Below are 43,271 nucleotides of genomic sequence, written 5' to 3'. Positions count from 1 at the left end.
GTGGCGCGCTGCCTGCCCTCGATAGAAATGCTGCGCCTGGTGTCGAGCGGCACCGAGGCCACCATGACCGCCCTGCGCCTGGCGCGCGCGTTCACCGGCCGCAGCCTGATAGTCAAATGCGAGGGCTGCTACCACGGCCATTCTGACAGTTTCCTGGTCAAAGCCGGCTCGGGGGGGGCCACTTTCGGAGTGCCGGACAGCGCCGGTGTGCCCAGGGAGCTTTCCGCTCTCACCGTGAATGTCCCCTATAATGACCCCGCGGCCCTGGAGCGCGTGCTGGCCGAGTGCGGCGGCAACGTGGCCGCGATGATCGTGGAGCCGGTGGCGGGCAACATGGGCGTGGTGCCGCCCGCGCCGGGCTATCTGGAGCGCTTGCGCGAGCTGACCCGCAGGCACGGGGCGCTGCTCATTTTCGATGAGGTCATCACCGGGTTCCGCCTGGGGCGTGGCGGGGCGCAGGAGCGCTACGGGATCACGCCGGACCTGACCTGCCTGGGCAAGATCATCGGCGGGGGGCTGCCGGTGGGCGCGGTGGGCGGACGGCGTGAGATCATGGAGATGCTTTCGCCCCTGGGGCCGGTCTACCAGGCCGGGACGCTTTCGGGCAACCCGCTGGCCGTGGCCGCGGGCCTCTACATGCTCGACAGGCTGGACAAGCAGCCGCCCTATGACTACCTTGAGTCCCTGGCCGCCCGTCTGGAGGCCGGCCTGCGCTCCAGCCTGAAAGATGCGGGCGTGGAGGGTTGCGTCAACCGCGTGGGCAGCCTGATGACCCTCTTTTTCACCGCCGGCCCGGTGACCGATTTCAGCTCGGCCCAGCGCGCCGACCGCGGGCTGTTCGGACGGTTCTTCCAGGCCATGCTGGAGCGCGGGGTGTTCCTCGCCCCCAGCCAGTTCGAGGCCGCCTTTGTTAGCGCCGCCATGAGCGAGGCCGATATCGACCTGGCGCTCGAGGCCGGACAAGGGGCCTTGAAAGAAGCGGCAGGTTTGTGATATAATCTCTCTTCCGCCGGATGGAGCTGCCACCCGACCGGCGTACTGGCGTTTGCCTTCCGGCAGGCGCGCAACCGTAAGCCTCAAAGAACAGACCCAGCATGGGCCATACCCCCCGAGCGCTTCACCCGATACTCCGCCCGGCCGCAGTCTGCCTGGCGCTGGCCGCGCTGTGCCAGACGGTTTCCTGCCACCGGGCCCGTGTTGTGCCCGAGCGCCCGGCCAAGCCCACCGTTCCGGCGGCCAAGCCGGCGCCGGTCACTCCCGCGCCCCGGGCCGAGAGCGGCGAGCCCTCCGTGCGTGTGCTGCTCATGGAGGATGTGCCGGTGGTGCGCCTGGGCGGCGCGGACAAGGGTGTGGTGTTCCGGGACGCCTCCTCCAGCGCGGATATCGCCATGCTTTCAGCAGATGAGGCCTGGGACGCCGTGCGGTTCAGCGAGAAAGCCCAGCTCAGGGTGGCCATGCCGGATGGCCGGGTCAGCCGCGACCATCCCTCCGGAGTCTACGCCGAGGCCCCCGGCGGCGGACCGGTCACAGTGAACGGCAAGGCCTACCGCGGCCGGATCTATATCTACACCATGAGCAACGGCAACCTTCGCGCGATCAACGTGTTGCCCCTGGAGCAGTACCTGCGCTCGGTGGTGCCGGTGGAGATCGGCACCCTGGACGAGAATTACATGGAGGCGCTCAAGGCCCAGGCCGTGGTGGCGCGCAGTTTCGCCCTGGCCAAGATGCAGCAGCGCCGCGGCTCGCCGTTCGACATGAGCGCCGACACGGGCGACCAGGTCTACCTGGGCGTGTCGCGCGAGGCCCGCGCCACCGACCGCGCAGTCGAGGCCACCCGCGGCGAGGTGATAACCTACAAAGGGCAGGTGATCACCGCCTACTACCACAGCACCTGCGGCGGCCGCACCGCCGACCCGGCCGAGGTCTGGGGCGAGGATTTCGCCCGCACGGCCGGGTTCCTGGGCTCGGTGGAGGATGACGGTTTCGACAAGGGCTCGCGCTGGGAGACCTGGCGGGTCAAATGGACCCGCAAGCAGCTGTTGGACCAGGTCCGCAAGTACCTGCCCGGCACGCTGGGGATGAGTGCGGCCCAGGTGGGCGAGCCCAAGGACATCGAGGTCGCCGAGCACGGGCTGTCGGGGCGGAACGCGCGGCTGAAGATCACCACGGACAAGAGCAGCTTCGAGGTGCGCGGCGACCAGATACGCCGCGTGCTGCGCCAGCCGGACGGCGCGATGCTGCCCAGCACGCTGTTCTCCCTCTCGGCGGCCAAGGAGAAGGGGGAAACGGTGGTGGTGGCCGAGGGCCGCGGGTTTGGCCACGGGCTGGGCATGTGCCAGTGGGGCGCGCGCATGCGCGCCGAGCAGGGCCAGAACTACAGGAATATCCTGGAGCACTACTACCGGGACATCAAGCTGGAAAAGAAATACTGAGGAAAGCGGTTGGAAGGAAAATTATAAAGAAAAAATCAAGGGGCGCGGTAATATCCGTGCCCCTTGTTGTTATACACCGGAATCACGGATGCCGTGGGATTGTCGTAGGGGCGAACCTTGTGTTCGCCCGTTGTACTTTAGTTTGCGCCTTTGCCGTTACACACCCCGCCCGCTGGCGCGGGCACCCCTTTCAAGAGGGGAGAGGCCTGCCACGGCCACTGCCTCATACGATATACGTAGGGGCGGGTTTCAAACCCGCCCCTGTATTGTGATACGTTGTGATTTTGCCCTTGGATAATCCCACTCACGGCATCTTTATCGAGCGGCTGAATGTGGCCGTGTTGTGGAACTCGTCCAGAATCTGCACAGCCACCGTGTGCTCGCCCGGGGCCAGATTGCCAAACTCCTCCCGGTAGCTCTCCCTCGGTGTGTCGGCGATCCCATCCTGCGGGAACACCGCGCGCCAGCGCTCCCCATCCAGCGAGACCTGCGCCTCGCCGATCCTTCCCACCGCATCCGCCGCCTCGAATGTCAGCACGACCGCTTTGCCCTGGCTGCGGCTGAGCGAGATTTTCTCGGCCACGGGCGGAGTGTTGTCCACCAGGAACCGCTCGCTGACACGCTCGGTCAGACAGGCGCGCGCTCCCGGGTTGTCGGTCGAGTCCATGGCCGTGACTTTCAGCACGTACCAGCCGTCCGACATGCTCTCGGTGCTCCAGGTGAGCGCGTTGTCGCTCAGGCCCAGGGCCAGGGGCCGCCAGGCGCTTTCATCCACACCGCGGAAATACACGCTGTAGCGCAGCTCGTCCCCGTTGGCGTCGCTGGCGTTCCAGCCGGCCATGCGCATGCCGCGGGCGTACTCTTTCTTGCCGGAGAACGGGTTGGAGGTGGAGCCGGAGTTTTTCTTGGGGTTGACCAGTTGCTCGGCCTCATCCGGCATGTCCACGATCAGAATCTCGGAGCCGGAGGAGGAGCCGGAGCCGCCCTTGCGGATGAACACCCCCTGGGGCATGAACTTGATCCGGCTGAGAAGAGGGGGCCGGTTGCGGCGCAGGTACGAGACGTTCACCTCCTCGACCGAGGGGCTCGCCCCGGCGCTGCGGCTTGAAAGGATGGCCTCCCACTGGAAATACATCCGCGCCGGCGACTGGATCTGCGCGCCCATGCCCGGGCTGAAAGGCGCGGACCAGGCGCTCCAGGTGGTGTCGGGCCGGGAGGTGTTGCCGCTGCGGGTGCGGAACCGGACCTGGGCGCCCTCGGGTGAGTCGCCTTTCCAGGTGATAGCGCCCCACTCGGCCGGAAGGCCCGCGTTGTATACCTGGCTCTGGAACGAGCCCTCGCTGCGGCAGCCTCCTGAAAGCTCCAGTATCTTGCCCATGTTGCTGGTGGCGATAAGGGTCCGCCCGCCGGACGGATCGCAAAGGAACGCGGTGGCCTGGTCATCCGGGAACGGGCAGAGCAGGGCCTGGTCGCCCAGGCGGTCCACGCTGCAGAGGTTCGACTTGTCCTTGGTCGAGACGAACAGCACCCGTCCGCGGCTGTCGAGTCCGGCGGCCAGAAGGGTCTCGCCGCTGCCCTGCCAGATACGGGTGGGGAAACGGTCGGTGTCGAAGAAATAGATTTCGCTGGAGGCCGATTCGCCCAGTTGCATGGCCGGCATCTGGATCACGAACTGTCCGGCCTGCTTGTCCTGGTCCTGGCCGGAGTCGCCCTCTTTCTGTTCCACGGCCGAGGCGCTCTGGCCGCTGCGGGCGGCCTGGGGCGGCAGCAGCGGGCTGGGCTGCTCGCCGGGCGACTGCATGGTGAACGCGGTGACGAACAGGCCGTTGTCCTTGTCCACCAGGATCGAGCGGATGTCTTTCATCTGGCTGTCGTAGAGGATCGAGACCGCGCCGGCTGGGCTGACCTGGTAAAGAAGGCCCTTGCCGCTGCTGCCGGCCAGGAGATTTCCGCTACGGTCCAGGGCCAGGGCGATTATATGCTGGTCATCCGAGCGCAGGACAGCCTGGCCCTTGCCGCTGCCGACTATCCGGTAGACCGTCGCCGAGGGGCCGGCTGCGGCGTAGAGCACACCATCCGGAGCGACAAGCAGGGCCCAGATGTACTTTTCCGGCGGGTCGAACCACACCTCCGCCGTGGCGCCGTCCGCGCTCACCCGGTAAACGCGTCCCTCCGGCGAGGTGGCGGCGTAAATCGCCCCTGAGTGCGTATCCAGGGCCAGGGCCGAGACCTCCGGCTCCTCGAAGTGTCGCACCAGGATCGTGTCGCCATTCGCCTCCAGGCGCAGCAGCTTACCGTCATGGCCCGTGCCGGCCCAGACCCGCCCCTTGCCGTCCAGGACCAGGCTCCAGACCACCGGCTCGCCCAGGGCGGCCCGGGTGCGCAGCTCGGGGGCCAGGGCCAGGGTCTCGTTCTCCAGGATCGAGACCCCCTCGGGCTTGCCTTTCATGAAATCGGCGCGCGAGTTGTCGGTCCAGAACGAGGGGCCATCCGCCCGCGCGGAGGCGGCAGTCAGGAGCAGGAGAAAGGTCAGCGCATTTTTACTCAGCTTTGCGGACAAGGGGCCTCCCGAGTCACGATTGTAGCGCGCAGAGAGTCGCCGGGACACACTCACCGGTTCTGTTTATAGTCCAGCTGGAGAAGGCGGAACCCGCTGATCACGCAGTCGGCGGCCCGCTCGGTCTCGATCACCGAGACATCGGCCAGCGGGGTGATCGCGCCGCTGGTGTTGCCGGAGCGCAGCAGGCTCCAGACCGAAAGCGGCAGGTTGTCCAGCTCCCGGTTTTCCACCAGCAGACCGCGGTCCTGGCGGAAGATTTTCACGTATACACGGTCCTCGCGCCGGGAGGCGTTGATCAGCCGCACCAGGTGGGCCAGGCTGGTGTAGCGGAAACGGCTGGGGGAGAGCTGGAACTCGGTGCGCGTGAGCATATCCCCCGAGCCGACCAGCACGAACAGACGGGCATCCTCGCCCAGGTCGGGCAGCGGCAGGCGGAAACTCTCGCGCCGCTTGGGAGCGTCCAGCGGCTTGAGCAGCACGTCCAGCCCCAGCGTGTCGCCGGGATAGACCGTGGTCCGGTCGAGGTAGACCTCGCTGACCAGCGCCCGCGGGTTGCCGTCGCGGATGTTCAGGTCCAGCTCCACCTTCCTCACATCCGCCGGGCCGAACTGGTTGGCGTAGAGGTACTGGAGCGCCATCTGCACCGACTGGATCGCCTCCACCGGGGCGTTCGGGCCGGCCAGCAGGTCGTTTATCTCCACTGGCGGAAGGCCGCCGCCCAGCTCGATCCGGGCCTGAACACGGTAGGTGCGCTCGGTCACGATGTCCCCGCGCGAGGTGAGCGAGTTGAGCAGCACCAGCGAGGACAGGGTGGGAGTGAGCCGCTTGTGGCGGACCAGCTCGAAGTAGTATTCCTCGTGCCCGCGCTCGCTGTCGTCCAGCTTCAGGCGGAACGGCAGCAAGTCGGGCGTGCCGCCCAGCAGCCCCAGCACGCCGTTGGCGTGGTCGGTGCGGATCGTGCCCAGGCAGCGGGTGGCGTTGGAAAGCTTGAACGAGCTGGACAGGTTGGGCAGCACAGTGACAATGTCCGCGGCGGTCATCGGGAAATTGACCGGCCCGAACTGCAGGAACGGGTGGCCGAAAGCCAGGATTTTGTTGCCATCCCGCCAGGTCAGGGTGCCGGTGGCGGCCAGGGAGAGGTCGCCGCGCACGAGCTGGGCCGCCACTGGGGCCCCGGCCTCGAAAGGCCCGGTCTGGATCGTTGTGTCGGCCCCACCGGCCGAGCCGCCCAGCACCGGGACCAGCCCCAGGCGGCGGAACGCGGGGCCGAAACGCTCGATCACCTCGGGGCGGCAGCCGGAGAAAACCAGCGGCACAGCCAGGCGCTCCAGGTGCGCGGCCGTTGACCCGGCGTCAGAACCCACGCTTACCGGCTGATCCTGGGCCAGAAGCGGGTCGGCCGGGGCCTGGAACGGGTTGTAGATTTCCCCGGTGGAGCCGGGGTTCAGTATCTGACCCTCCGGGGTCTGCTCGGCCGGGGCCGAGCCGGTGGTGTCGACCGGGATGTCCAGCATCTGCTGGATGGGGGTGATACCTGCAATCGGGTCCTTGGAAAAGCTCCAGCCGTAGGCCACCGCGCCGATCAGCTTCCCGTCGATGTACACCGGGCTGCCACTCATGCCGGCCACCACGCCGGTGTGCTGGAGGCGCTCGCCCAGCAGCTCGACCAGGATCACATCCTTGCGGGGCATGAAATTGTTCAGCGTGCCCAGGATACGCACCTGGAATTCCTCGATGCTGTCGCCGTGGAACACGGTCCGTCCGTAGCCGGTCATGCCGGGACGGACCTGCTCGATCGGCAGGATCGGGATGGGCGAGGCCACGCAGGGCCGGCAGCAGAAAAGCGCGGCGGCAAGTGATAGATGGCGGAGCTGCAATGTCATACCGCATCCCGGTGGAGCTGACTGATAGAGTCGGGAAAAGAATGCTTAAATTACGGTAATTTAAGGATTACGAGCCGGTTTGTCAATCCGGAACGCTGTCCTGGACCGGGCGGCCCACATAGCGCAACAGCGCCCAGAGGACAGCCACGCTCAGGAGGATGGACACGAACGGGTGGATAAACCCCATCGCGGCGGGAAGATAGCCTATGACAGTGGTTACTCCGCCCACCACCAGGGCGTAGGGAAGCTGGGTGCGCACATGGTCCACGTGGTCGGCGCCGCTGGCCATCGAACTCATGATCGTGGTGTCGCTGATAGGGCTGCAGTGGTCGCCGAACACCGCTCCCGACAGCACCGCCCCGACTGTGGCCACCATGGTCAGGTCCACGACCTCGGGCGACAGACCGGCATCCAGTGGAAGGTAATGCGCCAGGGGGACCACCAGCGGCATCAGTATCGCCATCGTGCCCCAGGAGGTCCCGGTGGAGAAACTGATCGCCGCGCCGAGGACGAAAGTGAGCGCAGGCAGGAACCCGGGCTTGAGGAAGCCGCGGGAGATGTTCAGCAGGTAGTTGGCCGTGTTCAGGTCGGTGCAGATGATCTGGATCACCCGGGCCAGGGTGAGGATTATCATGGCGATGGTCAGGGACTTGAAACCGATGATGAACGAGTCCACGCACTCGCGCAGGTTCATGATCCGCTGCGCCATCGACATGGCCATGGCGGTGAACGTGCCGGCGAAAGCCGCCCAGAGCAGCACCTGGAACGGGTCGGCCGCGCCGATGACGTTGTAGAGGGTCGGCGCCTTGCCCCCCGCCGCGGCGTTGTGCAGTCCGCTGGCGTAGAGTCCGGCCAGCAGCACCGCGCTCATCACTCCGATCGGCACGATGGCGTTGTACCAGCGCGGCGGGGCGTCCGAGGAGTCCTGCAAGCGGGTCATCTCGTCATCCACCAGCGGCTGGGCGCGTGGGCCCAGCACCTCACCGGTGCTGAACGCACGGCTCTCGGCCTGGCGCATCGGCCCGAAATCCCTGCCGGTCAGGGCCACCAGCAGGACAAAGATGATGGTCACTATCGAGTAGAAATTGAACGGCACCGCGCGCAGGAACAGCCAGTAGGCGTTGATATCCAGGCCCAGCTCGGAGATGGATGTGCCCAGCAGCCCCAGCTCGAACCCGATCCAGGTGGAGATCAGCGCCACGCAGGCCACCGGGGCCGAGGTGCTGTCCACGATGTAGGAAAGCTTTTCGCGCGAGATGCGCAGCTTGTCCGTGAACGGCCGCATCGTGTTGCCGACCATCAGGGTGTTGGAATAGTCGTCAAAGAAAATCAGCAGCCCCAGCAGCCAGGTGCTCACCTGGCCCATGCGGCGGCTGACCGCCAGACGGGAGAAACGCTCGACCAGGCCGGTGGCCCCGCCCGAGCGGGCGATCAGGCCCACCATGCCGCCCAGGGTCATGCTGAAAACGATTATCCGCACATGGTCCCGGTCGGTCATGGCCTGGACGAAATAGGTGTCGATCAGGCGGACCAGGCCGGTCCAGGGGTTGATCCCGGCCAGCAGGCTCGTTCCGACCCAGATGCCCAGGAAAAGGGCGGGCAGCACCTGGCGGAACATCAGAGCGAAAATGATAGCAACCAGGGGGGGCAGCAGGGTCAGGAAACCGGGAAGCACACGCAGGCCGCTCTCCAGGTGCACCCCGGCGCGCGAGGCGCTCACGGTGAACCGTCCGCTGCCTGGCGCGGTTAGCGTGGCCTTGCCGCTGGAATCGGTCACGGCGCTGGCCAGCACCGACTGCCCGTCTTTCAGCTCGACGGTCCAGCCAGCCGCGCCGGCGCTGTCCCCGGCTGAGCCGTCCAGCGAGAACGCAATCGGAGTGTCGGCGAACGAGACCACCGGCAGCTCGAGCCGCTGCGCAGACCCCTCGGGTGAACCGGCCCGGGCCGGCGCCGCCCAGGCGAGAAAGGCCGCGGCAAGCAGGGCGGAAAGTCGCAGGAGTGGGCGAAATCGCACAAACTGGTGCATGCCGGTTTCCGATATGCAGTGGGAACTCTTTGCCGGTCTCTGAGAGACTGCCGGGTAAAAGAAGAGTAGAACATAGTCCATCTCGACTCCGTAGTCAATAATAAGGGAAAATCCGTGCGGGGTATGTTTTTTGCTAATTTGGAAACTTTTGGAAATATGTGGAGTTTTATGCATAATTTGTATGGAGGGTTAATGAACAGGCCTGTGACTCTATCGATAACGGTCCTGTGCTGGATTGTTCTCGGGTTGTCCGGCTGTGAGCAGCGCGGGGCCTCGCCCTTTTTCCTGGGAGGCAGCCAGGAAGACAACCCCGAGCGCCCCGTGGCGCCGCTGTCGATCCTGGCCGGAGGCGAAAAGAGCGAGGCGGACAGTTGCCGGATCGAGACCAGCCGCAAGGACAGCCTCATTTTCCTGGAGGCAGTGGTCAGTCCGCTCATCCCGGATAGGATCGGCGACCGCTATGTGAAGATCACGCTGGATGTCTCGGTGGGACTGCACACCAGCGGAGCGATCATCTCCGACACTCTGGCGGTCGAGCTGGACGGGCCGGGCAGCTACCCGCTCATGCTGAAAGTGGAGAACGCATCCCTGCTGGCCGTGGGGGGCAACGACGTGGCCGTGACCGCCCTGACCCGTTACCTGGACGGCACGGGCGGGCTGGTCGCCCCGCTGGGCCGGGAACTCAGATACTGTAACCTTGTCTGGTGACAAATGGCATTCGACGCTGAAAAAGCGGACAATGACGGCGGCCGTATCCCCGATCCGCCCTCTCCGCCCTCGGATGACTCGCTGGGGCGGAGTGAGCCTGTACGTCAGGGCCGTGAACAGGATATGCAGCCCAGCAGCTCGGGGGACCTGAAAGAGGAAAAGGTGCGAGCGGAGGCCCAGTTCATCGATTTCGATGTCTGGGTCGGCACGCTGGAGGCCAATTTCGGCCTGGATTTCGAGAAGGTGCTCACCCGCGCCTTCGGACCCGACTGGCTGAATATGATCAATGCGCGCATCGCCGCGGGCGAGGATTTCTCCGCTGTGGTCCAGGAACTCAGGTATAAGCTGGGCGGGCCCTCGAAGATCGAGCGGGATGACAGCGACCTCGATTCCGGGGGGATCACGTTCGAGGCCCTCGGCCGGGCCGAGGTCATCGGCGAGCCGGGTCACGGGAGCCTGGACGAGGAACAGGACGAGGATAATTCCCTCCTTCTGCGCGCCCGCCGCAAGGAAATGCTGGGCGAGGACAAGCTGAGGGTCGATTCCCAGCCGGACCGCTATCAGGAAGAGACCCTCCTTCTGTACAAGGACAAGGAAAAAGAGCAGAAATCCGCGGAAGACGAGATGATCCTGATGGACCGCAAGGATTTTTCCCGTCTCAGCTATTACGCCAGCAAGGAAATGGGGCGTTTGGGCAAGGACAAGCTCAAGGACCGGGCCTCGCGCAAGGGGGACTGGTGGAAGATGGGCCCCCAGGCCGGACCCTGGGCCAGGACCTTCCTGATCCTGGGAGCGCTGTTTCTGCTCTGGGTGCTTTTCAGCCTGGGCAGCTATATCTATTTCACCTCCACTTCCGGCCGCCTGATAAACGCATACCCGCCCGACCTGGCGTTCCGTCCCTCCACGGCGCTGCACAAGCAGGGGGTCCTGGCCGCAGTCAACCCGGACAGCAGCGAGACGCCGCTGCTGTTTTTCTTCTACCGGCCGACGATCCTTCGCCTCGAGGTGAACATGCTCTCCTCGCAGGGGCAGCGGCGCTACGATCTGTCGATAGCCAGGTCCGGGCTGCTGGTGATCCCGCATTCTCCGGAGCGCGATTCCGTGGCCGTGGTGGCGCACTATAGCCAGCGCCTGCCCCTGGCCCTGCCGGCCCTGCTGGGATGGCCCCTGTTCAGCCTGGACATCGACGGGGTGACGACGTTGCAGGCGTTTGAGACTCCGGCCAGCGCCATATTCCCCGGATTGATATTCCTCGAGCTGCGCGGGCCGCAGAACGAGACGCTGGGCCAGGCCTATCTGGCCCGCAACCGTCTGAACATCCACTGGGACGACCGCTCCGGGCTGAGCGGCGCGTCTGTCGATAAACTCGCCTCCAGATTGATGTTGCTTTTTACCCTCCTCGACATATAGTTTCACTCTGGGCGTCGTTCTTTCTTTACCGTCCCGGCGGTATCAACCTTGGATAGAGACGGGTTTCTGCTCCGTATGAGAAAGCGGCATTTTTTTATTCTCATTTCCGTGTTCTGCCTGCTTCTCGACGGCCCGCCGTCTCTGCGGGCGCAAAACGAGGTCCAGCCCTGGCAGGCCGAGGACACCGGCCGTCTGCGCGAGGTGCTGCGGCGCAACAACTACCTGGTGTTCCGGGCCGACACCGTGCTGCTGCCCGATTCCGCCGCCCTGGACAAGGACCTGGTGTTCGTGGGCTGCAAGGCGGCGGTCGACCGCCCGGTCAACGGCAGCGTGGTGGTGCTGGACGGTGAACTGGGGCTGCGCTGGCGCTCGCGGGTGAGCGGGGACGTGTTCCTGGTGCGCGGGGCGCTGTTCCAATCGCGACGCGCGGAGCTGGCCGGGAAAATCTGCCGGACCACCGCCGCCGAGGTCTATCGGGTGGTGATCGACAACCTGGGCGATGCCGCCCGCGGCGTGCCGCTGCGCCTGGAGTTCCAGACCAACCGCATGGGTGGGTTCCTGCTCGAGGGCTACGACCGGGTGGATGGGTTCTCGGTCTCCTGGGGCTTTAAGCTCATCGACCCGGATTTCAAGAAAAGCCCGCTGATCGAGGCCAAGCTGATCACCGCCACCACGCGCCAGGCTTTCGGGTTCGACTCGCGCCTGGAGCTGCCCCTGGACAAGCAGCGCCGCTACGTGTTCGGCCTGGCGGGCCATTCCATGACCGACACCAACGACCGCTGGCGCCTGGCCGACCTGGAGAACTCGGTCAAGGCGTTCCTGTTCGGCTACGATTACCGCTATTATTTCAAGCGCGAGGGTTACAGCCTTTTTTTCCGCCGCACATACGGCAAGCGTTCGAGCCTGCGCCTTAGCTGGAACAACGAGCGCTACTACAGCCTGAAAAACCTCTCTCCGTTCACGTTTCTGGCCCAGGAGACTTTCGCCCCGAACCTGCCCGTGTACTCGGGGCCGATCAACAGCCTGACTTTAAGCGGTGTGCTGGATACGCGCGACGATGAGTTCATCACCCGGGAGGGGTTCCGGATCAGCGCCGAGGGTGAGATCGCGGGCGGCCGCCTGGGCGGCCGCAGTTCTTTCAGCCGTTTCGACCTCGACATCAAGCGCTGGGACACCTTTTTCAAGCGTCACCACACGTTTCTCTGGGGCAAGGTGGCCGGGTCCGACCGCTCGCTGCCGTTCCAGCGCTGCTACACTCTGGGCAACACCCTGCGCGCCTACAACAATTTCGATTTCTCCGGCGACCGCCTTCTGATGGCCCAGGCCTCCTACGGCTATGAGATGCCCGGCCTGCCGCTGCTGGACTACCTGTTTTTCGACTGGTGCCCGCAGGTTGTGTTCGAGACCGGCAACGCCTATTTCCGGACCGATCCGGGCGGACGCTACGGCGATCTGAAGAGCGATCTGGGCCTGGGGGTCTGCGGGCGGACCCTGCTCGGGCAGTTAGCCGTGCACTGGTTCAGGAACCTGGACGGGGCGGATATCGATGCGAGGATTCGCATTTCGCTCGATATGAACATATTCGAATAGGAAACGGATGCTTCCGATCGCATTCCCGGCGGCGCTGGCCGCGGCCGCCCTGCTTGTCTGGCTGCGGGTGCGCCGCAACGTGCGCCCCCGCCTGAAAGTGCGGGCGCTGGAACTCGACTGCCCGGCCCTGCCGGAGCGGCCGCTGGAAATACTGCACGTCTCCGACCTGCATATCTCGCGGCGCACGCTCTGGCGCCTGGAGGCCCTGTACCGGGCCGCGGGCCGCGAGTGGGACCTGGTGCTGGCGAGCGGCGATTTCGCCGAGGAGCCGCAGGGGATCGAGCCGGTGGCGCGCGCCCTGGGGGCCCTGCGCTCGCGCTGCGGGATTTGGGCCGTGCTGGGAAACCACGACTATCTTCACTACAAGGCGGACACGCCGGCCCGCTGGCTGCAAGTGCTCCTGGGCAGCCTGCGTCACGGGCGCTGCGACAGGCTGAGCCTGGAATTCGAGGTGGGGCCGCTGGTGGAATCGCTGGAGCGCCACGGGGTGCGGGTGCTGCGCAACGCGGTGGAGGAGGGAAAGCTGGATGGCGGCGGGACGTTCCAGATTTTCGGGATCGATGACCCGGTCACGGGTCACGACAACCCGCGCCGTCTGTACGGCAGCCAGGACCGCTGCGCCCTGCGCCTGGCCCTGACCCACGCCCCGACCCGCCTGGGCCTTCTGCGTCCGCTCGAGCCGCACCTGGTGCTCTGCGGGCACACCCATGGCGGGCAGGTGCGCCTGCCCTGGCTGGGGGCAGTCTCCACCGGAAGCCAGGCCTCGCGCCGTGCGGCCGGCGGGCTGATGACCCAGGACAGCCTGCGGGTGCATATCAGCCACGGGGCCGGTGCGGGGGTGGTGTTCCCCTGGCGCTTCGGCGCCCAGGCCGAGATCACTGTCCTGCGGTTGGGACGAAACGGTGCCCGGAAGCCCGATAAAACGAAAACCCCGGAGCGTTTTGAGGTAAAACCTTGAAAAGATCAGACTGTTTTTTTATTAATATAAGATAAAAATATTGGTGGCTGGCGTCCAATCCGGGCGCGGACCAGGCTTTCACGTGGAGGGAATATTGCCGACCACTGAGGCGATCAGGGCCAGGATCGAGGACTCGATCGAAAAAATGCCGAGTCTGCCCACCACTGTGGCTAAAGTGCTCCAGATAGCCAATGATCTGAATTCATCCGCGCGCGACCTGCTGACTGTCATCCAGATGGACCCGGTCCTGACCGCCAAGGTCCTCAAACTGATCAATTCGGCCTTTTTCGCCCTGCCCAACAAGGTCTCCCTCAAGCAGGCGATTGTCCTGCTGGGGATAAACACGCTGAAGAACATCGCCCTGTCCAGTGCGATCATCGGCTACATGGGCAAGAGCAAGGTCCAGGTGCGCGCTTTCGACCAGCACAAGTTCTGGGAGCACTCCCTGGGCACGGCCATCGCGGCCAAGCGCATCTCGCGCCGGGTGGTGACCGACCCGCAGCAGTGGGAGGAGTATTTTGTCGCCGGCCTGGTCCACGACATCGGCAAGGTGGTGATCGCCCTGTCGCTGCCCACCATGCTGGCCAAGTCGATCATGGTGGCCGAGGAGAAAAAACTCCCCAGCAACCTGGCCGAGCATGAGGTGATCGGGCTGGACCACTCCGAGGTCGGGGCGATGCTGGCCCGCAAATGGCGCCTGAGCGAGTCCCTGGTCAACGCCACGCTGCACCATCACGGCCCCACCGAGACGGATGACCGTCTGGCCTGGGTGGTCCACACGGCCAATTACTATGTCCTGACCGTCGGGTTCCTGAACTCGGGCGATTGCGCCGTGCCCTCGATCGAGACGAAAGCCTATCAGGTGCTTTCTCTGGCGCCCGAGTCTTTCGCTGAGATAATGGGCAACCTGGGCGAGGAAATCGGTAAAGCCTCCACTTTCCTAACCACTTGAGCGGGCGGTATACATGAAAGTCAGATTCTGGGGAGTCAGAGGCTCCATTCCGACACCCGGTCCCTCGACGGTCCGGTACGGGGGCAACACCACCTGCATGCAGCTGGTGGGCCAAGACAGTCCCACGATCGGCGGGGAGTACCTTCTGCTGGATGCCGGGACAGGGATCCGCGAGGCCGGCCTGGAGCTGATGAAAATGCCCAAGCCGCTCAGGATCAATATCCTGATCACCCACACCCACATGGACCATATCAACGGTTTCCCGTTCTTTGTCCCGGCTTTCGTCCCCGGCACGGTGATCAACATCTACGGCCCGGTGCACTACGAAAAGCGGCTGGAGGAGATTTTCGCCGGCCAGATGGATTACAGCTATTTCCCGATCAGCACGGCCCAGCTGGCCGCGGACATCAAGTTCCACGACCTCAAGGAATGCGAGTTCGACCTGGGGCCGCTGCACGTGACCACCCACTACATGAACCACCCAGTGCTCACCTTGGGCTACCGGATCACGGACAGCAGCGGCAAGTCGTTCATTTTCACCGGCGACCACGAGCCGTACTACGATTTCATCAACGAGGACGGTGGCGGGGGCATCGATTCGGATTTCGAGGACGTGCAGGCGATTGTGGACGAGCAGAACCGCCGGCTGGTGGAGTTCTTCCAGGGGGTGGATATCCTGGTGGCGGATGCCGCCTACACGCCGGAGGAGTACCTGACCCACAAGGGCTGGGGCCACAGCAGCACGGACCACGTGGTGGACTGGGCCCTGGCGGCGGGAGTGAAGAAGCTGGTGCTGTTCCATCACGAGCCGACACATAACGACGACAAGCTGGACGCGATGGAGCAGTATGCCCGGGAGCGGGCCGCTGGCAAGGGCGACGGCAGTCTGGTCGTGGTCAATGCCAGGGAGAGCCTGGTAGTGGATTAGTCAGGCCCGGACCGTGCCCCCGACAATGTGAGTTCGCGCCGCCGGCCGGGCAGGGTGCCTGTCCGGCGCTGTTTTTATCCACCCTGCACCTAAGAATTCCGAATGCGAAAAGTAAAGCTTGAGCTTCGCAAAACTGTCGACCAGAGCTACGACATCCTGATCGAGCCCGGCCTGTTGCAGCGCGCCGCCGAGACCGTGGTCCAGCGTTTCGGCCGCACCGCGGTGGCCGTTGTCACCGATACCAACGTGGCGGAGCGCTACGCCGAGCCCCTGGCGGGACGGCTGGCCGCGGCCGGCTGCCGTCAGGTTGAGGTGATCGCCATCCCGGCCGGCGAGGCCAGCAAGACCCGCGAGATCAAGGGCGAGGTGGAGGACAGCCTGTTTGCCTCCGGCCTGGGCCGCGACAGCCTGGTCCTGGCCCTGGGCGGGGGCGTGGTGGGCGACCTGGCCGGTTTCGTGGCCGCCACCTATGCCCGCGGGGTGATGTTCGTGCAGGCGCCCACCACGCTGCTTTCGATGCTCGACAGCAGCGTGGGCGGCAAAACCGGGGTGGATGTCCCCTGGGGCAAGAACATGGTGGGCGCTTTTCACCAGCCGTCCCTGGTGCTGATCGACCCGGCTGTCCTGGACAGCCTGCCCGCGGAACAGTTTTCCTCCGGTATGGCTGAGGCGGTCAAGCACGGGGTTATCCTGGACGGGTCGCTGTTCGAGTTCATCGAGGCGAAAAAGGATGCGATCCTGGCCCTGGAGCCGGAAACGCTCAGCACCCTGATCGAGCGCAACTGCGCGATCAAGGCCGCGGTGGTGAGCGAGGACGAGCGCGAGGGAAACCTGCGGCAGATCCTGAATTTCGGCCACACCCTGGGCCATGCCGTGGAGGCGCTTTCCGGTTTCAAGCTCCTGCACGGCCAGGCCGTGGCCGTGGGCATGGTCCTGGAGGCCGAGCTGTCCGCCGATCTGGGCCTGCTCCCGGAGAGCGATGTCGCGCGCCTGGAGGGGTTGCTCGCCGCGTTGGGCCTTCCCGTGCGGGTCGACCTTCCTGGGGTGAGCGCGCTGCGAATACTGGAGCACACCCGCTTGGACAAGAAAGCCCGCTCCGGGCAGGCGCGCTATGTCCTGCCCGCGAGGATCGGGGCGATGACAACGGACCCCCAGGGGCGCTACGGCCTGGAGGTGGAGGACCCGCTGGTGCTCAAGGTGCTGCGCCGCCGCGGCGCGCGCTGAGGGCGGGGAGGGCCGTTCAATCTGGAGTAAGGAGAAAACCCCGTTGGGGCGGCCCCCTGTGGCCGCCCAGGCAGAACAGTGCAGGCACAGGGGCCTGCCCCTGCATGGACAAGCTGAGGAATAACAGCAGCCAGAGCGCAAATCGGTATTAATACATTACTGCGATAGCGCTTGACAAATGATTGTCGTGCAATCCGGTGTGTGGGGGCTTTCAAGTAATGCATCCAACGTTGAACCCTCGTGGAGATTGACGTGGAACTGATCCGGACGGGCATAGAGGGGCTGGACGAGGTCCTGTACGGCGGAATCGTGCCGGACAACATGCTCCTTCTGGAGGGCACCCCGGGGGCGGGCAAAACCACCCTGGGCATCCAGTACATCCACAGCGGGGCGCTGCTCTACAACCAGCCGGGGATCATCATCACCTTCGAGGAGGAGCCCGAGAAGCTGTACCGGGATGCCGGGGTGTTCGGCTGGGACCTGGCCGGGCTGGAGAAGAAAAACCTGCTGCGCATCATCCCCTCCTCGCCCGAGGCGCTGCGCGAGATGCTCCTGCAGTCCGAGAGCCCGTTCTCGCGGCTGTCACGGGCCATCGGCGCCGGGCGTATCCTGGTCGACTCGATCACCCATTTCCGCCGCCTGACCGACAACACCCAGGAGCTGCGGGTGCTATTGAGCAAGTTCCTGGCCGGACTGAAAAAGATCACCACCTCCGCGGTGCTGATCAAAGAGATCGAGACCGCCGAGCGCGAGGGGGCGAACATCGAGGAGTACGTGGCCGACACGGTGCTGCGCCTGTCCTACGAGCAGCGCGGCAAGCACCGCCGCGAGCGTTTCCTCGAGGTGATCAAGTCGCGCGGCCAGAACCACATCTCGGGCCGTCACAGCTTCAAGTTCACCCCCACCGGCCTGGCGGTCTACCCGGTCTGCGCCGCGGTGGAGGCCGCCGCCGAGGGCTGCACCCGCGCCCCGCAGCCGCGCAGCGTGGAAAAGACCGGCATCCGCGGTCTGGATGACATGTGCCGCGGCGGGTTCCCGGCCGGAAGCGCCACTGTGGTGGCGGGAAGCAGCGGCACGGGCAAGACAGTGCTGGCCTCGCAGTTCATCCACGAGGGCCTCAAGAACCGTCAGAGCGCCCTTCTGGTCACGTTCCAGCACGATCCGCGCTCCCTGGTGGAGTTGAGCCGCTCCTGGGGCGTTTTCCTGGGCCGCTATGCCGAGGACAAGCAGCTGGCCGTGCTCCACCAGAGCTCGATCGGCCTGTCCGTGGACCAGCTCCTGTACGAGGTGCGCGAGCGTCTGCGCGAGCTTTCGCCGGTGCGGGTGGCGGTGGATGGGCTCACGCACCTCATTCAGGCCATCGATGACGAGAGCTACCTGCTGGACTACACCGGGGCCCTGCTGCGCCTGTTCGCCTGCCACGGCGTGACCAGCGTGTTCACCCTGGAGGTGGACAAGATGTTCGGCTCGTTCGAGATCAACAGCCAGCGCAGCCTGGGCCTGTTCGACAACCTGGTGCTGATGCGCTACGTGGAGCTGGAGGGCGACATCCGTCGGGCTATCGCGATCCTCAAGATGCGCGGCACGGACCACCACAAGTCGATCCAGGAGTTCCAGATCGGCAAGAACGGGATCGAGGTGGGGACTAAGTTCAGCGAGGGGGTGGATGTGATGGGCGGAGCGCCGCGGGCCAAGGTGGAGACCGTGGAGCTCAAGGACGTGCTGGAGGACACCGCCCGCTGGGTCGAGGCCAGCCGCCGTCTGCGCGAGAAACGGGAGCAGGGTCTGAGCTGATCAAAATAACGGGTGTTGAATCTGAAAGTTTCGAAGTCAAATACTCCATGCCGACATTGAAGAATCAGTGCAGGGGCATGGCATGCCGTGCCCGATTATTGGGATCAAATCCCCCTCAATCCCCCTTTGTCAAAGGGGGAGGTGATCTGCTCCCTCGGTGGTTTGCGTTGGTAAGAGATACGCCGGGAAGTTGAAGTATAAGTCGATTCAGCCGTGAAATGGAGAATCACCTTTGCAGGATCAGGCAATCCGCGATTTCATCGCCTCGGTGGCCGACAGCACGGTCAAGCTGGAGCTGCTCAGTTTCCTGGTGGACCATCCGTTCGCCCTGGACAACTGCGCCGGCCTGGCCAAGTGGCTCAACCTGGATGAAAAGACAGTCGAGGCGGCCCTGGCCGCCCTGGCGGAGCATGGAGTGGTCACCGGAAGCGGACGGGGCACGGGACAGGTCTGGTCGTTCGCCGGGGAATCCTCCCTGGCTGGAACGGCCCGGCAGGCGGTGGAGGCCTGGCGCCTGACCCGTGACTCGCTGCGGCGCGAGGTGCTGGAGCTGGAGCGCAGCCGGGACGCCCTGAACGAGCGCTACGAGGCGATCCTGCAGGCCGAGCGCGGCCGCACCGGGACGATCCTCAACAGCCTGGAGGAGGCGGTGCTGGTCACCGGGCGGGACAGCGCCGTGCTGTCGGTAAACGGAGCCCTGCTCCGGCGGTTCGGTGCGCCAGGCGCGGCGGCCCCCCGTGAGGGCAGCCCCCTGGAGCAGGTCCTGCCGGATGAGCCGGTGCGAAAGGCCGTGAGCGCGAGCCTGGAGGGCCTGGAAAAAGGTTCCGAGGTGGACCTGAGCCACGACAGCCGCTTCTACCGCCTGCGCAGCGTGCCGGTAACCGGGCCGGACGGCGCGGTGCTGGCAGCGGCCGGGGGCGGCTGGCTCGCCGCGGTCACCGTGTTCCGCGATGTCACCCGCGACCGCGAGATAGAGCGCATGCGCGAGGATTTCATCTCCATGCTCACCCACGACCTGATCAACCCGCTGGGAATTATCTATGGCAGCACGACCCTGATCGCGGGCGGCAAGGTGGGCGAGGTGACCGAGAAGCAGAAACGCCTTCTGGGCAACGTGGTCAAAAGCTGTGGCACCATGGAGCGGTTGATCCAGGATTTCCTGGTCGTGTCGCGCCTGGAGGCGGGCAAGCTGAACCTCAACCCCGAGCGGCTGGATATCAATTCACTGGTGCGGGACATCCTCCAGCTTTTCAGCGACCAGTTGCGCGAGAAGAGCCTGAGTGTCACGTTCCGGGCCGAGTACGAGCCGGGGGTGATCCAGGCCGACCCGGTGCAGTTAGAGCGAGTGATAACCAACCTGCTGGGCAACGCGGTTAAGTACAACAACGACGGCGGGCATATAGTGATCGCCACCGCAGCCGAGCCGGGGGCGCGCCTGAGCCTGGAGGTCTCGGACAACGGCCCCGGCATCCCGGCCGAGGACCTGCCTTTCATCTTCGACAAGTTCCGCCGCTCCAGCGCCGGAACGCGGGCCAAGGGCAGCGGCCTGGGCCTGGCCGTGGTGCGCGACCTGGTCGGCGCGATGGGCGGTGAGATCACTGCCGCCAGCGCCCCGGGCGAGGGGGCCACGTTCCGGCTCAGCATCCCGACCGGCGTATGAATGAGATTTTGGGCACGGCATGCCGTGCGTATGCAATCAGAGAACGATGCTTTCGTAGGGGCGAACCTTGTGTTCGCCCGTTGTTTTGGGGCTGGCTCGAATATATCGAAAGGCGCTTGGGGTCAGCATTACGGTGGGGGCGGGATGCAGGAGCACGATGCATCGTGCCCGGAAAATCTATTCGTCCTTTCGGTCTTGCCCGAAAGGACCAAAGGGCGCGGGGGTCGCAAACTCGTCCCGGCCGCAACCCTTCTTCAACCGTCGATGTGCCCGATGCTTTGATTCCGCTGCCGCGTTGCAGCGGCGGCGCTGCCGCGAATCGCCGCCATGCCGTGCGTCAATTTCAGCCCCGGCCGTTTCACGCTCGATTACACGCTGCCCTGGCGGGAGGCTCAGACAGGTGCGGCCCCCAAAGGCTGAACTGCGGCGGCCTGGCAGCCGCAAGAGGATTACACTCGTGGAATACCAAGTGGTGCCGTAGGGGCGGACCCATGTGTCCGCCCGTTGTTTTTGGGGCCGGTTCGAAACTTGCTAAATGGGCTTGGATTCAGCATTGCGGTGGGGATTGGATGTGGGGGCACGGTGCACCGTGCCAGACAGTCTTTTCCGGTCGCACACGCGGGTGCGACCCTACCTTGAAATAAGTTGGGGCGACCGGCCGGTCGCCCCCGAATGCATATCCCGCCCAATCGTGCAATTTGTCTAAGTGGGAGGCCGCCTCAGACCTCGACGTCCTCGTAACGCTTGAGCTCGATCGCCCGCAGCATCAGCTTGACGATCCGTTCCACTCCCAGCTTCTCCTGGTTCAGGATCAGGTCGTAGTGCTCCGGCTCGCTCACGCTGTGTCCCAGGAAATCCAGGGCGAATTTCTCGCGTTCCTCGTCCTGCTTGAGCACGTGCTTCCTGGCCTCGGCCGGATGCTCGATCTTCTCGAAAGAGGCCACCTGTTTGACCCGCCAGTCCAGGGAGCCGACTATCCGCACGTGAAGGCCTCCGGCCAGTTTGGCCGTGACCATCGAGGCCGCCCGTCCGATCAGGATCACATGCCCGGCCGCGGCCAGCTCGAATATGGTCTGGGAGCATTTCTTGAACACCTTGAGTGAGGAGGGCTCGCCGGTGAAAAGCCCGGTGATGTAATCGCCCAGCGGGTTCTGGCGCTGGTGGTCGAGGGTCTCGACCAGAGTGTGCTTGAGGTTGTGGTCCTGGCAGACCCGGTCGACCAGCTTGTGGTCATAGACCGTCCACGGCGCGCTGCCGATGGAAACCGGCTGCTGAAGGCCGTTCAGCACATCGGCCAGGCGGTCGCCGATGCGGAAACCCGCGCAGCCGTACTGGCGCGAGATGGTGATGAAACTGACCGCCCGCAGCGACACCTCTTTCTTGTGCGGTCCGGCGGCCTCCCACATGTGGAACTGTTCCTCGACCAGCTTGACACGGTCCTTGCTCGCGGTCTCTTTCACCGTGATGTCCATATGTCGCTCCTTTCCCGGTTGGATCGCCGTCGGCGGCGGTGCAGCGCGCATCCCGGGCGCCGCTTCGCCGCCGCGGGCGATAAGGGTAGCGGAAAACGGACAGGTTCCGATCCGGACAACGTGTATTTTCAGGGCGTCTCCAGAGGCAGACCCTGGGAAACGCCCGCAGCTCTCAGAGGAAACTGTGCAGGAACGCCAGGGCCCCGGCCAGGAGGAACTGGGAGTCGCCGGCCACCTCCACCGCCACGGCCTGACGGATTATCCCGCGCTGGAACAGGTACAGGTAGAGGCAGATGTAGCCTGTCACCAGGAGCATCATCCAGCCGAACGGCTGAAGCCAGCCCAGGGCGGTCCCGGATATCAGAAGGCCGCTCTGGCACAGAAGGAGGCCGGCCTGGAGGTTGAGCGTCCAGCGCCGCCCGATGATGATCGGCAAGGTCTCCCGCCCCACGATCCTGTCACCCTGCATGTCCCGCAGGTCGAAAAACAGCGAGCGCGACAGCACGATCAGGAACGTGTAGCCGAACGCCAGGAAAAACGTGGGGGTCAGCACCGTGTGGCCGGTCATCCAGAGCGGGAAGAACACGGTCACCGTGGACCAGCCCAATGACATATTCAGGTCCTTGGAGGCCGGGACCAGCCGCAGCGGTATCCGGCGCCCGGCCAGGGTCAGCACCGGCGGCAGGATGTCCAGGCGGTACAGGGCCGCCATCACCACCAGGCCCAGCATGATCAGCAGGGTCAGCCAGCCCTTGAACGAGGCGAAAACCAGCCCGGCCAGGGCCGCCGAGACCGCCAGGGCGATATAGAAACGGTCCTGTGTCCGCTGCACGCCCGGGGCCCGGTCCAGGCTGCGCTCGAACGCGCCCCGGTTGGTGAAATGGGTCAGCAGGTGGACGCACATGATGTAGCAGAAAGCCACGGCGTAGGGGACCCAACCCAGGTGAAGGCCCATCAGGCGGGCGTTGGCGTAGCAGAGAAGGGCGGCCCCGGCGGCGATGAACAGGTCGGTCTTGAGAGCCAGGCGGGCGCTGTGGCGAATGAATCGCCACACGGGCGGCGAGGCCTCGTGCTCGATCCCGCGCAGTTTCTCCACCGCCTGCATGATTATCCAGTTGGGGGTGGAGGCCCCGGCGGTCACGGCCACGCTGCGGTATCGCTTGAGGTGCTCACTGTCCAGCTCCTCGGCGGTCTCCACATGGAAAGTGGGCGTGCCCAGGCCCGCGCTGATCTGTGCCAGGCGCTGCGTGTTGGCGCTGTTCTTGCCGCCCACCACCACCACCGCCTCGGCGGTCAGGGCCAAGCGCTGGAGTTCCTCCTGACGGTGGTAGGTGCTGGGGCAGATCGTGTCCAGGATCACCGCCTCCGGCCAGCGCTGCCGCACCCGGGCGGTAACCGCGGTGAAAGTCTCGGGGTAGAGGGTCGACTGGGCCACCACGCAGACCTTGTCCGCCGCCGGCAGGCCCTCCACCTCCTCAGCGCCGCTGACCACGTGTCCGTGGCCCTCGGCGTAGCCCTCCAGGCCCAGCACCTCGGCGTGGTTCTTGTCCCCGACTATGATCGCCTCGAAGCCCTGGCGTACGTGTCGGCGGATCAGGCCCTGGATGCGGGCCACATCCGGGCAGGTGGCGTCGCAGAGACTCACTCCCAGGGCATTGAGCTGCTCACGTCGCTCCGGCGGCACCCCGTGCGAGCGGATCACCACCGTGTCACCCTGGCCCGGCGCATCCCCGCGCGAAAGCACACGCACCCCGCGCCGCTCGAGCATCTCGATGGTCTGCGGGTTGTGGATCAGGGGGCCGTCCGTGTAGATGCCCCGCGAGTCGTGCTCGCTGCGCTCCAGGACCATATTCATCGCCCGGCGCACTCCCTTGCAGAAACCGGCAGTCTCGGCCAGAAGGACTTTCACTCGGTTTTTTCCGTTCCTCTTGTGTCTTCAGTTGATCACTCGGTGGTATCACCCACTGTTCCCACCTAAATATAATGCGCCGTTGCCGTATTTGGAACACCAAGCCGGGGAGCCCCTTGCGCCGGGCCGCTCCGGGCTGTGGGAAGCAGGTACTTTACAGCCGGAGGGCGCGGCGTTAACTTTCATCGATCATTCCGCGGGTGAATGAAAGCCGCTTTTTTCTCGGCGGCTGGCAACCCCGCAACGACCATACTGAACCCGAGAGAACAGGCATGAAAGCATTGGGAGTGATACCGGCGCGTTACAGGAGTTCGCGTTTCCCGGGCAAGCCGCTGGTCAAGATCGCGGGCAAGACAATGATCGAGCGGGTCTGGCAACGGGCCGGGCAGGCCTCGCGGTTGGATGAGGTGCTGGTGGCCACGGATGACGAGCGGATCGCCGAGTGCGTGCGCGCCTTCGGCGGGCGGGTGATGCTGACCGACGAGAACTGCCCCACCGGCACCGAGCGCGTGGCCCTGGTGGCAGCCGCCTCGCCGGGCTACGATATCGTGCTCAACATCCAGGGCGATGAGCCGCTGCTGGAGCCGGAGCATGTGGATGCCGCGATCGGCCTGTTCCAGGACCACCCGGATGCCGATATCACCACCCTGGTCCGCCCGCTGCGTTATCCCGGCGAGGCGGAGGACCCCAACTGCGTGAAAGTGATAATGGGCGAGCAGGACCGGGCGCTCTATTTCTCGCGCGGAAAGGCCCCTTGGGTGGGCCAGGCCGGGGCGGACTGGCTGGCCGCGGAGCAGGGCCGCAGCGCCCATGTGATCCATATCGGCCTCTACGCCTACCGGGTGCCCTCCCTGCTGCAACTGGTGCGCTGGCCGGTGGCTCTCTGCGAGCGCATGGAGGGCCTGGAGCAGCTTCGCGCCCTGGCCAACGGCCAGAAAATCTACGCCGCACGCCTGGAGCGCACCCTCTCGATCGGGGTGGATGTGCCAGAGGACGTGACCCGGGTGGAACAGATGCTCACGAGCCTCGGCCTGGACTGAAAACCCGTATTGTTTGCAATCCGCGAGCCGTAGGATTATATTTTTCCGACGCCCGCAGGGGCGCCCGTTTTGGAATGATCGTAGCAATCTCCATATCTTGAAACGCTTTACAAACTTCTCAGGCACAAGCGGCGGACCTGATGATCAAAAGGGAATATCTCAAACACCCGGAAGGGGTGAAGTACGTTTTCGTCACCGGCGGCGTGGTTTCCTCCCTGGGCAAGGGCATCTGCGCCAGCGCGCTGGGCATGCTGCTCAAGGCGCGGGGCCTGGCGGTGACAATCATGAAATTCGACCCGTACCTGAATGTCGACCCCGGCACGATGAACCCGTTCCAGCACGGCGAGGTCTACGTGACCGATGACGGGGCCGAGACCGACCTCGACCTGGGCCATTACGAGCGTTTCCTGGACCAGTCTCTCAGCCAGGACAACAACGTCACCACAGGGCGCATCTACAACACCATCATCACCAAGGAGCGCCGCGGCGACTACCTGGGCGCCACGGTGCAGGTGATCCCGCACGTGACCGATGAGATCAAGGCCACCCTGGTGCGCCTGGCGACCAAGAACAAGGTGGACGTGGTGATCGGCGAGATCGGCGGCACGGTGGGCGACATCGAGTCGCTGCCGTTCCTCGAAGCCATCCGTCAGCTCGGACTCGACCTGGGCCGTGACAGCGTGATGTATCTGCATGTGACCCTGGTGCCCTACCTCCAGGCCGGCGGCGAGCTGAAGACCAAGCCGACCCAGCACAGCGTGAAAGCCCTGCGCGAGATCGGTATCCAGCCCGACATGCTGATCTGCCGCACCAGCCACCACCTGAGCGAGGACATGAAGAGCAAGATCGCCCTGTTCTGCAACGTGCGGAACGAGGCCGTGATCGAGGCCGAGGACGTGAGCTCGATCTACCAGATACCGCTGCGTTTCAGCCAGCAGAGGCTGGACAGCCAGGTAGTGGACCACCTGCGTCTTTCCACCCGCGAGCCCGACCTGGCCCCCTGGACCGCGATGGTGGAGAAAGGCTCCGTGACCGACCCCACCTTGGAGATCGCCATCTGCGGTAAGTATGTCAACCTGGCGGATGCCTACAAGTCGATCAACGAGTCGTTCTTCCACGCCGGGGTGGCCAACGAGGCCAAGGTCAAGCTGAGCTGGGTCGACACCGAGAAGATCACCCGCGAGAACGCGGCCCAGGAGCTGGCGCGTTTCGACGGTATCCTGATCCCGGGCGGCTTCGGCTACCGCGGGATCGACGGCAAGCTGGAGGCGATCCGCTACGCACGGCTTAACAAAGTGCCCATGTTCGGTATCTGTCTGGGCCTGCAATGCGCGATCATCGAGTTCGCCCGGAATGTCTGCGGCATCGAGGAAGCGGCCAGCGAGGAGTTCGACCCCGGCTCGCCGCAACTGGTGATCAGCCTGATGCCGGACCAGGAAAAGGTGATCGACATGGGCGGCACTATGCGCCTGGGGGGCTACCCCTGCAACCTCAAGCCCGGGACCCGGGTGAGCAAGATTTACGACGCCGAGAAAATCAACGAGCGCCACCGTCACCGCTACGAGGTTAACAACCGCTACCGCCAGGCGCTGGAGGAGAAGGGCATGGTGTTCAGCGGGCTGTCGCCGGATGGGCGCCTGGTGGAGATCATCGAGCTGCCCGCCCACCCCTGGTTCATCGGCTGCCAGTTCCATCCCGAGCTGAAGAGCCGTCCGATGCGGCCGCACCCGCTGTTCCGCGATTTCGTGGCCGCGGCGCTCGGTTTCAAGGCCAAGCGGGCCAAGGCCGCCAAGGGTAAGCCGTGATGGGCGGCCCCGGGGTCAGAATCGCCGGGCGCGAAACCGGGCCGGGCCGCCGTCTGTTCCTGATCGCCGGGCCCTGCGTGGTCGAGGACCGCGAGACCATGCGCCGCACCGCGGGGTTCATGGCCGAGTTGGCCGCGAAACTCGACATTCTTTACGTGTTTAAAGCCTCCTACCGCAAGGCCAACCGCACCTCCGGGGCCAGCCCGAGCGGTCCGGGACTGGAGACAGGCCTGGAGGAGTTGTCCCGGATCGGCGCGGAGTTCGGCCTTCCCGTGACCACCGATATCCACGAAAGCTCCGAGGCCGCCCCGGCCTCGTCTGTGGCCGAGGTCCTTCAGATCCCCGCTTTCCTCTGCCGTCAGACCGCCCTGATCCAGGCCGCGGCCGCCACCGGACGGGTGGTGAACATCAAGAAAGGCCAGTTCATGGACCCGCGCCTGATGGCCGCGGCTGTGGACAAGGCCCGCGCCGCGGGCGGCGGGCGGGTGCTGCTCACCGAGCGGGGCTCGTTTTTCGGCTACGGTGACCTGGTGGTGGATTTCCGCTCCCTGGCTGTGATGCGCGAGAGCGGCTGTCCGTTGGTGTATGACGCCACCCACAGCGTGCAGGCCCCTGGCGCGGCCGGGAACGCGTCGGGCGGACACCGTGAGTATGCGGGGCTGTTGGCCCGGGCCGCGGTGGCCGCCGGGGCGGACGGTCTGTTCCTGGAGGTCCATCCCGACCCGTCGCGCGCCCTGAGCGACCGCGCCACCATGCTCAGCCTGGAGACAGCCGGCAAGCTCGTTCCCGAGCTGGTCCGGCTCTCCGACTTCATCCGTGAAAACCCGGCGGACTTGGATGTCTAAAGCCCTGAACAACGAGATCGATCTGCCGGAGACTGTCCGCCGGGCGGCCGAGCGGGTCGAGCTGATCGTGATGGATGTGGACGGGGTGTTGACCGACGGCCACACCTATCAGTTGGATGGCGGCGAGCAGTTCCTGTGTTTCGACGCGCAGGACGGGCTGGCGCTCACGTTGTGCCGTCTGGTCGGCATGCGGCTGGCCGTGATCTCGGGCCGGGATGTCCCGGCGGCGCGGATACGCATGGGCCGGTTCCCCCAGGTGGAACTGCACATGGGGGTCGTTCAGAAATCCCCGGTCCTGCGTCAGATGAGCGAAAGCCTGGGAATACCGCTGGAAAATATCGCCTATATCGGGGATGACCTGATCGACCTGCCGCTGCTGGAGATAGTGGGCCTGCCGGTCAGCGTGCCTAACGCCGTGCCCGAGGCCCGCGCCACCGCGCTCTACGTCACCCGCAGCGCGGGGGGGCACGGTGCGGTGCGCGAGCTGGTCACCCTGGTGCTCAAAGCCCGCGGACTGTATGTCCGGGCAGTGGAACAATACCTCGAGGAACATTGACCATCATGACGGTTAAAAAAGACAAGAATGAATCCGGGGCTGGGCAGGACATACTGGAACAGGCGCGCCGCGTGGTTAAGATCGAGGCGCGGGCGGTCGAGGGCCTGCTCGACCGTCTGGATGACTCCTTTGTCCGGGCGGTGGAGATGATCCTGGCCTGCCGCGGGCGGGTGATTGTGTCGGGGGTGGGCAAGAGCGGCATCATCGGACGCAAGGTGGCGGCAACTCTCACCAGCACCGGCACCCCGGCCCTGTTCATCCACCCGGTGGACTGCATGCACGGCGACCTGGGCCTGGTGAGCCGGGAGGACGTGTTCATCGCCATCTCTAAAAGCGGCGAGACGAGCGAGATGGAGCGCCTTCTGCTGCTGTTCAAGCGCCTGAACGTGCCGGTGATCGCGATCACTGGCGGACGGGGCAGCTCGCTGGCCCGCACCGCCGACCTGGTCCTGGACGTGGGTGTGCCGCAGGAGGCCTGCCCGCACGACCTGGCGCCTACGGCCAGCACCACGGCCGCCATGGTGATCGGGGATGCCCTGGCCGTGGCCCTGCTGGTCAAGCGCGGGTTCCGGGCCGAGGATTTCGCCGCCCTGCACCCGGGCGGAGCCTTGGGCAAACGGCTCCTGCTGCGGGTCGAGGAGGTGATGCTGCCCCTGGACCAGACCGGCCGAGTGCCCGTGAAAGCCACGATGAAAGAGGCCCTGATGGAGCTGGTCACCCGGCGCGGCCTCTGCGCCGTGCTGGATGACAGCGGCAAGCTGGTGGGTGTGGTCACCGACGGCGATTTCAAGCGCCTGATCGGTAAGAACCCCGATTGCATGGGCGTACCCGTGACCGCGGTGATGAACGCCAGCCCCAAGATGACCCATCCGGAGGAGCTGTGCGTGAGCGTGCTACAGAACATGGAGCGCTTCAGCATCATCTCCATGCCGGTGGTGGATGACGACAACCGGGTGGTGGGTTCGGTGCACCTGCACGACATGATGCGCGCCCGGGTGCTTTGAACGGGGACCTGACAGGAGAGAAAGCTTTGAGCTGCATGGTTGATTTCTGCGGACTGACTCGGCGTTTCGCCAAGGCGGGATGCCTGCGGACGGCTGCTGTTCTGGCCCTGGCCCTGTTTCTCGCCTGCGGCGCGGACCGGACCGAGACCGCCCCGATGGCTGCAACCGGAGAGGAGGTCGAGGCCCCGGAGCAGGTGTTCGACTCCTTCGAGCTGGCCGTGACCGACAACGGCGTGCGCAAGGGCTGGGTCACCGCGGCCGAGGCGGCCAAGTACGACCGGCGCAAGGTGTTCACTGCCCGCGACCTGAAAGTGGTTTTCTACACCCCGGCCGGGCAGGTCAACTCCATCCTCACCTCACGGCGCGGAATCATCCACACCGACAGCGGCGACATGGAGGCCATGGACTCGGTGGTGGTCTTCTCGGCCGACAGCTCGCGGGTGCTTCTCACCCCGCGCCTTCTGTGGCGTAAGTCGGACAACCGTATCCTGAGCGACACCACGGTGGAGGTGCGCAGCCGTCAGGGGGTGGTTTTCGGCGACGGGATCGACTCGGATGCGGCTTTCAGCGATGTGAAGGTGACCAACCCCACCGGAGACATCAATGTCCTGCGCCAGTGACTGTGTTCGGCCGGGTCTTGAATCGCGTGGTGTTTTGTGTGAGGCGGGGAGTCCCAGGTTGAGATTCACGTGTAGACCGGTCTCTACCGGGAATGTAAAGTCCAGCGGGCGAACACAAGGTTCACCCCTACGGTATCCGATGGCTTCATCTGTTGACAAGGGACGGCTTTTACTCCACAGGATAGAGTCCCAATTAAGGGGTTTAAGGTCTTTCGTAGGGGCGAACCTTGTGTTCGCCCGTGACTCGTTGCTCCTTCTCTGTCTTCTGACAACCCCCGCTTTCCCTCATGGCTCGGCGCCGGCCGACAGCGCCGCCGGCCCGGTTCCGTTCCGCCTCGAGCGCGCCGACCAGTCCTTCAAAAAGAGCGACAGCTCCGGCGCCGTGGTCTACATCCTCCAGGGGGCGGTGGATGTCCGCCACGGCGAGTCGCGCATCCTCTGCGACAGCCTGCTCTATTTCCCGTCCGGGAACTGGTTCCTCTGCCTGGACTCCGTGCACCTGACCGACCCGGAGCGCGAGCTGCGCTGCGACTCGCTGTCCTATTACGTGGAGCGCGACTACTACCGGGCGGCCGGTAGCGTGCGCTGGTCGGGCGAGGGGGTGTCGGGCCTCGGGCGCCTGGGCGAGTACCGCCGCGACCGAGGCCTGATCCGCCTGGAGGGCGAGGCCGCGGCCTGGGACAGCCTGCGCCGTATTGACGCGGACGAGCTGGAGTACGAATCGAACACGCATGTGCTGCGCGCCCTGGGCCGGGTGCGCATGCTGGAGTTCGCCAGCCGTTCCACCGCCCAGGCCGCAAGCGCGGTCTACCGCAAGGACTCCGGCACGGTGCTCCTGACCGGACGGCCCGAGATCGCCTATTTCGAGAAGGGCGACTCTGTCTCGCCCTACCACCTTGTCAGCGACGAGCTGCGGCGCTACGGCCCGGACAGCGTGGTGGCGGTGGGACGGGTGCGCCTGTGGCGCGACAGCCTCACCGTGACCGCGGACAGCCTTTTCCACGACCTTCGCCCCGGGGTGAGCTATTTCCGGGGCGGGCCGCCCCTGGTGGTCGATCCGCGGTTCACCCTGCGGGGGACGACAATCGACGTGCGCACCGCCGGCCACAAGCTGCGCCGGGTGACAGCCCTGGGCGCGGCCCGCGGCGAGTTCAACCCCGATTCCACGGCCGCGGCGCCGGACAGTGCCCAGTCCTCGCTCGCTCCAGTCGGGAGCTGGATCACCGGCGACAGCCTGGAGCTGTATTTCGGCGATTCCGGGATCGACAGCCTGAGCGCGGCCGGCGCCTCGCGCAGCTATTTCCGCGAGAACGCCCAGACCGGTGTCAACTATATCCTGGGACGGCGTATCAGGCTGGTCTGGGAGAGCGGCCTGATCGACCGCGTGCAGGTGGAGGGGGGCGGACGGGGGCTTTTCCTGCAGCCGGACAGTGTCGCCCGGAGCCTTGGGCGGCCTGACTCAGCCGCCGCCGGGATCGATTCCGCACAGGGTGCGGGGCCACAAATACATTGACAGGTCACGTGCTTGGCAATACAATTAAGTGAGGTTTGACCAGGCTGGCATGAATCTTGATACGGACAGATCAGCGCCCGGTGTCTCAGCCGGGCCCGACAGCGGTGGACCGATGGAGGACAAAGCCCTGAGCCGGCTTTACACCCGTGGCCTGGTCAAGGTGTACAAGAAACGCTCCGTGGTGAACGCGGTGGATGTGGAAGTGCACCAGGGTGAGGTGGTGGGCCTGCTGGGCCCCAACGGAGCGGGCAAGACCACGACGTTCTACATGATGGTCGGGCTGATCCGGCCGGAAGCCGGCGACATCTTCCTGGGAGATGAAAACATCACCGGCCTGCCGATGTACAAGCGGGCCAGGCGCGGGATCGGTTACCTTCCTCAGGAGGCTTCGATTTTCAGGAAGCTCACTGTGGAGGAAAACCTCCAGGCGATCCTCGAAACCCTGCCCATCCCGCGCGCCGAGCGCCGGCGGCGGCTGGAGAGCCTTCTGGGCGAACTGGGGCTGGAGTCTCTGCGCAGGAGCCGGGCCTATTCACTTTCCGGCGGCGAGCGGCGCAGGCTGGAGATAACCCGGGCCCTGATCACCGACCCCCATTTCATCCTGCTGGATGAGCCGTTCGCCGGAGTCGACCCGATCGCGGTTGACGATATCCAGGGGATAATCGCCCGGCTGAAGCAGCGCGGAATCGGGGTGCTGATCACCGACCACAACGTGCGCGAGACGCTCCAGATCACCGACCGCGCCTATATCATGTTCGAGGGACGGATTCACCTGAGTGGAGATGCCAATACCCTGATAAACGACCCGACCGCCAAAAAGCTCTACCTGGGGCAGGATTTCAGGATGTAGCCCGGCGGCACGGAAACCGGCTAAGCGGAAACGAAGACTCCCGAAAGCGGTCCGATTCATGGCCCTGCACAACAGAATGGAACTGCAGTACCGTCAGGAGCTGACGATCAATCCGCGGCTGTACCAGGCGATGGACCTGTTGCAGATGCCGCTGCTCGACCTTCAGATGCACCTGAAACAGGAACTGCTGGTCAACCCGTTCCTCGAGCTGAGCGAGGATGTCGAGGAAAGCCTGGAGCCGGGCGATGAGATGGATTACGGCGAGGACGGGGACGGCGACGGACCGGAGAATCTGGACGAGTACGAGCCCGCCGGCAGCGAGGAAAACGCGGTCGAGCTGGAGGAGGAGCCCTCCGTCACGGAGGACTTCGAAACTGTCGGGGCGGAAGAGTTCGCCGAGTCGTTCTCAGCGGATGAACCGCCGTCCGAGGGCGACCTGACCACCAATTCGCAGGAGGATGTCGACTGGGACAAGGTGCTCTCCGAGGGCGATTTTGATTACGACAACTACGCCCAGGAGATCGACGACCGCGAGTTCCACGAGAAAGCCCCCACCGGCGGCCGCACTCTCTACGAGTTTCTTACCGAACAGTTCGTTCTGCTCAGGCTGACCACCGCCGAGAAAGAGATCGGCGCGGAAATCATCGGCGACATAAACGAGGACGGTTACCTGTCCAGCCCGCTGCCCGAGATCGCTTTCCGGATGCGGCGCAGCGAGGCGGATGTCGAGCGGGTGCTGGAGATGATCCAGTCGCTCGACCCTCTGGGAGTGGGCGCGCGCGACCTGCGCGAGTGCCTTGTGATCCAGTTGCGTGAGACCGACCGCGAGGACTCGCTGGCGTTCCGCCTGGTGCACGATTTTTTCGAGCCCCTCACGCGCCGTCACTGGCAGGACATCGCCCGCAGCACCGACCTCACTCTCAAGCAGATACAGGACGCCGCCGATGAGGTGGCCCATCTGGAGCCCCGCCCGGGGCGCCTCTACAGCGGCGGGCGGGATGACAATTATGTCATCCCCGACCTGGTGGTGGAAAAAGTCGAGGGCGAATACCTGGTGTATGTCAACGACTCCAATCTGCCGCGGCTAAGGCTGTCGCGCGCCTACCAGGATGTGGCCCGCGACCGCAAGAAATTCACCGGCGAGGCCCGCGAGTTCATCTACTCAAAGCTGAACAACGCCAACTGGCTGATCCAGGCCATCGAGCAGCGCAAGCAGACCATGCTCAAGGTGATGCGCTTCATCGTGGAGAAGCAGCACGATTTCTTCGAGCACGGGATCAGCCAGCTCAAGCCCCTGACCCTGCGCGAGGTGTCCGAGGCGATCAACATGCACGAATCGACCATAAGCCGCGTCACCAACGACAAATACTGCCAGACCCCGCGCGGGGTGTTCCAACTGAAATTTTTCTTCAGCGTGGGTTTGAGCAGCGACACGGGCGAGGATGTCTCTGCGCGCGGGATCAAGGACAAGATTTCGAAGATGATCGAGGGCGAGGACCAGTCCAACCCCTTGACTGACCAGGAAATTGTCAGCAGCTTAAAGAAGGACGGCTTGCAGATCGCCCGGAGGACCGTGGCCAAGTACCGTGACCAGCTCGGAATCCTCCCGGCGCGCATGCGAAAGCGCATCTGAAAGCCAGAACACGCCGCGCTGAGCGGAGTATAAAAGAGACGGACGAGAACCACGCGATGACGGCGACAGTTTCCAGGGCTGGAAACGGCCGTAAACAAGACAGCCCGTGGGGAAGTCCGCGGATTCAGCGGAACGGTTATTCAAAACCATGTAATAGGGGAGGATACGGACACCTGATTCGTCGATATTCAGGCTCTTACATACGTGATCTCGGGATGGGTTCATGGATCGAAGCCGGAGGCAGGTTAGCGGTATTTTTCTAATCGGCTGATGGAAGGAGGATTAAATGAAGGTTCTGATCACGAGGAAGAACGGTGCGTTGAGCGGCAGCCTGAAGGATTACATCGAGACAACGGTTTCCGAACTGGATCGCCATTTTTCAAACATCATCGATTCGCACGTGATTATTGACGCGGAGGGGAAGGCCAATTCGGTGGAAATCACGTTGCGTGTCGCCGGCCGTACGCTGGTCTCAAGTGTGAACAGCGCGAACTTGCGGGCCGCGATCGATGGCTGTGTCGACAAACTTGACAAGCAACTGGACAAGGTGAAGGGGCGCTACAGGAAGAAGGGGCGCAAATCTGAGGATAACCTCGTCGGAGTGGAGGCAGAGGCCTTGGAAGAGGACATGCTCGAATTCGAAAACACGGAAGAGGGACCGACTCTTCTGACCATAGAGCGGGAGGAGCTTCTCTTTGAGGTGGAGGAAAGGACCGGCACCGCAGACTGAGGCATGCATTCCGCCCGATAGGGACTGACCGCGAAGCCGCGTCTTCCAGCCGTGGAAGATGCGGCTTTGTTTAATTCCAACCCCATGTGCGGATGGTTCGGATGTCCAAGACGCTGAAGGTGGAGGATTTTCTCAAGCGGTTCCAGGAGCGTTTCCAGCTCAATGTGTTCACCGGTCCGGAGACGTTGGGCGGGGAGCTGAACAACAGCGAGGTCAGCCGTCCCGGCCTGGTGCTGGCCGGGTTTACCCGCCGCTTCGCTTTCCATCGCACGATGGTCTTGGGCGAGACCGAGATCGTCTACCTGGAGGAGCTGCCCCAGGACCGTCTGCGCGAAATCCTGGACCTGATGTTCGGGTTCCAGGTGCCGATGATCATCATCTCGAAAGGCCTCGAGCCGCCCGCCTACATGGTCGAGGCGGCCAACAACCGCGGCGTGCCGGTGCTGGGCAGCGGTCTGGGCACCCAGGAACTGATCCGCAAGCTGGCCAACGCTCTGGAGGTGTTTTTCGCCGCGCAGACCTGGGTTCACGGCAGCCTGGCGGATGTGTTCGGCGTGGGGCTGCTCTACATCGGCCCGAGCGGGATCGGCAAGAGCGAGTGCGTGCTCGACCTTGTCGAGCGCGGACACCGTCTGGTCTGCGACGACCTGGTGCACGTGGTCCGGGTGGGCGAGAACTCGCTGGTCGGGATGCTGGGCAACGAGAAACTGGGCCACCACATGGAGATACGCGGCCTGGGTATAATCGATGTCTTCCGGCTGTTCGGCATCCGCTCGGTGCGGGCGCGCAAACGCATCGAGGTGGTGGTGCAGCTCTCGATGTGGGACGAGAAGGAAGAGTATGATCGCACGGGGCTTAACGAGTCGAAAACGGAAATTCTGGATGTGGAGCTTCCGTTGATAAAACTTCCGCTCGTGCCGGGTAAGAATATCACTGTCATCAGCGAAGTGATTGCCATGAATTACCTGCTGAAGCTCAAGGGGCACAACGTGGCCGAGGAGTTCAACCGCAGATTGCTTGAACAAATGAGGCAAGACTATTATATTGACGAGTTATCCGAGTGAATAAGCCCCCGGCGGCCACTCTGTCCGATCGGCGGCCCGGCCCCGTTCTGCCGGAACTGAATGCGGTTACGATGGTTCGATGATGACTTCCTTGCGACGCGAGATCAAGGTGCAGAACAAGCTGGGCCTGCATGCCCGGCCTGCCGCCATGCTGGTGCAGACAGTCGGCCGCTTCAAGTGCGAGCTCACGGTGACAAAGGAAGATATGACCGTGAACGCGAAAAGTATTATGGGAGTGATGATGCTGGCGGCTGAGTGCGGCTCGACCCTGGCCCTCGTCGGTGAAGGTGAGGATGCCGGCGCGGCGATGGATGCGGTGGAGGAGCTGTTCGCGCGCAAGTTCGATGAAGGGGAGTGAGACATGGCCGCCGCGGGAAACGGAAGGAAAAGCCCCGGACCGCGCAGGAAGTCGTACAGTGAGATAGTCCTCGCCGGACTGGCTGCCTCACCGGGTATTGCCATAGGGCAGGCTTTTGTCCTGGCCCAGGACCACCCGCAGGTGCCGGAGCGCAGTATCGAGCCCCAGGATGTGCCGGCCGAGATCACCCGTTTCCACGAGTCCCTCGAGACCACCCGCAGGCAACTGCTCGACATAATCGAAAACCTCAAGCCGAGACTGAGCGAGCAGACCAGCCGTATTTTCGACGCCCACCTGCTGATGCTGGACGACGTGATGGCGGTGGAGCAGACCGAAAGCCTGATTCGCACGAAGATGTTCTGCGCAGAAAAGGCTTTTTCCAGCGCCATAGGCAATATCACCGCAGCCCTCAAAAATCACACGAAAGACAACTACCTGCGCGAGCGCCTGGATGACATTCGGGACGTGGAGCGTCGCGTGCTGGCCAACATGCTGGGTAGCGAGGACACCTCGCGGATCAGCCTGGAGCGTGAGGCGATAATCGTGGCCCACGACCTCACTCCCTCGCAGACAGCACAGTTCGACCGGCGTTTCATCCTGGGCTGCGGCACGGATGTGGGCGGCACCACCAGCCACACCGCGATCCTGAGCCGCTCGCTCGAAATTCCAGCCGTGGTGGGCCTGGAGCGGATCACCCCGCTGGTCAAGACCGGAGATGAGATCATCCTGGACGGCTATGCCGGCCGGGTGATAATCAACCCGCTGCCGGGCACTGTCGAGCGCTACAAGGGTCTGGAAAAGAAATGCCACGCCATGGAGAGCCGTCTGGACCAGTTGCGCCACCTTCCCGCCCGCACGCTGGACGGCCGCTCGGTGGAGCTGTCGGCCAATATCGAGTTCCCAGAGGAGACACCCTCGGTGGTCAGCCACGGGGCCAAGGGCGTGGGGCTGTTCCGCACCGAGTTCCTCTACCTGACCCGGGACTACCTTCCCTCCGAGGAGGAGCAGTACCGCAGCTACGCCGAGGTGGCACGCGCCCTGCACCCAGACCCGGTGATCATCCGCACCCTGGATGCCGGGGCGGACAAGTTTCACAGCCTGCTGCAGATATCGCCCGATCCCAATCCGTTCCTGGGCGTGCGGGCGATCCGCATCTGCCTGAAGCGGCCCGACATTTTCCGCACCCAGCTCAGGGCGCTGCTGCGGGCCACGGTGTTCGGCAACGTGAAGATCCTGTTGCCGCTGGTCACCACCCTGGAGGAGCTGAAAAAGGCCCTGGCATTCATCCGCCGGGTGCGCCGCGAGCTGGAGCGCGAGGGCGTGCCGGTGGGCGAGCGGGTCGAGGTGGGAATCATGATCGAGGTGCCCTCGGCGGCCCTGATGGCCACCGAGTTCATGCGCTTCGCCGATTTCGTCTCCATTGGCACCAACGACCTGATCCAGTATGTCCTGGCCGCCGACCGCGGCAACGAGCGGGTGGCGCACCTGTACCAGCCGCTCAACCCGGCGGTGATCCGCCTGATCAAGCACGTGGTGGATGCCGGCAACGCCGCGGGCAAGTGGGTCGGGGTCTGCGGCGAGATGGCCGGCTATCCGCATACCGCCCTGCTGCTGCTGGGCCTGGGGGTGCAGGAGCTATCCACCTCGCCGTCCGTAATCCCGCGGATCAAGAAAGTGATCCGCTCGGTCTCGTACGAGGAGGCCCGCGCCCTGGCCGAGCGCGCCCTGAGCTACAGCAGCGCCTCGCGCATACGCGAGCTCCTGATGCAGAAGGTCGAGGAGATAGACAAGAGTATTGTCGGGCTTTACGACAAGTAATCCCGCCCTGTCCCATCATCCGGGAAGCGTAGCTGCACGGCGTTTACCTGAGATGCGATTCAGCTTCCGGCGGCCGGTCCGGCGCCGGAGATCAACCCACGGAAAAAGCGAAGATGCTCGATTATCACATTCATACCCGTTATTGTGGCCACGCCTGGGGTGAGATGGAGCAATATGTGGAACACGCCCTCGCGGTCGGCCTGGATGAGATGGGGTTCAGTTGCCACTATCCCTATCCGGCGGGGTTCGAGGAGCCGGCCCCCAACTGCTCCATTCCGGCCGGGCTGTTCGATGAATACCTGGACAGCGCCCGGGAGCTGCGCGAGCGCTACCGCGGTCGGATCACGATCCGCCTGGCCTCGGAGTTCGACTACCTGGGCCCCGAGTGGCCGGTCCATCCCCTGGCCGAGGCCGAGCGTCTGGGCCTGGACTATTGCCTGGCCTCGCTGCACCTGGTCGAGGGCGTGGTGGTGGACTATAACCCCGAGCTGCTGCTCAAGGGGATGCGGCAGAAGGGCTGGGACATGGATGACCTGTACGAGCGTTACTGGACCACCCTGCTCGAGCTGGCCCGTCCCGGCTACTGCACCACCGTGGGCCACCTGGACCTGGTCAAGAAACTGGCCGGGGCCGAGCCCGCGCTGACCCCCAAGCGCGACCACAGCGCCCTGGTGCTGCGGGTGCTGGATGCTCTGGCCGCCAGCGGCACAGCCATGGAGATCAACACCTCCGGCTGGGACAAGCCCTGCGCCGAGCAGTATCCCTCCGAGTGGATAGTCGTAGCGGCCGCCTCTCGCGGGGTGCCCATCACCGTGGGCAGCGACTCCCACCGTCCCGAGGAGGTGGGGCGCAAGTTCGACCGTCTGGCCGCGCTGCTCGAACGGACCGGGGTGCGCCAGCTGGTGCGTTTCGAGGGCCGCCGGGCCTATGCCTATCCCCTGAACGAGGAACCCGGACAGAAAGCGGCGGGACAATGAGCCGGTCCTGGACAGAGCGGCTCGGCCGGATCGGGCTGACCGGCTGGATCTTTATCGCTATCCTGGCCGCGGTGGCCATGGGCTGGATTGTCGGCGCACCGCTGCTGGTGGTGACCGAGCCGCTGGGAACGGCGTTCCTGTCCCTTCTCAAGATGATCATCGTCCCGCTGATAGCAAGCACTGTATTTTGCGGGGTAGCCGGTCTGAGCGACCCGGGCGGCCTTGGACGTCTGGGGCTCAAGACTGCGGCCTGGGTGGCCATAACCTGCCTTCTGGCGATCCTTACCGGATTGTTTCTTGTCAACCTCATTCAACCCGGAGTGGGTGCCGAACTCGGGCTGCACAAGCTGCCGGAGGGTTTTAATCCTGAAAAAGTGAAAGCCATCGATATCCTGCTGAAAATCATCCCCGACAATCTGGTGGCCGCCACGGCCAGGGGTGAAATACTGCCCGTGATCCTTTTTGCGGTCCTGGCCGGAATATTCACCAACCACCTCGCCCCCCAGCACTCCGAACCGTTGAAAGCCTTTATGGGTGGCGTGTCCGAGCTGATGATGAAAATCACCGGTTTCATCATCCACCTGGCCCCGTTCGGCGCATTCGGCCTGGTGGCGACAATAGTTGCCCGGACGGGTTTCGCTCCGTTTGTTCCCCTGGCGAAATACGCCCTGTGCGTTCTGCTCGGGATACTCCTGCACGGACTCGTGACCCTGCCGCTCATCCTGCGGTTAATGGGTGGGATCAGCCCGGTCAAGATGCTCAAGGCGGTGGCTCCGGCGCTGCTGACCGCTTTTTCGACCTCTTCGAGTTCAGCGACCTTGCCGCTTTCTCTTGAATGCGCCGAGAAACGGGCCGGCATCTCGAACCGGGTATGCAGTTTCGTGCTGCCTGTAGGCACCACGGTCAACATGAACGGCACCGCGCTTTACGAGTGCGTGGCCGTGCTGTTCATCTCGCAGTACTACAGCTCGCACGGCATGACCGCGCCCCTGAGCGTGACACAGCAGATACTGGTGGTGTTCACCGCCCTTCTGGCCGCAGTCGGAGCGGCCGGGATACCGATGGCCGGGATTGTGATGATGAGCATGGTGCTGAGCGCGGTGGGCCTGCCGCTGGAGGGCATCGGCCTGATCCTGGCCGTGGACCGTATCCTGGACATGGCCCGCACCACGCTGAACGTCTGGGGCGACCTGAGCAGCACCGCCCTGATCGCCGCCAGCGAGGGCGAGACCGGGCTGACCGTGCTGGCGGGCCGGGAATGAGGCAGGCACGGCGGTCCGTGTCGGGCCGGGGCCTGTTTGAACAGAGGGAAAGCAGATATCGGCCCGGTAGGGGCTATATCCGCAGATCACAGCTCAGCGGTCGGTCAGGGCGTCCAGGATATCGTCGCGGAACCAGGCCAGTAAAGTTGTGACTGCCGCACTGATCAGCAGGACGTAGACCGGCACCGCTCCGCCCACGACCGGCAGGACAATTTCCGATTTCATCAGCGCTTCAGCCGACCCGAACCACTCATACAGCTTGTACGATACCTGCGCGATCCAGTTGTTTCCGGCAGTTGCGGTCGCATCGAGAGTGCCTGATCCTGTACTTAGATCGAGCACGAACAGCAGCACAGCCAGCGCTGTGGCCCCAAGCGCGGCCCCGGCCACTCCCAGCCACATGCCACGGCGGAACGCCCTTTGTTCGGCGGCCAGAAGCTGCTCCAGGTTTTCGGCTTTAGCGAATATCCTCTCGGCCAACCCGGCCGGGGCCTCCAGCTCCGGGGTCTCCTGCAGCGCCACAAGGAGCTGCTCGTGCAGCCGGGCCAGACGGTCGCAGGCCGGGTCAACCGCGCGGGCGGCGTCCATCCGGCAGCGCAGGCCCTCCTCCAGCGCCCCCTCGACATAATCAGCCACATTCTGCTCGAATTCCCTGTAGTCCATATCGACCTCGCTGACTTTATTTCAAATGTACGCCGTTGATCCGGTCAGGGCAATGACCGTAAAGCCCGATCCTCCGACTGCAACCGCTTCAGGGGCTGCCAGCGGCGATAAGTGGCAGACCGTAACACCCATTCCAGCGGCCCGAACTGGAATCTGTTCATCCAGAGAAAGCTGACACACATTTCCGCGATGTAGATCAGAATAGTGAGCAGCAGCCCGGACAGAGGACTCAGTTTTCCGAACAGTCCGAAACCGTAAGAATAGAAAAGGGTTGTGCATAACACGGTCTGGAGGATGTAGTTGCTGAGGGAAGTCCTTCCCACTGCGGCAAAAGCGCCGGACAGCCAGGCCAGTCTCCCTGACAGCACGAACAGCGCTACTCCTGAGGCATAACCCGCCGCCAGTATCGGAATGCACAGCACTCTAAGCGGACCCATGTCACCCATTGAGAAAACAGAGGTAACCGTCTCGCCGGTGAGACCGAGTAATATACCCCAAAAACACAAGCGTTGCAGGAAAAGCCTGCGGGTTGTCAGATCTTTCAGAAATCCGCTACGCCAGAGCCAGAGTCCGCAGAGAAAGCGGGGGAAAACGAACGGCAGCAGCAACGGAAGAGAGCCGACATGCCGTTCCAGGAAGTCTCTGAGACGGTCATGCTGGAGGGCCTCCCAGGTCCCGCGTCCGTACAGTTCGATTTCCCGTTGTAAGGCGGCGATGTGGTCCGCAACCGGCTGGTTCCCATGGTTGTTTATGACCAGGGACAGCAGGAGCATCAGGGCTTGAAGCCCGGCCGCCCACCAGAGAATTTTTTTCTGGCTGCTGTTGCGGAACAGTAAAAGCAAAAGGCCGAATGCCGCATAGGTGGTCAGGATATCTCCAGCCCAGATGAACAGACCATTAATCAGGCCAAACAGGAACAGAACCAGCAGGCGGCGCTTGTAACCGGCAAGAGACATCGTGCCGCGCGCAGCCGCCCGTTCCATCTGGATGGCGAAGCCCGTTCCGAAAAGAACGGCGAAAATGGTGATGAATTTTTCGGATACCAGCACATCGAGCAGGAATGCCACCGTACGGCTTACCGGGTCCGTCCAGATCAGGCTGGGGGCGAAATGGATATCCGGCGAACTCAGCCCGATCATGTTGGAGGCCAGCACTCCGAAAAGAGCGAATCCCCGCAGGACATCCAGCAGTGCGATGCGTTCTCCGGCCGGGACCGGGGCGGGAGGGGTACACGAATCGGGGGTTTCCAGTGACATTGTCTTAGTGGAACAGGCTTCCATCGAATCTCTCCGGTCCTGGCTGGGCGTGTTGCGCCGATCCGACATCACAATGGGAAACGGCTGGTTTTTGTACGGTTCAACTCCCGGATACAAGTTTCGAGCTACAAGCCATCCGCTCCGATCCGTGACTCGATCAGACCGGCCAGTTGTATCTTGCCGCGCCGGATATATGTTGCCACGGTATCGCGGGGGATTTCCAACGCCTCGGCCACCTCCTCGTAGCTGAGGCCGCCGAAATAGTGCAGCCCGATAGCCTGGGCCCACTCCGGCTTGAGCCGCCGCAACTGCTCCCGCACGATAGATCCCATCTCGTTGGCCGAGCAGATGGTTTCGGGATTGTCGCTCTCATCGGCCACCAGCTCCGCCAGGCTGCGATCCTCTCCGGCCAGCGGTGCATCCAGGCTGGCTGAGGGCAGTTGCTTCCTTCGCATCCGGCTGATACAGACATTGGCCGTGATCTTGAAAACCCAGCTCGACAGTTTGGCCTCGCCGCGGAAAGTTTTCAGGGAGCCGTAAACCCTCAGGAAAATATCCTGGGTGGCGTCCTCGGACTCCTCGCGGTTGCCCAGCATCCGGTACGCGTGGTTGTAAACTTTTTGCTGGTACATGTTTACCAGCGTACTGAAATCGGTGTCGGATTGGATCATGATCCCGGCGGTTCAAGGTTATCGGGTGACGACAGGGCCATAAGACGCAGCGACGTCTGAAAAACTTTCAATTATTCCAAGAAATTTTTGTTCTTAGCAAAAATAGTTGAAACCGACAGGAAAGAACATGCGTCCAAAGGCGGCAGGTCATCCAGGGAAAGGGAATTTTCGATTGATCCTCAACAGGAGGGAACAGGCATGACACAGAACACGATTTATGGTATTGTGGTTCTTGCAGCATTCGCCATGGGGATGCTGAACACCTTTATTAAAGCGCGTTTCGAATACCTGCAGAACGTGGAGCTAATCAAGCGTGGAATGAGGCCGAAGGACAAGCGTATCCCGCGCCATTCGTTGCGTCTGTTGTCATTGTCCATTCCGGGACAGTACTCTATTGTATTCGGCATTTTTTTTCTTTCCCTGGGCCTGGGTTTTGTGATTTCTTTTCTTATTTCGGGCTTATGGCAGAACGACCACTACATGGGTGGGCTTGCGTTTTCATTGGCCAGTTTGCTGGCTGGAATAGGATGCATTGCCCACTGGAAGCTCACGGCAGCCCAGCGTGAGCGGGCACTGAAATTCCAGGAGGAGATGCTGCGCTCCCAGGATTTCGACCGCGATGCAGAGCCGGATAGGAAACCGGAGGAGCCTGGCCCGGCCTGACCGTGCTGAAGAAACAGAAACCGGAGTGAATGCGGTCCTCATCAGACAGGAAAAACACAAGGGGCGGGTTCATTTGAACCCGCCCCTTGTCATATTCAAAATCTGTGGCCGATCATATCGTGCAGCCCACCGAGCGCCGTTGGTACAGCCAGAGCCAGAGCATCGTCCCGGCGAACATAAGCCCCGCGCCCACGTACAGGGCGGGCGCCCCGGACTCGAACCCCGGCAGGGCCACCGGCTTGTTCAGCGCCTGGCCGCTGCTCTGCAGGAACATGAAGCAACGCGCCATCAGGGAACTGCCCTCCAGGCTTGCGGCGGCATTCTCAATCGGCTGGCTGACCGCTTTACCGATCCAGAAGTAGAGGGAAGTGCCGCAGAAACCTGCCAGGATCAACAGCGCGGTCAGGCTGCGCTTGAGCATCCGGAAGTAAGCCGCC

Annotated in this window: 36 protein-coding genes; 27 read left to right on the top strand and 9 right to left on the bottom strand. The window is 64.0% G+C overall.

The genetic code is table 11. The features are described 5' to 3' along the window. Positions 1–993, top strand: a 993-nt coding sequence (locus LLH00_14505) for a glutamate-1-semialdehyde 2,1-aminomutase (protein ID MCE5272487.1), incomplete at its 5' end; no start/stop codon positions are given. Between the two features lie 101 nt (positions 994–1,094). Continuing rightward, positions 1,095–2,432, top strand: coding sequence for a SpoIID/LytB domain-containing protein (locus LLH00_14500; GenBank protein ID MCE5272486.1), 1,338 nt, complete (start codon positions 1,095–1,097; stop codon positions 2,430–2,432). A gap of 304 nt (positions 2,433–2,736) precedes the next feature. Here the strand turns inward: LLH00_14500 and LLH00_14495 are convergent, their stop codons facing one another. From LLH00_14495 to LLH00_14485, 3 genes are all read right to left on the bottom strand, one after another. Continuing rightward, the gene (locus LLH00_14495; protein ID MCE5272485.1) at positions 2,737–4,992 is read right to left on the bottom strand and encodes an SMP-30/gluconolactonase/LRE family protein; all 2,256 of its coding nucleotides are present in this window, start codon (positions 4,990–4,992) and stop codon (positions 2,737–2,739) included. 50 nt (positions 4,993–5,042) lie between these two features. Continuing rightward, complete coding sequence (locus LLH00_14490) at positions 5,043–6,875, bottom strand: hypothetical protein (GenBank protein ID MCE5272484.1); 1,833 nt, start codon at positions 6,873–6,875, stop codon at positions 5,043–5,045. Positions 6,876–6,957: 82 nt separating this feature from the next. After that, on the bottom strand, positions 6,958–8,901 hold the full coding sequence (locus LLH00_14485) for a Na+/H+ antiporter NhaC family protein (protein MCE5272483.1): 1,944 nt from the start codon (positions 8,899–8,901) through the stop codon (positions 6,958–6,960). A 192-nt stretch (positions 8,902–9,093) separates the two neighbouring features. Here LLH00_14485 and LLH00_14480 point away from each other — a divergent pair, with 192 nt between their 5' ends. The 9 genes from LLH00_14480 to LLH00_14440 all read left to right on the top strand — a co-directional run bounded on the left by LLH00_14480 (position 9,094) and on the right by LLH00_14440 (position 20,125). Next, positions 9,094–9,609 (top strand): hypothetical protein, encoded by a 516-nt coding sequence (locus LLH00_14480; protein MCE5272482.1) that lies wholly within the window; start codon positions 9,094–9,096, stop codon positions 9,607–9,609. Positions 9,610–9,612: 3 nt separating this feature from the next. After that, positions 9,613–11,019, top strand: coding sequence for a hypothetical protein (locus LLH00_14475; GenBank protein MCE5272481.1), 1,407 nt, complete (start codon positions 9,613–9,615; stop codon positions 11,017–11,019). Between the two features lie 75 nt (positions 11,020–11,094). Further along, positions 11,095–12,609, top strand: coding sequence for a BamA/TamA family outer membrane protein (locus LLH00_14470; GenBank protein ID MCE5272480.1), 1,515 nt, complete (start codon positions 11,095–11,097; stop codon positions 12,607–12,609). 7 nt (positions 12,610–12,616) lie between these two features. Next, a complete protein-coding gene (locus tag LLH00_14465; GenBank protein ID MCE5272479.1) occupies positions 12,617–13,567 on the top strand; it encodes a metallophosphoesterase family protein in 951 nt (316 codons plus the stop codon). A 94-nt stretch (positions 13,568–13,661) separates the two neighbouring features. Continuing rightward, positions 13,662–14,519: an HDOD domain-containing protein gene (locus tag LLH00_14460; GenBank protein MCE5272478.1), complete on the top strand. Its 858-nt coding sequence runs from the start codon at positions 13,662–13,664 to the stop codon at positions 14,517–14,519. A 13-nt stretch (positions 14,520–14,532) separates the two neighbouring features. Next, positions 14,533–15,447: an MBL fold metallo-hydrolase gene (locus LLH00_14455; GenBank protein MCE5272477.1), complete on the top strand. Its 915-nt coding sequence runs from the start codon at positions 14,533–14,535 to the stop codon at positions 15,445–15,447. A 102-nt stretch (positions 15,448–15,549) separates the two neighbouring features. After that, a complete protein-coding gene (aroB, locus tag LLH00_14450) occupies positions 15,550–16,671 on the top strand; it encodes a 3-dehydroquinate synthase (GenBank protein MCE5272476.1) in 1,122 nt (373 codons plus the stop codon). Between the two features lie 252 nt (positions 16,672–16,923). Next, positions 16,924–18,465, top strand: coding sequence for a hypothetical protein (locus LLH00_14445; protein ID MCE5272475.1), 1,542 nt, complete (start codon positions 16,924–16,926; stop codon positions 18,463–18,465). A gap of 232 nt (positions 18,466–18,697) precedes the next feature. Then, on the top strand, positions 18,698–20,125 hold the full coding sequence (locus LLH00_14440; protein ID MCE5272474.1) for a PAS domain-containing sensor histidine kinase: 1,428 nt from the start codon (positions 18,698–18,700) through the stop codon (positions 20,123–20,125). 719 nt (positions 20,126–20,844) lie between these two features. On the opposite strand, the gene LLH00_14435 is transcribed toward LLH00_14440, so the two are convergent. Both LLH00_14435 and ispH read right to left on the bottom strand, forming a co-directional pair. After that, a complete protein-coding gene (locus LLH00_14435) occupies positions 20,845–21,597 on the bottom strand; it encodes a cytidylate kinase-like family protein (protein ID MCE5272473.1) in 753 nt (250 codons plus the stop codon). Between the two features lie 172 nt (positions 21,598–21,769). Continuing rightward, positions 21,770–23,506, bottom strand: coding sequence for a 4-hydroxy-3-methylbut-2-enyl diphosphate reductase (ispH, locus tag LLH00_14430; GenBank protein MCE5272472.1), 1,737 nt, complete (start codon positions 23,504–23,506; stop codon positions 21,770–21,772). A 272-nt stretch (positions 23,507–23,778) separates the two neighbouring features. On the opposite strand from ispH, the gene kdsB reads away from it, so the two are divergent. From kdsB to LLH00_14355, 15 genes are all read left to right on the top strand, one after another. After that, positions 23,779–24,546, top strand: a complete 768-nt coding sequence (gene kdsB, locus LLH00_14425; protein MCE5272471.1) for a 3-deoxy-manno-octulosonate cytidylyltransferase — start codon at positions 23,779–23,781, stop codon at positions 24,544–24,546. A 140-nt stretch (positions 24,547–24,686) separates the two neighbouring features. Next, positions 24,687–26,351: a CTP synthase gene (locus LLH00_14420; GenBank protein MCE5272470.1), complete on the top strand. Its 1,665-nt coding sequence runs from the start codon at positions 24,687–24,689 to the stop codon at positions 26,349–26,351. Further along, positions 26,351–27,196: a 3-deoxy-8-phosphooctulonate synthase gene (gene kdsA / locus LLH00_14415; protein ID MCE5272469.1), complete on the top strand. Its 846-nt coding sequence runs from the start codon at positions 26,351–26,353 to the stop codon at positions 27,194–27,196. The genes LLH00_14420 and kdsA overlap by 1 nt, the downstream gene beginning before the upstream one ends. Beyond that, entirely contained in the window at positions 27,189–27,752 is a 564-nt protein-coding gene (locus LLH00_14410) for an HAD hydrolase family protein (protein MCE5272468.1), read from the top strand. Before kdsA ends, LLH00_14410 begins: the two co-directional genes overlap by 8 nt. Before the next feature lie 5 nt (positions 27,753–27,757). Continuing rightward, positions 27,758–28,756, top strand: coding sequence for a KpsF/GutQ family sugar-phosphate isomerase (locus LLH00_14405; protein MCE5272467.1), 999 nt, complete (start codon positions 27,758–27,760; stop codon positions 28,754–28,756). A gap of 35 nt (positions 28,757–28,791) precedes the next feature. Further along, on the top strand, positions 28,792–29,376 hold the full coding sequence (gene lptC / locus LLH00_14400; GenBank protein MCE5272466.1) for an LPS export ABC transporter periplasmic protein LptC: 585 nt from the start codon (positions 28,792–28,794) through the stop codon (positions 29,374–29,376). A 229-nt stretch (positions 29,377–29,605) separates the two neighbouring features. Further along, entirely contained in the window at positions 29,606–30,889 is a 1,284-nt protein-coding gene (locus tag LLH00_14395) for a hypothetical protein (protein ID MCE5272465.1), read from the top strand. A 112-nt stretch (positions 30,890–31,001) separates the two neighbouring features. Continuing rightward, on the top strand, positions 31,002–31,739 hold the full coding sequence (gene lptB / locus LLH00_14390; GenBank protein MCE5272464.1) for an LPS export ABC transporter ATP-binding protein: 738 nt from the start codon (positions 31,002–31,004) through the stop codon (positions 31,737–31,739). A 58-nt stretch (positions 31,740–31,797) separates the two neighbouring features. Next, the gene (rpoN, locus tag LLH00_14385; GenBank protein ID MCE5272463.1) at positions 31,798–33,372 is read left to right on the top strand and encodes an RNA polymerase factor sigma-54; all 1,575 of its coding nucleotides are present in this window, start codon (positions 31,798–31,800) and stop codon (positions 33,370–33,372) included. A 286-nt stretch (positions 33,373–33,658) separates the two neighbouring features. Continuing rightward, positions 33,659–34,102, top strand: a complete 444-nt coding sequence (raiA, locus tag LLH00_14380; GenBank protein MCE5272462.1) for a ribosome-associated translation inhibitor RaiA — start codon at positions 33,659–33,661, stop codon at positions 34,100–34,102. 101 nt (positions 34,103–34,203) lie between these two features. After that, the gene (gene hprK, locus LLH00_14375; GenBank protein MCE5272461.1) at positions 34,204–35,166 is read left to right on the top strand and encodes an HPr(Ser) kinase/phosphatase; all 963 of its coding nucleotides are present in this window, start codon (positions 34,204–34,206) and stop codon (positions 35,164–35,166) included. 79 nt (positions 35,167–35,245) lie between these two features. Further along, positions 35,246–35,524, top strand: a complete 279-nt coding sequence (locus tag LLH00_14370; protein ID MCE5272460.1) for an HPr family phosphocarrier protein — start codon at positions 35,246–35,248, stop codon at positions 35,522–35,524. Positions 35,525–35,527: 3 nt separating this feature from the next. Further along, positions 35,528–37,342 carry a phosphoenolpyruvate--protein phosphotransferase gene (ptsP, locus tag LLH00_14365; GenBank protein MCE5272459.1) on the top strand — a complete coding sequence of 605 codons (1,815 nt, stop codon included), beginning with the start codon at positions 35,528–35,530 and terminating at the stop codon, positions 37,340–37,342. A gap of 113 nt (positions 37,343–37,455) precedes the next feature. Beyond that, complete coding sequence (gene hisJ, locus LLH00_14360) at positions 37,456–38,319, top strand: histidinol-phosphatase HisJ (protein MCE5272458.1); 864 nt, start codon at positions 37,456–37,458, stop codon at positions 38,317–38,319. Then, entirely contained in the window at positions 38,316–39,581 is a 1,266-nt protein-coding gene (locus tag LLH00_14355) for a dicarboxylate/amino acid:cation symporter (protein ID MCE5272457.1), read from the top strand. The genes hisJ and LLH00_14355 overlap by 4 nt, the downstream gene beginning before the upstream one ends. Before the next feature lie 93 nt (positions 39,582–39,674). Here the strand turns inward: LLH00_14355 and LLH00_14350 are convergent, their stop codons facing one another. From LLH00_14350 to LLH00_14340, 3 genes are all read right to left on the bottom strand, one after another. Beyond that, on the bottom strand, positions 39,675–40,244 hold the full coding sequence (locus LLH00_14350; protein ID MCE5272456.1) for a hypothetical protein: 570 nt from the start codon (positions 40,242–40,244) through the stop codon (positions 39,675–39,677). A gap of 44 nt (positions 40,245–40,288) precedes the next feature. Further along, complete coding sequence (locus tag LLH00_14345) at positions 40,289–41,524, bottom strand: DUF418 domain-containing protein (GenBank protein MCE5272455.1); 1,236 nt, start codon at positions 41,522–41,524, stop codon at positions 40,289–40,291. A 101-nt stretch (positions 41,525–41,625) separates the two neighbouring features. Then, complete coding sequence (locus LLH00_14340) at positions 41,626–42,171, bottom strand: sigma-70 family RNA polymerase sigma factor (GenBank protein MCE5272454.1); 546 nt, start codon at positions 42,169–42,171, stop codon at positions 41,626–41,628. Positions 42,172–42,369: 198 nt separating this feature from the next. Here LLH00_14340 and LLH00_14335 point away from each other — a divergent pair, with 198 nt between their 5' ends. Further along, a complete protein-coding gene (locus tag LLH00_14335; protein MCE5272453.1) occupies positions 42,370–42,834 on the top strand; it encodes a hypothetical protein in 465 nt (154 codons plus the stop codon). Positions 42,835–42,946: 112 nt separating this feature from the next. Here LLH00_14335 and LLH00_14330 read toward each other — a convergent pair. Next, positions 42,947–43,271 (bottom strand): hypothetical protein (locus LLH00_14330; GenBank protein MCE5272452.1); only part of this gene is annotated, 325 nt, incomplete at its 5' end.

It is taken from the genome of bacterium (assembly GCA_021372515.1).
Classification (GTDB): domain Bacteria; phylum Gemmatimonadota; class Glassbacteria; order GWA2-58-10; family GWA2-58-10; genus JAJFUG01.
This window is presented reverse-complemented; position numbering and strand designations above follow the sequence as displayed.

Excerpts from the sequence above, each read along its gene's own strand:
- LLH00_14500 (MCE5272486.1), top strand. The coding sequence starts at position 1,095 with ATGGGCCATACCCCCCGAGCGCTTCACCCGATACTCCGCCCGGCCGCA.
- LLH00_14490 (MCE5272484.1), bottom strand. The coding sequence starts at position 6,875 with ATGACATTGCAGCTCCGCCATCTATCACTTGCCGCCGCGCTTTTCTGC.
- LLH00_14485 (MCE5272483.1), bottom strand. The coding sequence starts at position 8,901 with ATGCACCAGTTTGTGCGATTTCGCCCACTCCTGCGACTTTCCGCCCTG.
- LLH00_14480 (MCE5272482.1), top strand. The coding sequence starts at position 9,094 with ATGAACAGGCCTGTGACTCTATCGATAACGGTCCTGTGCTGGATTGTT.
- LLH00_14475 (MCE5272481.1), top strand. The coding sequence starts at position 9,613 with ATGGCATTCGACGCTGAAAAAGCGGACAATGACGGCGGCCGTATCCCC.
- LLH00_14470 (MCE5272480.1), top strand. The coding sequence starts at position 11,095 with ATGAGAAAGCGGCATTTTTTTATTCTCATTTCCGTGTTCTGCCTGCTT.
- LLH00_14465 (MCE5272479.1), top strand. The coding sequence starts at position 12,617 with ATGCTTCCGATCGCATTCCCGGCGGCGCTGGCCGCGGCCGCCCTGCTT.
- LLH00_14455 (MCE5272477.1), top strand. The coding sequence starts at position 14,533 with ATGAAAGTCAGATTCTGGGGAGTCAGAGGCTCCATTCCGACACCCGGT.
- aroB (MCE5272476.1), top strand. The coding sequence starts at position 15,550 with ATGCGAAAAGTAAAGCTTGAGCTTCGCAAAACTGTCGACCAGAGCTAC.
- LLH00_14435 (MCE5272473.1), bottom strand. The coding sequence starts at position 21,597 with ATGGACATCACGGTGAAAGAGACCGCGAGCAAGGACCGTGTCAAGCTG.
- kdsB (MCE5272471.1), top strand. The coding sequence starts at position 23,779 with ATGAAAGCATTGGGAGTGATACCGGCGCGTTACAGGAGTTCGCGTTTC.
- LLH00_14420 (MCE5272470.1), top strand. The coding sequence starts at position 24,687 with ATGATCAAAAGGGAATATCTCAAACACCCGGAAGGGGTGAAGTACGTT.
- kdsA (MCE5272469.1), top strand. The coding sequence starts at position 26,351 with ATGGGCGGCCCCGGGGTCAGAATCGCCGGGCGCGAAACCGGGCCGGGC.
- LLH00_14410 (MCE5272468.1), top strand. The coding sequence starts at position 27,189 with ATGTCTAAAGCCCTGAACAACGAGATCGATCTGCCGGAGACTGTCCGC.
- LLH00_14405 (MCE5272467.1), top strand. The coding sequence starts at position 27,758 with ATGACGGTTAAAAAAGACAAGAATGAATCCGGGGCTGGGCAGGACATA.
- lptC (MCE5272466.1), top strand. The coding sequence starts at position 28,792 with ATGGTTGATTTCTGCGGACTGACTCGGCGTTTCGCCAAGGCGGGATGC.
- lptB (MCE5272464.1), top strand. The coding sequence starts at position 31,002 with ATGGAGGACAAAGCCCTGAGCCGGCTTTACACCCGTGGCCTGGTCAAG.
- rpoN (MCE5272463.1), top strand. The coding sequence starts at position 31,798 with ATGGCCCTGCACAACAGAATGGAACTGCAGTACCGTCAGGAGCTGACG.
- raiA (MCE5272462.1), top strand. The coding sequence starts at position 33,659 with ATGAAGGTTCTGATCACGAGGAAGAACGGTGCGTTGAGCGGCAGCCTG.
- hprK (MCE5272461.1), top strand. The coding sequence starts at position 34,204 with ATGTCCAAGACGCTGAAGGTGGAGGATTTTCTCAAGCGGTTCCAGGAG.
- LLH00_14370 (MCE5272460.1), top strand. The coding sequence starts at position 35,246 with ATGATGACTTCCTTGCGACGCGAGATCAAGGTGCAGAACAAGCTGGGC.
- ptsP (MCE5272459.1), top strand. The coding sequence starts at position 35,528 with ATGGCCGCCGCGGGAAACGGAAGGAAAAGCCCCGGACCGCGCAGGAAG.
- hisJ (MCE5272458.1), top strand. The coding sequence starts at position 37,456 with ATGCTCGATTATCACATTCATACCCGTTATTGTGGCCACGCCTGGGGT.
- LLH00_14355 (MCE5272457.1), top strand. The coding sequence starts at position 38,316 with ATGAGCCGGTCCTGGACAGAGCGGCTCGGCCGGATCGGGCTGACCGGC.
- LLH00_14350 (MCE5272456.1), bottom strand. The coding sequence starts at position 40,244 with ATGGACTACAGGGAATTCGAGCAGAATGTGGCTGATTATGTCGAGGGG.
- LLH00_14345 (MCE5272455.1), bottom strand. The coding sequence starts at position 41,524 with ATGGAAGCCTGTTCCACTAAGACAATGTCACTGGAAACCCCCGATTCG.
- LLH00_14340 (MCE5272454.1), bottom strand. The coding sequence starts at position 42,171 with ATGATCCAATCCGACACCGATTTCAGTACGCTGGTAAACATGTACCAG.
- LLH00_14335 (MCE5272453.1), top strand. The coding sequence starts at position 42,370 with ATGACACAGAACACGATTTATGGTATTGTGGTTCTTGCAGCATTCGCC.